Annotated in this window: 53 protein-coding genes; 36 read left to right on the top strand and 17 right to left on the bottom strand. The window is 40.9% G+C overall.

Features of this window, described 5'->3' with window-relative positions; translation table 11 throughout:
• Positions 1–214: 214 nt before the first annotated feature.
• A complete protein-coding gene (locus BUB77_RS17955; protein WP_073278223.1) occupies positions 215–1,630 on the bottom strand; it encodes a PQQ-dependent sugar dehydrogenase in 1,416 nt (471 codons plus the stop codon).
• A 252-nt stretch (positions 1,631–1,882) separates the two neighbouring features.
• Here BUB77_RS17955 and BUB77_RS17950 point away from each other — a divergent pair, with 252 nt between their 5' ends.
• The 10 genes from BUB77_RS17950 (at position 1,883) to BUB77_RS17905 (ending at position 10,749) form a co-directional block, all read left to right on the top strand.
• Positions 1,883–2,092 carry a helix-turn-helix transcriptional regulator gene (locus BUB77_RS17950; protein WP_073278222.1) on the top strand — a complete coding sequence of 70 codons (210 nt, stop codon included), beginning with the start codon at positions 1,883–1,885 and terminating at the stop codon, positions 2,090–2,092.
• 3 nt (positions 2,093–2,095) lie between these two features.
• Positions 2,096–2,545, top strand: coding sequence for a hypothetical protein (locus BUB77_RS17945; RefSeq protein ID WP_073278221.1), 450 nt, complete (start codon positions 2,096–2,098; stop codon positions 2,543–2,545).
• Positions 2,546–3,018: 473 nt separating this feature from the next.
• Positions 3,019–4,230 (top strand): MFS transporter, encoded by a 1,212-nt coding sequence (locus BUB77_RS17940; protein WP_073278220.1) that lies wholly within the window; start codon positions 3,019–3,021, stop codon positions 4,228–4,230.
• 353 nt (positions 4,231–4,583) lie between these two features.
• Positions 4,584–5,216 (top strand): hypothetical protein, encoded by a 633-nt coding sequence (locus tag BUB77_RS17935; RefSeq protein ID WP_073278219.1) that lies wholly within the window; start codon positions 4,584–4,586, stop codon positions 5,214–5,216.
• An 83-nt stretch (positions 5,217–5,299) separates the two neighbouring features.
• The gene (locus BUB77_RS17930; protein WP_073278218.1) at positions 5,300–6,097 is read left to right on the top strand and encodes an AAC(3) family N-acetyltransferase; all 798 of its coding nucleotides are present in this window, start codon (positions 5,300–5,302) and stop codon (positions 6,095–6,097) included.
• Positions 6,098–6,272: 175 nt separating this feature from the next.
• Positions 6,273–6,641, top strand: a complete 369-nt coding sequence (locus BUB77_RS17925; RefSeq protein ID WP_073278217.1) for a BlaI/MecI/CopY family transcriptional regulator — start codon at positions 6,273–6,275, stop codon at positions 6,639–6,641.
• 9 nt (positions 6,642–6,650) lie between these two features.
• Positions 6,651–8,015 carry a M56 family metallopeptidase gene (locus BUB77_RS17920; RefSeq protein ID WP_073278216.1) on the top strand — a complete coding sequence of 455 codons (1,365 nt, stop codon included), beginning with the start codon at positions 6,651–6,653 and terminating at the stop codon, positions 8,013–8,015.
• 104 nt (positions 8,016–8,119) lie between these two features.
• Positions 8,120–8,527, top strand: a complete 408-nt coding sequence (locus BUB77_RS17915) for a hypothetical protein (RefSeq protein ID WP_073278215.1) — start codon at positions 8,120–8,122, stop codon at positions 8,525–8,527.
• A 101-nt stretch (positions 8,528–8,628) separates the two neighbouring features.
• Entirely contained in the window at positions 8,629–9,642 is a 1,014-nt protein-coding gene (locus tag BUB77_RS17910) for a hypothetical protein (RefSeq protein WP_073278214.1), read from the top strand.
• 249 nt (positions 9,643–9,891) lie between these two features.
• Positions 9,892–10,749: a hypothetical protein gene (locus tag BUB77_RS17905; protein ID WP_139241229.1), complete on the top strand. Its 858-nt coding sequence runs from the start codon at positions 9,892–9,894 to the stop codon at positions 10,747–10,749.
• A gap of 131 nt (positions 10,750–10,880) precedes the next feature.
• Here BUB77_RS17905 and BUB77_RS17900 read toward each other — a convergent pair whose 3' ends face one another.
• Positions 10,881–11,729 (bottom strand): AraC family transcriptional regulator, encoded by an 849-nt coding sequence (locus tag BUB77_RS17900; protein WP_073278212.1) that lies wholly within the window; start codon positions 11,727–11,729, stop codon positions 10,881–10,883.
• A 227-nt stretch (positions 11,730–11,956) separates the two neighbouring features.
• Between BUB77_RS17900 and BUB77_RS17895 the strand changes: the two genes are divergently transcribed.
• On the top strand, positions 11,957–15,265 hold the full coding sequence (locus tag BUB77_RS17895) for a DUF5107 domain-containing protein (RefSeq protein WP_073278211.1): 3,309 nt from the start codon (positions 11,957–11,959) through the stop codon (positions 15,263–15,265).
• A gap of 117 nt (positions 15,266–15,382) precedes the next feature.
• Positions 15,383–18,097: a glycoside hydrolase family 2 protein gene (locus BUB77_RS17890; protein ID WP_073278210.1), complete on the top strand. Its 2,715-nt coding sequence runs from the start codon at positions 15,383–15,385 to the stop codon at positions 18,095–18,097.
• 28 nt (positions 18,098–18,125) lie between these two features.
• Here BUB77_RS17890 and BUB77_RS17885 read toward each other — a convergent pair whose 3' ends face one another.
• Entirely contained in the window at positions 18,126–19,076 is a 951-nt protein-coding gene (locus BUB77_RS17885; RefSeq protein ID WP_073278209.1) for a helix-turn-helix domain-containing protein, read from the bottom strand.
• 275 nt (positions 19,077–19,351) lie between these two features.
• Here BUB77_RS17885 and gnpA point away from each other — a divergent pair, with 275 nt between their 5' ends.
• The 5 genes from gnpA (at position 19,352) to BUB77_RS17860 (ending at position 27,820) form a co-directional block, all read left to right on the top strand.
• Positions 19,352–21,517, top strand: a complete 2,166-nt coding sequence (gnpA, locus tag BUB77_RS17880) for a 1,3-beta-galactosyl-N-acetylhexosamine phosphorylase (protein WP_073278208.1) — start codon at positions 19,352–19,354, stop codon at positions 21,515–21,517.
• 136 nt (positions 21,518–21,653) lie between these two features.
• Positions 21,654–23,663 (top strand): beta-galactosidase, encoded by a 2,010-nt coding sequence (locus BUB77_RS17875; protein ID WP_073278207.1) that lies wholly within the window; start codon positions 21,654–21,656, stop codon positions 23,661–23,663.
• Positions 23,664–24,102: 439 nt separating this feature from the next.
• Positions 24,103–25,011 carry an ABC transporter permease subunit gene (locus tag BUB77_RS17870; RefSeq protein WP_084124411.1) on the top strand — a complete coding sequence of 303 codons (909 nt, stop codon included), beginning with the start codon at positions 24,103–24,105 and terminating at the stop codon, positions 25,009–25,011.
• A 19-nt stretch (positions 25,012–25,030) separates the two neighbouring features.
• Positions 25,031–25,921, top strand: coding sequence for a carbohydrate ABC transporter permease (locus BUB77_RS17865; RefSeq protein WP_073278206.1), 891 nt, complete (start codon positions 25,031–25,033; stop codon positions 25,919–25,921).
• An 81-nt stretch (positions 25,922–26,002) separates the two neighbouring features.
• Positions 26,003–27,820: a type 2 periplasmic-binding domain-containing protein gene (locus BUB77_RS17860; RefSeq protein WP_073278205.1), complete on the top strand. Its 1,818-nt coding sequence runs from the start codon at positions 26,003–26,005 to the stop codon at positions 27,818–27,820.
• A 134-nt stretch (positions 27,821–27,954) separates the two neighbouring features.
• Here the strand turns inward: BUB77_RS17860 and BUB77_RS17855 are convergent, their stop codons facing one another.
• Complete coding sequence (locus BUB77_RS17855; protein ID WP_073278204.1) at positions 27,955–28,677, bottom strand: 4Fe-4S binding protein; 723 nt, start codon at positions 28,675–28,677, stop codon at positions 27,955–27,957.
• Between the two features lie 155 nt (positions 28,678–28,832).
• Between BUB77_RS17855 and BUB77_RS17850 the strand changes: the two genes are divergently transcribed.
• From BUB77_RS17850 to BUB77_RS17825, 5 genes are all read left to right on the top strand, one after another.
• Positions 28,833–29,399: a PadR family transcriptional regulator gene (locus BUB77_RS17850; protein WP_073278203.1), complete on the top strand. Its 567-nt coding sequence runs from the start codon at positions 28,833–28,835 to the stop codon at positions 29,397–29,399.
• 281 nt (positions 29,400–29,680) lie between these two features.
• On the top strand, positions 29,681–30,091 hold the full coding sequence (locus tag BUB77_RS17845; RefSeq protein WP_207650847.1) for a DUF1801 domain-containing protein: 411 nt from the start codon (positions 29,681–29,683) through the stop codon (positions 30,089–30,091).
• A gap of 27 nt (positions 30,092–30,118) precedes the next feature.
• Complete coding sequence (locus BUB77_RS17840; protein WP_073278201.1) at positions 30,119–30,490, top strand: iron chaperone; 372 nt, start codon at positions 30,119–30,121, stop codon at positions 30,488–30,490.
• Positions 30,491–30,524: 34 nt separating this feature from the next.
• Positions 30,525–31,367 carry an MBL fold metallo-hydrolase gene (locus tag BUB77_RS17835; protein ID WP_073278200.1) on the top strand — a complete coding sequence of 281 codons (843 nt, stop codon included), beginning with the start codon at positions 30,525–30,527 and terminating at the stop codon, positions 31,365–31,367.
• Positions 31,368–32,077: 710 nt separating this feature from the next.
• Complete coding sequence (locus BUB77_RS17825) at positions 32,078–33,496, top strand: beta/gamma crystallin-related protein (RefSeq protein WP_073278198.1); 1,419 nt, start codon at positions 32,078–32,080, stop codon at positions 33,494–33,496.
• A 255-nt stretch (positions 33,497–33,751) separates the two neighbouring features.
• On the opposite strand, the gene BUB77_RS17820 is transcribed toward BUB77_RS17825, so the two are convergent.
• Positions 33,752–34,948 (bottom strand): helix-turn-helix domain-containing protein, encoded by a 1,197-nt coding sequence (locus BUB77_RS17820; RefSeq protein WP_073278197.1) that lies wholly within the window; start codon positions 34,946–34,948, stop codon positions 33,752–33,754.
• 134 nt (positions 34,949–35,082) lie between these two features.
• On the opposite strand from BUB77_RS17820, the gene BUB77_RS17815 reads away from it, so the two are divergent.
• From BUB77_RS17815 to gpmA, 3 genes are all read left to right on the top strand, one after another.
• Positions 35,083–37,008 carry an FAD-dependent oxidoreductase gene (locus BUB77_RS17815; RefSeq protein WP_073278196.1) on the top strand — a complete coding sequence of 642 codons (1,926 nt, stop codon included), beginning with the start codon at positions 35,083–35,085 and terminating at the stop codon, positions 37,006–37,008.
• A gap of 183 nt (positions 37,009–37,191) precedes the next feature.
• Complete coding sequence (locus tag BUB77_RS17810; protein WP_073278195.1) at positions 37,192–37,431, top strand: aldo/keto reductase; 240 nt, start codon at positions 37,192–37,194, stop codon at positions 37,429–37,431.
• A 235-nt stretch (positions 37,432–37,666) separates the two neighbouring features.
• Positions 37,667–38,416, top strand: a complete 750-nt coding sequence (gpmA, locus tag BUB77_RS17805) for a 2,3-diphosphoglycerate-dependent phosphoglycerate mutase (RefSeq protein WP_073278194.1) — start codon at positions 37,667–37,669, stop codon at positions 38,414–38,416.
• Between the two features lie 83 nt (positions 38,417–38,499).
• Here the strand turns inward: gpmA and BUB77_RS17800 are convergent, their stop codons facing one another.
• On the bottom strand, positions 38,500–40,818 hold the full coding sequence (locus BUB77_RS17800) for a helix-turn-helix transcriptional regulator (protein WP_073278193.1): 2,319 nt from the start codon (positions 40,816–40,818) through the stop codon (positions 38,500–38,502).
• Positions 40,819–41,067: 249 nt separating this feature from the next.
• Here BUB77_RS17800 and BUB77_RS17795 point away from each other — a divergent pair, with 249 nt between their 5' ends.
• The 4 genes from BUB77_RS17795 to BUB77_RS17780 all read left to right on the top strand — a co-directional run bounded on the left by BUB77_RS17795 (position 41,068) and on the right by BUB77_RS17780 (position 45,769).
• On the top strand, positions 41,068–42,030 hold the full coding sequence (locus BUB77_RS17795) for an ABC transporter permease (RefSeq protein ID WP_330392615.1): 963 nt from the start codon (positions 41,068–41,070) through the stop codon (positions 42,028–42,030).
• Positions 42,031–42,188: 158 nt separating this feature from the next.
• Entirely contained in the window at positions 42,189–43,079 is an 891-nt protein-coding gene (locus tag BUB77_RS17790; protein ID WP_084124409.1) for a carbohydrate ABC transporter permease, read from the top strand.
• Positions 43,080–43,158: 79 nt separating this feature from the next.
• The gene (locus BUB77_RS17785) at positions 43,159–44,787 is read left to right on the top strand and encodes a type 2 periplasmic-binding domain-containing protein (RefSeq protein ID WP_073278191.1); all 1,629 of its coding nucleotides are present in this window, start codon (positions 43,159–43,161) and stop codon (positions 44,785–44,787) included.
• 682 nt (positions 44,788–45,469) lie between these two features.
• Entirely contained in the window at positions 45,470–45,769 is a 300-nt protein-coding gene (locus tag BUB77_RS17780; RefSeq protein ID WP_073278190.1) for a hypothetical protein, read from the top strand.
• 67 nt (positions 45,770–45,836) lie between these two features.
• Here the strand turns inward: BUB77_RS17780 and BUB77_RS17775 are convergent, their stop codons facing one another.
• Together BUB77_RS17775 and BUB77_RS17770 are read right to left on the bottom strand one after the other, a co-directional pair.
• Positions 45,837–46,262: a VOC family protein gene (locus tag BUB77_RS17775; RefSeq protein ID WP_073278189.1), complete on the bottom strand. Its 426-nt coding sequence runs from the start codon at positions 46,260–46,262 to the stop codon at positions 45,837–45,839.
• A gap of 138 nt (positions 46,263–46,400) precedes the next feature.
• On the bottom strand, positions 46,401–46,925 hold the full coding sequence (locus BUB77_RS17770) for a hypothetical protein (RefSeq protein ID WP_073278188.1): 525 nt from the start codon (positions 46,923–46,925) through the stop codon (positions 46,401–46,403).
• A 351-nt stretch (positions 46,926–47,276) separates the two neighbouring features.
• Between BUB77_RS17770 and BUB77_RS17765 the strand changes: the two genes are divergently transcribed.
• From BUB77_RS17765 to BUB77_RS17740, 6 genes are all read left to right on the top strand, one after another.
• Entirely contained in the window at positions 47,277–47,804 is a 528-nt protein-coding gene (locus tag BUB77_RS17765; RefSeq protein ID WP_073278187.1) for a DUF2318 domain-containing protein, read from the top strand.
• Positions 47,805–48,002: 198 nt separating this feature from the next.
• Positions 48,003–48,866, top strand: a complete 864-nt coding sequence (locus BUB77_RS30850; RefSeq protein WP_330392613.1) for a DUF2087 domain-containing protein — start codon at positions 48,003–48,005, stop codon at positions 48,864–48,866.
• Between the two features lie 101 nt (positions 48,867–48,967).
• On the top strand, positions 48,968–49,552 hold the full coding sequence (locus tag BUB77_RS17750; protein ID WP_073278186.1) for a helix-turn-helix domain-containing protein: 585 nt from the start codon (positions 48,968–48,970) through the stop codon (positions 49,550–49,552).
• Positions 49,553–49,684: 132 nt separating this feature from the next.
• On the top strand, positions 49,685–49,810 hold the full coding sequence (locus BUB77_RS30700) for a hypothetical protein (protein WP_278277734.1): 126 nt from the start codon (positions 49,685–49,687) through the stop codon (positions 49,808–49,810).
• Position 49,811: 1 nt separating this feature from the next.
• Positions 49,812–50,255 (top strand): GNAT family N-acetyltransferase, encoded by a 444-nt coding sequence (locus BUB77_RS17745; RefSeq protein ID WP_073278185.1) that lies wholly within the window; start codon positions 49,812–49,814, stop codon positions 50,253–50,255.
• 94 nt (positions 50,256–50,349) lie between these two features.
• Entirely contained in the window at positions 50,350–51,093 is a 744-nt protein-coding gene (locus BUB77_RS17740; protein WP_073278184.1) for a LysM peptidoglycan-binding domain-containing protein, read from the top strand.
• A 134-nt stretch (positions 51,094–51,227) separates the two neighbouring features.
• On the opposite strand, the gene BUB77_RS17735 is transcribed toward BUB77_RS17740, so the two are convergent.
• Complete coding sequence (locus BUB77_RS17735) at positions 51,228–52,088, bottom strand: LysR family transcriptional regulator (protein WP_073278183.1); 861 nt, start codon at positions 52,086–52,088, stop codon at positions 51,228–51,230.
• 57 nt (positions 52,089–52,145) lie between these two features.
• The gene (locus BUB77_RS17730) at positions 52,146–52,688 is read right to left on the bottom strand and encodes a nitroreductase family protein (RefSeq protein WP_073278182.1); all 543 of its coding nucleotides are present in this window, start codon (positions 52,686–52,688) and stop codon (positions 52,146–52,148) included.
• Between the two features lie 122 nt (positions 52,689–52,810).
• Here BUB77_RS17730 and BUB77_RS17725 point away from each other — a divergent pair, with 122 nt between their 5' ends.
• On the top strand, positions 52,811–53,167 hold the full coding sequence (locus BUB77_RS17725) for a winged helix-turn-helix transcriptional regulator (RefSeq protein WP_073278181.1): 357 nt from the start codon (positions 52,811–52,813) through the stop codon (positions 53,165–53,167).
• Positions 53,168–53,191: 24 nt separating this feature from the next.
• Here BUB77_RS17725 and BUB77_RS17720 read toward each other — a convergent pair whose 3' ends face one another.
• From BUB77_RS17720 to BUB77_RS17695, 7 genes are all read right to left on the bottom strand, one after another.
• Entirely contained in the window at positions 53,192–53,602 is a 411-nt protein-coding gene (locus BUB77_RS17720) for an arsenate reductase ArsC (protein WP_073278180.1), read from the bottom strand.
• Positions 53,592–54,395 (bottom strand): ACR3 family arsenite efflux transporter, encoded by an 804-nt coding sequence (arsB, locus tag BUB77_RS17715; protein WP_330392612.1) that lies wholly within the window; start codon positions 54,393–54,395, stop codon positions 53,592–53,594. Before arsB ends, BUB77_RS17720 begins: the two co-directional genes overlap by 11 nt.
• Positions 54,395–54,691, bottom strand: a complete 297-nt coding sequence (locus BUB77_RS31120) for an arsenic resistance protein (RefSeq protein WP_330392611.1) — start codon at positions 54,689–54,691, stop codon at positions 54,395–54,397. The genes arsB and BUB77_RS31120 overlap by 1 nt, the downstream gene beginning before the upstream one ends.
• Before the next feature lie 48 nt (positions 54,692–54,739).
• On the bottom strand, positions 54,740–55,033 hold the full coding sequence (gene hgcB, locus BUB77_RS17710; protein WP_408606410.1) for a mercury methylation ferredoxin HgcB: 294 nt from the start codon (positions 55,031–55,033) through the stop codon (positions 54,740–54,742).
• 8 nt (positions 55,034–55,041) lie between these two features.
• Entirely contained in the window at positions 55,042–56,148 is a 1,107-nt protein-coding gene (gene hgcA / locus BUB77_RS17705; RefSeq protein WP_084124408.1) for a mercury methylation corrinoid protein HgcA, read from the bottom strand.
• An 87-nt stretch (positions 56,149–56,235) separates the two neighbouring features.
• The gene (locus BUB77_RS17700) at positions 56,236–56,547 is read right to left on the bottom strand and encodes an ArsR/SmtB family transcription factor (RefSeq protein WP_073278282.1); all 312 of its coding nucleotides are present in this window, start codon (positions 56,545–56,547) and stop codon (positions 56,236–56,238) included.
• 200 nt (positions 56,548–56,747) lie between these two features.
• A complete protein-coding gene (locus BUB77_RS17695; RefSeq protein WP_073278281.1) occupies positions 56,748–57,383 on the bottom strand; it encodes a K(+)-transporting ATPase subunit C in 636 nt (211 codons plus the stop codon).
• Positions 57,384–57,671 lie beyond the last annotated feature (288 nt).

Below are 57,671 nucleotides of genomic sequence, written 5' to 3'. Positions count from 1 at the left end.
ATTTAACAGGATATCTTCTTAAAAATAAATTCTTAATTCACTCGTTGCTTTCATTACGGGTAACGTCTTCAATCCTGCATATGCCTTGAAGGTTAGTATCTTAGCCGGCTTCCGAAGATTAAGCAGATTCGTTATATTCATATGACGTCCGTATTTTTTGATGGAGATTTTTACCATAACCTTCTAGCAATACATCTGTCCTTACCCATATGATTCACGGAAGAATTTCAAAAACGGTGCCTTGGTTAAAATCAGTCACATTGCTGGAACCATAAGCCCCTAAATAGAGTCTGGTCTGGTCCTGATTGGTTCCCAAGGAAACATAATAAGCGGAGGCGGACCCAAAGTCATAATCCGTATCAATAATGCTATATTCATTTAATTTGCAATTTTCTCTTATTCTGGTATAAGCTAAAACACCTCTGACCGGAGGCCTGGTTCCTTCGTCCCGGACGAAATCTGTAAAAACAACACTTCCTGTCAAGTCGGGGATTTCATATCCCATATATGGCTGAACCCCTGTAAGTGCGGTCCCTCCAAACTTATCTGGCCGCGGTTCTTCGTGATAGTAGTTGAGGAGAGGCTGAAGACGCAGCTCAGAGGTTTTAACTGCTTCATCATAATAAGCAATTATTTTCTCATTCAGATCCGAATCAGCCGGACAGTCTCTGATTATCGACGTAGGAAAAGCACCTTCCCACCCCCGCCAGCCAAAGTTAATAAAGGCAGTCTCATCAGATTGGGAATTCATAAAAGAAGCCTGAATAAGCTGTGTAACTGGGATAGGTTTATAATTAACAAAAGAAAAAATGGACTCCACCAGATCCTGTCCGACATTTCCCGCATATTTGATATACTGGTTATAAAATCTTTGAAATGAAATGCCGGTTATATTGCGGACTCCTTTTGCTATTACCGTAAGAGTTTCCTGAATAGCTGCAGGAAGTTCATCAAAACGTGTAACTACGGGTGGATTATCGGTGCCCGTAGTTTTAGCTACATCAATTTCAATAATTTTACCCGCAACTTCCATATAATCCTGGCTTAAATTAAAGGGATCATAACCGGAGCCGCCATCTCCGGTGGTTAATATCAGATTTCCTGTTTCAGGTGAAAAGTTTAAACTGTTGACACCATTATGATTTAAAAATGGTCGTCTTAAATTAAGTAATGTCCGCCGTTTCACTGGCTGGCCGTCCGGCTGTAAGACCCATTCTTCAACAGTATCAATATGATTGTATTGCGTTTCTCTATTTGTCCACTTTAAGTTCAGGGTCTGAGGGTCACAGGGATTAGGCATAAAAGAGCCGGGAAGAGCACCGGGACCTTGGCTTCCGGCTATCGAAAAATGAAGATAAAACAAGCCGTTATCATAAAATTCTGGATGGAAGGCCATCCCCAGCAGACCCCGCTCATCATATCCGCCGGTGGCAGCACCCAGTTCTAAAATACGCGGACGAATATCTAAAAAGGTCTCTATTACTCCGTTTCCGATGTAAAAGATTTCACCTATCTGAGTTGCAATAAATAATCTTTCGGTAGTATCACCGGGAAGTATAGCCGTTTTCAAAACAGTTGGCAAATTTATATTATAAACAACGGGTTGTAAATGAACTTTAACTTTCGTCAAGCAACTGTACCTTCCTTCAGACTGTTTTCTTCTATAAGAATATGATTGGAGATTCACTGTTAGTACATATTGGTAAATGCTAAATTTAGTGTGAAAAAGCATAAAGGTTTCAACTGGATTATAATGATTTGAAAAGAGATTTTGGTAAAAATTTTAAATTTTGCAAATTTAGCTTGACATTAAATGCAAAGTTTACTATACTAAATTTGCAAAGTTAACATTGCAAAAAATGATGTGGAAGAGGTACCATATGTGAATACGAAAATAAAAGAGCTGCGAAAGCTTAGGAAAATATCGCAGGAAGAATTGGCATTAGCAGTTGGGACGACCAGACAAACAATTACCTCTATAGAGATAGGAAAATATACTGCTTCCTTAGTGCTGGCATATAAAATATCAAAATATTTTGGGCTGACGATAGAAGAGGTTTTTGATTTTAGTGAGGCAGACAGGGAGGATTAGAAAATGGATAGTTATAGAAGTAAAATTAAACGTAAAATGTTTTTCGGCGGCGTTATTTGTTCTTTATCAGTTGTGATTGCTATATTGGATCAATTGGGTGTGATTGATAAAATAAGCTTTATAAAGAAGTATGAGATGATATCGGATTTTCAGTTTGGTTTTCTTGTGGGGATTGGATTGGTTGCAGCAGTCATGATGTTTAAATTGGGCAATGCTCTGAAGGACGAAACAAAGTTAAAAATGCTGTATAATGAGGAGCATGACGAAAGAATAGGGTTAATCAGGCAAAAATCCGGTATGCCGATGCTGGTAATCACTTCGTGTATTATGATTTTTGTTGGTATAATAGCCGGGTATGTAAATGAAGTAGTTTTTGTTACATTAGTAGCTGCTGCGACAATTCAAATTATATTTAGTGTTTTGATAAAGATGTATTACATGAAAAAAATATAATTGGGGGAAGTAATTCCGGATTATTGGATTGGGGAGAAATGGTATTAGTCTCTGATATCCAGCTGGTAAGTTTACATTTTTAATGTAGCTAGTGAGTTTACACCTTAAGTGCTTGATAGTGAGTTTACACTTTAAATTTATTGATTTTTATGGGATTTTATGCTACAATCAGTTGAACTCAAAAAGAAAATACTCTTTTGGAGAGTGTCATCGGAGGGCTTGTAATCGTAATTACATGCCGGATAAGATGTCGGGTGCGCCCGGTATTTTATCCGGTATTTTTTTTGTGATTTTTTAGGGCATTTGTCTTTCCGGATACCTGAAAGAAAAGGGAAAGGGGATGAAATCGGAGAAAATAGCTATAGATATTATTTTATTATAATAGCAATAATCATCACAACAGTAATTTTAAACTTTTGACAAGAAGTTCAAACAGGGAAAATATTAGTTCGATTTTTGGGAGGTTAGTTTTAATGAACATCAGCAACGGTAAATCTTTTTGGACAAGGAATTTTATATTTTTATTAATCTCTAACGCATTGTTATTTATGGTTTTTGAAATGCTGACACCGACTCTGCCCTTACTGGCTGAAAGTTTAGGCTGCAGTCCGTCACAAATAGGCTTGGTAATAGGGGCATTTACAATTTCAGCTATGATTGCCCGGCCCTTCTGCAGTATATTTACAAATTTTATAGATAAAAAATACATTCTTTTCATTGGGGTCCTGATTACTATGCTGTCAACCGGAAGCTATATGGTTTCCACAGGTATCGGTATTTTGATAACACTGCGCCTGATACATGGATTTGGATTTGGAATTGCAACTACCTATTATGTTACATTGGCTTCGGAACAATTGCCCCATAACCAAATAGGGGAAGGAATGGGCTATTTTGGCATAGGTGAAACAATTTGCATGTCCATAGGTCCTATGGTGGGGATTGCTTTATTGAATAAATTAAATTTTCAGGGGTTATTTAGTTTTGGAGCAATTATTTTGCTAATTGCCGTACTGCTTATATTGGGAATAGACAGGCGGGCAGTTACCAAAAAGAAATTAGCAAAATCAAAGAAAATATCTTATAAATTGTTTGAGAAAAGAGTTCTTTTACAGTCATTTCTGATTTTTTTAATTGGCGTTGTAGTAAGCGGGGTAATGACCTACCTCACTTTATTTGCGAAACAGCAGGGAATTTCCACGGTAGCCTGGTTTTTCTTTATTGCAGCAATAACAGGTATCCTGATCAGAGTTGTGTCAGGCAAAATGTTTGATGAAAAAGGTCCCTTATATGTGCTTATCCCATCGGCAATTTGTTTAATTATTGGGATAGTTCTTATTGCATACAGCCGCTCGGAGCTCCAGTTGAACATAGCCGGAATTTTTTATGGTGTAGCCTTTGGTTCGATTTTTCCTGCAATACAGGCATGGGTCCTGAGTATGGTGCCCGTAGAAGACAGGGAAGATGCAATGAGTACCTTTCTTAGCTGTTTTGATATCGGAATCGGAGGAGGTGCAATATTCCTGGGGATAATAGTCCAGGGAACTTCTTATAAAACGATGTATTTATCATCAATTATATTTATAGCTGCATTTTTGGCATTGATTATTTACCTGGATAAATTTAAAAAGGTATTGCCCCTGACACAGGATGAAAAAGCGATATTATCAGAATCAGGCGAATAAGGACAAATGACTATTCGGTGGGCAGAATCAGGCTGGTATCCTAAGATTACAAGCTTGTATCCTAAGATTACAAGCTGGTATCCTAAGATTACAAGCTGGTATCTTAAGATTACAGGTCGGTTCTCTAATTTTTAGGCTAGTTTCCTAAGCTTACAGACTGATTTCCTAAGTTTACCAGAAATTCTTGACAACACTATGCTCAGGATTATATGATATTGGTGATAATTTAAAATTTTCAATTAAGACTCTGGCTGCAGATTAATGTATGGGACTTAATTATAATGCAAAGAATTCCGCACCAATACGTAAGGACGAACCTGATAGGCTGTTTACAGGAATGGAGGAATAATGTTATGAACAAAAGGAAGCTTAAAGAAGCGGAAGAAAGATTTTTTAGCCGGTACCCCGAAGGCTTTTCCGACCCTATGATACTGGAAATCTCAAAGAAGCATAGGGTGGAGAAAATGAACAAATTAGCACAGGATAGCTTTGCAATAGAACAATTTGAAAATCCGGACGTAATTGTAGACTCCATGAACAGGATTATCAGCCAGTCCGCTTTGATATCGGTTTTTGAAAAGCCCAAGTTTAAAGAGCTGGTAAAGGCAATGGGCGACATTGAAAAAGTAAGGTTAGCCCATGGACTGAAAGAATTCTTATATCAGGACCAGAAATACGGTTTTGAACAGATGGCAGCTCTGATGGAGGAATATAAGCTGGCTAAATGGCCGTTGTTAACAGCCTGTCCTATTTATTTCCGGCCTGAGACAGAAGTATATGTAAAGCCTACTGCGGCGAAAGGAATAATTGAGTACTTTGAATTGGAAGGTATTCATTACAGTCCACGCCCATCCTTTGAATTTTATCAGGCTTACCGGGAGCATATCAACCAGATGAAAAAGGAAGTTTCTCCCTCACTGCCCTCCGATAATGCCGCCTTCTGTGGTTTTCTTATGATGGCAATGGATAGTATGGCAGATATCTGAGAGGCAAAGGTATTATGAAATCGTTAATAAATATATTATAGCGTTACAATTATAAAATTATGCTGAAATTTGAGGGAGGACTAATGAAACCGGAAGACAGAAAATTGGTTTTAAAGAAGGATATTATTGAAAGTATTAAAAATGTTGGAATTGTTGAAGGTGATTCCGTAATGGTACATATTTCCTTAAGCAGTATGGGGTTTGTATGCGGAGGACCTCAGATTATAATAGAGGCATTGCTGGAGGCTGCAGGAGCTGACGGTACTATTATGATGCCGACACAGTCCTGGAAAAATCTTGACCCCACAGCAGGTGTCCATTGGGAAGAGCCGGAAGAATGGTGGCAGGTAATACGGGAGAACTGGCCGGCATATGATAAAAGAATCACGCCTACGAATACAATGGGAGCCGTTGCAGAAATGTTCCGCAGCTGGCCGGGGGCATTTAGAAGTGATCATCCGGCTCGTTCAGTAGCGGCTGTTGGAAAAAAGGCAGAATATCTCACGAAGGAGCATGAATTAAGTAATATTTTTGGAGCAGGTTCACCAATAGATAAATTATACGGGCTGGATGGAAAAGTATTGTTGATTGGTGTGGGCTATGATAAGAATACCTCCATTCATTTAGCAGATGCAAGAGCTTCTTATCCTTCAAAACATAATATCAAAGAAAGCAGTGCCGTTCTGGCAGATGGGAAAAGAGAATGGGTTACCTATGAAACCTTATATGTGGATGGTGAAGATTTTGAAGAGATAGGTAGGGCATTTGAAGAGGGACATAGTGTCCGAAGTGCCTATATTGGAAATTCATTAATAAGGTCCATGAAGCAGAGAGAGCTTGTTGATTTTGCTGTAGGTTGGATTGAGAAAAATAGAAAATAATAAACAAAGGCTCTTTTTCTGAGCCGGTGCAAAAGACATGGAAGTGAAAAACGTTCATGTCTTTTTTATAGGAAAATTACAAAAAAATGGGAATTTTTATTGACAGATTGAACTACAAGGTGTAAATTTATATTAAACTACATGATGTAGTTTAAAAAACTAAAAAGGAAGTCTTATGAAAAAAATACAACGGATATCGGATTCCGAAAAGCAAATCATGGAATTTATCTGGTCCACTGGAAAACCGGTTACCACCAAGGAGATCATGGAGCATCTGCCCCAGGGAACCAATTGGAAGCAAAGTACGGTTATAACTTTCCTTGCCAGGTTACTGGAAAAAGGTCTTATCAGGGCAACCAGGATAAGCAAAGCAAATTACTATGAGCCTGCAATAACAGAACGGGAATACAAGGAATTTGAAACGAAACAATTCATCAAGGATGTCCACAAAGGCTCTGTATTTGGCCTTATTTCCGCTTTGTGCGACAGCGGAGACCTGACGAGAGAGGATATTGAGAAACTGATGAATCGTTTGAAGGAATAAGGAGGGGTTATGCTGCTAAGCCTTTATATTCAACTACTGGTCTTATCATTGGTTACATCGGGTTTATATCTGATATTGAAAGGGATAAGCCGGCTTACAATGAAATATTTTCACGCAGTTTGGCACTATCGGACCTATTTGTTCATATTTTCATTTTTTATTGTTCCATACCATTATATTTTGAATCTATGGGGCTTTGGCTGGATTCGGGAAATAAAAAAGAAGGTGGAGACAGTTCCGGGCATACCCTTTACATCTTTTAAGAAAGCCGGGACTTTGCCATTAATAGAGTATTTACCGGAGCAGCAGAAAATTAAGTGGTGGATAATTATAGTAAATGCAATCCCCTTCTTTCTTCTGGCAGGAACCGTATTCTTTCTCCTCATGATAATTGTCCGCAACTGGAAATTGCATTATCAATTGATAATAGGATGCAGGGCAGCAGCGGATATGAAATATACTAAAATACTGCATGACTGCAAGGAGGAATTGGGAATCAGACAGAATTTACCAGTGTATATTTCTGAAGCGAAAACCAGTCCGTTTCTGTATGGCATATGCAGGCCCAGAATTGTTTTACCGGATATTGAATTTTCCGATAAGGAATTACATTTTACTTTTATGCATGAACTGACCCATTGGAAGCGCAGGGATACACTGATAAAAGGTATTTTATTATTAATCAATGCAATCCATTGGTACAATCCCCTGGCATATATGTTACGAAAGGATATTGACCGCTATTGCGAGCTTTCCTGCGATGAAAAAGTAGTAGCATCCTTGGACAAGCAGGAAAGAATCGATTATTGTGAACTGATTTTAAGTGTGCTGTGCAGTGTGGCCAGCGAAGGCGTGCTGTCTGCCTTCAGCAGCAAGGGAAAGTATCTCGAAAGAAGAATTAACATGATTATCGATGGCAAAAAATTAAATAAAGGGTACTCCAGGAGAATAGCAGCAGTTACAATAACCTTGTCATTGGCATTTCTGGGCATGGTGACTGCCTATGCTGCAAATTATAAACAACCCATAAAAGCCGGTGAGCAATTTCGTATAAAAGCCTCTGCATTAAGAGAGCCGGATGCCCTGCAGCCCCCTTACTCTGAAGAAAGTTTCATGACAGAGCTATTGGAATATGACAAAGGACTGCATATTTACAGATATGACGGAAAGTGGGTGCGTACGATAGACGACCGGTATGTGTGGAGCAGCAAACCCGCCGGCGGTGTAAAAGTATTGGCTTCGGGGGAGCCGGATATCTGGGGGAAACCTGTTGATATCAAAGTGGTACGGAATGAAAAAACCAACAAGATTGAGGGACTAATTGAGATGACGGATAGCCAGAGACTGGAAGCCGAATCATCTATTAGCAAATAAGGCGGTTAAGCTGTCAGAAAGAGATGATGCCAATGGTTTAATAAGCTTGGAAACTGTCGATGTACCCAATGAGTATAATAATTAATGAAAGGTGAGTATAAGGTATGAGAAAATCATTTGCTATAATATTAACAGGGTTATTATTAACATTTTCAACTACAAATGTATTAGCAGCAGAATCCTCACTTACAGCATCAGGCACAGGAATGCTGAGGGCATCCTGGGGGCAGACGACTATTACATACGCCAATGATGGAACATATGCAAGGGCAACAAGCTCAACCTATGCCGGCAGCTGTTACTATATCAGCGCAGAGATAATTTCTACCTACAACAATGGATCATCCAGCGGTCCCAGCAGTTTCAGCTATAAAAATAATGCTTCTTCTGTAAGTACTGATAATGTATATGAAAATGGCGCCAACAGGCAATACACAGCCAACGGTGTATTTCAGGATACATCAAGCTCCGGAAAACAGTATGCCACAGTATCTTCACCGGTATTTAAATAATGCTTGATTTTACTTTGGTAAATTGAGGGGCCAAACGTAAATTAAGTTCCCCTCCGTTCCTGTAAAAAGACAAGAACGGAGGGGAAAATAAAGGAGTCACTATGAACAAAATTAGCCGAAAGAAAAAAGTATTTTTTCTGGTAATCCCAATCCTGCTTATACTACTGTTGTTTGGAGTTTACCATAGCACTGATAAACGTAATCAGAATGAGAATCAGGTCATGCAGACCCAGTTCAATAATACGCATCCCGATTTCAAAACTTCTTACTATATCGACTCATACAATATAAATTCTACAGATGATTTTAAATCTCAGGATCTAATCTATATTTCTGATACCACAGCTCCCATTTATTTTGAATATGCCCAGGTTGGAAGCAGCACACAGGTTATTATGAATCTGTATTATGATTATAAACCAATCTCCTTTCAGGTTGCTGATAAAGAATATTCGGATAAATATATCTTTGATATAAAGGATGGAAACAAGGTAAAAATACCTGTATATATTAAACAGCAGGCAGAGAAGGACGATAAGAAAATTCATAAGCTTTTGGTCACTTTTGCAAGTGCACCGGATCAGAATGCATCTCAATATTCATTGCCAACGGATTTTTTTGGAATCAATGCTGTTTATGATGTCGTATATACAAAGAATTATAAAAATGAAGTATTCTCAGAAAACAATAGTAGTGATGATATTATTCCCGAAAATAATTTCAGTGAAAATTTAGGGGATCTGATCTTAAATACCGACTATAAAAATAAGGAGCAGAATACGAACGGAGGTATTTTAAAACCACCGGTAAGCCTTGAACATAAAAAAGGAACGCCATTGAAGCTGATGTATAACTTTGAAAAAATGGGCTCCAGGGAGTGCCTGTTATTGATTACCTTAAACTTTTCTCCGGTAAAAATAAATGGCAGTGATTACCAGATTATTCAATTGGATGGAGAAAAGGGAACAGCCAATGGTCAGGTGGAAGTCAATACTTCGGGACAACCCGGACTTTATGAGGTGGTTGGCTATATTATTCATGACCCTTTCCGCAAACAGCAGTCGGCGGATAACATTATTAAAAACAGTTACCGGTTCACCCTGGACTTAAGGTAATAATTCAATAAAAAACTATAATAAATATAGAATATAAATATCAATACTCCTACAATGACGCTGTAAAGGCCGCTTATTTAAAAAATACTTAAATAAGTGGTTTTGGCGTATTGAGAAAATATTTAAGTGGCAAAGTGAAAAAATCCTATAATTTTTATTACAAATCATAAGTCCTAATTGACAAATTCTGCAAGATGCTATACTATATAGTTAGTCTAGACTAACTATAAAAGGTACGAGGTGCAGAAAGTGGAAATATTAAATTTTATACACAACCTATTATGGCTTGGAGTTCCGGATGTATTAAAGGGACTGATCATTGCCATTTTATTTGTGGTGCTTTTTAAGAAAGCCATAAAAAAACACAGCTTTCTTTTTTACATTTATCCAGGTTTTCTTTTTATCTGGTATTGTACATATGGAATTTTGGAATTATGCAAAGTGGATTTATACGGCCTCATAGGGAAGACCATACTGTGGAAGCTTCTTTGGCTTCCGCATTCCTATGCGCTGGATACGGTCGTAGGAATCGGTTTTATTTTTATTGTAATGTACATTGGAGTGTTGCCGAAATGGAAAATCGTGAAAGAGCTCTATCCCATCCGAAAAGAAATGTCGATTATCGGCGGCTTGATTTTAGTCGGTCATGGCGTTATGCGGCTTACTACAATGAAATGGGCGTGGGGTGATGCAGCAGAGCTGAATCTGCTTCTGATTTTTTCTTATGGAATTCTTGGGTTAGTATTATTGGTACTGATTTTCATTCCGTGGATTACATCCTTTGATTTTCTGAGAAAAGCAATGCCTGCGAAGAAATGGAAGAAATTGCAGACTTATACAAGCGTTCCGTTAATTATATTAATCTGTATTTTCGGAATTACCATAAATTTGGGATGGGGATTTTCCATTCTGCCTGATTTAAGTGTTAGCTTATGGGACGTGAAAGAAGCTGCGGACGGCACTGCCATATCCGATCTTTCTCAGGGCTACCAGGTGGCAGCCGATTTCCTGGCGGCCAGGGTCTATTTGCTATTGCTGATCGGCTATGTATGGTTAAGGATAAGAAAAAAAGATAAGGGTACCATCAAACAGGCAATTGTTCATTAGAAGGAAATATTCTTTTGAAGAAGTGCTTCAGCATCCGGTGGATGTATATTGTCTTTGCATTTGTAAAAATGACTTGCAAATGCTTCCTGGCAAATATACTCCACCTTTTATGAGTGATAATATGTGATAAACTATTCTGTGGGACTGTCCCGGTATTTTAGCGGGCTTATTCCAATGCGCTTTCGAAAGGCGGTACAGAAGGCACTGGATGTGGGAAAGCCAAGTGAAAGTCCGATTTCTTCAATGGACAGGCGTGTAGTTTTTAAATAAAATTTAGCGGAATTAATACGGGAAGACAGAACATAGTCATGGGGTGTCTTACCCGTTATTTTTTTGAAGGTCCTTGCAAAGTAAAAAGGGCTTAGACCAGCCAGGCCAGCCAGAACATTCAGATTCAGGTCTCCGCCGGGATGTTCGTTGATGTAAGAGGTAACGCCGTCAATGATACCGGAAAGACTGTATTCAGGCCTGCTTTCAGATGCTGAAAGCAGAAGAGCCGTTAATATATTATTAAGGCAGCCTGATATCAGAACTTCTCTGATTGTCTGGTCACTGGAAAAATTCTCAATAATCTTATTCATGTTGTTTTCTACCGTGTAAGGGCTCTGAAGCTGTATAACCGGTCCGGAGGAAGAGACAACAGTCTGGTAATATTCTCTGGACAAAGGGCCGTCAAAGTGAATCCATAAACACTCCCATCCCTGATTGGAAAAATATTCATGGGGCTGGTAACAATCAATAAAGACAAGCTGACCCTTTACTGCGCAGTATTGCCGGCCGGAAACAACGATATTGCACTTGCCGCGCATAAGTAACATTATCAAAAAACTATCATAGGAATTACGAACCAGATGGTAATCAGGCTCATAATAAAAATGTCCCAGACAAATGGGATAGAAAAACATTTTCTGAGCCTGAAGGCTGGGAGTATGGAAGTAGATATCGGATTGCGGCATAATTTTTGCTTCCTGTGATTTCATGAATGAAAAACTCCTTTCTGTTAGCAGATTTTAATTTACATTCCGGACAAAATATACAAATTAATCTTTCGTTGTTTTAAGAATAACATTAATCCAGGAAAAAGGAAAGAGCAAGAAATCATAATTTTCAGGCAAGTTATTAGAATGATATTCTGCCGGAAATATGATAGATTAAGAAAGAAGAAGCAAGAGAAGAATTGTCTTTGCAGTGCTGGAATGGAGGAAAAATGGAACAGGCAAAAGTATGGAAAGAAAAAGTAGTAATTCCGACCTATGAAATCGGAGAACCGGAGAAGAATCCGATGTTCATTGATAAAAGAGTATACCAGGGCAGTACCGGTAAGGTTTATCCCTATCCTACAATTGAAAAAATAAGTGATACGAAAGCGGATAAAGAATATGAGGCGGTATATCTGGAAAACCAGTATATCAAAGTAATGGTACTTCCGGAGCTGGGCGGAAGGATTCAGAGAGCCTATGATAAGACGAACGGTTATGATTTTGTGTATTACAACCATGTAATCAAACCGGCGCTGGTAGGCCTTACAGGTCCCTGGATTTCGGGAGGTATTGAATTTAACTGGCCGCAGCATCACAGGCCCTCGACATTTCTGCCGGTGGACTGCCAGCTGAAGGAGTACGAGGACGGAAGCCGGTCCGTTCTGCTGAATGATGTGGACAGAATCAACGGTACGAAGGGACTGCTGGAGATCAGAGTTTATCCGGGCAAAGCTTATATTGAAATCAGAGGGCAGCTTTATAACCGGACTGCGCTGCCCCAGACCTTTTTATGGTGGGCAAATCCGGCAGTTCCGGTCAATGAACATACCCAGTCCGTATTTCCGCCGGATGTTTATGCGGTCATGGACCATGGGAAAAGGGATGTTTCCCGGTTTCCTATTGCTACCGGAGTGTACTACAAGCATGATTACGGGGAAGGTGTAGACATCTCCCGGTATAAGAATATTCCGGTTCCCACCTCCTATATGGCGGCAAAATCAGAATATGATTTTGTAGGTGGCTATGATTACGGAAAAAAAGCAGGGATTCTTCATGTGGCAGATCATCATATCTCTCCCGGAAAGAAGCAATGGACCTGGGGCTGCGGAGATTTCGGCAAAGCCTGGGACCGCAATCTGACGGATGAAGATGGTGCTTATATTGAATTGATGACAGGGGTCTACACGGATAACCAGCCCGACTTTACATGGTTAAAGCCATTGGAAGAAAAAACCTTTCGGCAGTACTTTATGCCCTACAAGGATATCGGTTATATAAAAAATGCAACGCTCCATGCTGCTGTAAATTTATATGTCACAGAGGGCCGGGTACATCTTGGTGTTTATGCCACGGAAAATTACAAGAATGCAAAGATTACTGTAAAGAACAAGGGAGGTTTACTGCTCGAAGAAGTTTTGGACCTTTCACCGAGAGCGGCATATAAGAAAGAAATAGAGGCAGGCGGTGCAAAAGAAGAGGATATCAGTATTCTCGTGGAAGGGGAAGGCCGGGTGCTTGTTTCCTATCAGGCCAGGGAAAGAAAGATAGAGAAACTTCCCGAGCCCGCACAGGCAGCAAAGGAGCCGGAAGAAATCATGACAAATGAGGAGCTGTATCTGACGGGACTGCATATCGAACAGTACAGACATGCGACATATCTGCCGGATCCTTATTATCTGGAGGGATTAAAAAGAGATCCGATGGATTCCAGAATCAATACGGCCTACGGAAGCCTGCTGTTGCGAAGAGGTAACTTTACAGAGGCGGAAAAGCACTTTGAAAGGGCGGTGAAACGCCTGACCTGTAAAAATCCGAATCCCTATAACAGTGAAGCATATTATTATCTGGGGCTATCCCTATTGCTGCAGAACAGGGACAAGGAGGCACGGGAGGCATTTTATAAAGCGACCTGGACAAGCGAACAGCAGGAAATGTCCTTTTACTATCTCGGTGTTCTGGCTGCAAAACAGAAGGATTATGAAAATGCATTTATCTGCCTGGAAAAATCGCTGGTGAAGAATTCCCACAACATAAAGGCCAGAGGAATAAAAGCCGCGGTCCTTCGAAAGCTTGGTCGGCAAATGGAGGTAAAGGAATGGCGGGAGCAGAATCTGCTGCTGGATCCCTTTGATTATATTTCCAGGTATGAGGCTTTTCTGGCAGAGGAAGATAAAAATTCCCTGGAGACTATGAACCGCCTGATGAGAGAATCAGAGGAAAATTATCTTCTGGCGGCAAGGGATTACGGGGAGGCCGGTTTTTATGAAGAAGCAGTAGGGATGCTAAGAAAATGTAAAGAGCAGAAGCCACTGTTAAAATACTATGAGGGATATTACCTCGGACAGCTTGGGCAGGCTGAAGAAGCATTGGAGGTCATAAGAGCAGCGGAAAGGTGCTGTCCGGATTATACCTTTCCCAATAATCTGGAGGATATTTCGGTATTGCAGTATGCGATAGCGTGCAATACGAAAGGCCCCAAGGCCTATTATTACCTTGGTGATTTATATTATGATAAGCTTCAGTTTTCACAGGCCAAGGCATTGTGGGAAAAATCCGCACAGCTGGATAACACCTTTCCCACAGTATTCCGGAATCTTTCCCTGGTCTATTATAATAAATTTACGGAATATGAAAAAGCAAAGGAAGCCCTGGAGAAGGCCTTTGCCCTGGATAAAAAGGATGCCAGGGTTTTTCTGGAGCTGGACCAGTTGTATAAAAAGCTTGGAATGTCTGCAAAGGACAGACTTTTACGCTTCGAAGAATTTAAGGATACCTTTTCTGAACGGGATGATCTGTGCGTGGAATATGTAACGCTGCTTAACCGAAACGGAAGATATCAGGAAGCCTGTGAGTACATGAGCGGCCGCAGATTCCATCCCTGGGAAGGAGGGGAGGGGAAAATAACCGCCCAGTATACAATTTCTCTTCTGGAGCTGGCAAAGGCGGAAATAAAGGCTGAAAACTACGGGCAGGCAAGAAGCTATCTGGAAAGGATACTGGTCTATCCGGAGAATCTGGGGGAAGGAAAGCTGGAAGGAACCAGGGACAATCATGCCTTTTATTATCTGGGAGTGGTCTATGAGAAAACCGGTGACAGGCAAAGGGCGGAGGAATGCTACGGCAGGGCAACCCTGGGAGATGCCGATCCGGCAGGAATGATGTATTATAATGACCAGCCTGCGGATATGATTTTATACCAGGGACTTGCATTTTTAAAATTAGGAAACCCTTCGGAGGCTGTATCCAGATTCTACAAATTGATTGATTATGGAGAAAAGCACCTGTTTGATCAGGTACGTATCGAATATTTTGCCGTGTCCTTACCGGATTTCCTGATATTTGAGGATGATCTGACTTTGAAGAATAAGGCACATTGCTGCTTTTTAATCGGTCTTGGTAATATTGGCCTTGGCAATATAGAACAGGCAAAATCTTATCTTGAAAAGGCGCTGGAACTGGATAAAAACCATCAGAGCTGTATGCTGTTCAAAAAGAATATTAATGAGCTGATAGTTAACTCCTGCCACAACTTCTAGTATCAATTCCAAAGAAGGATTGAAGATTCAGGAAAGGGGTTAGTGTGAAAATTAAAAAGCAATTTTCACACGCATATTTGTGCCTGCGGCTCAAAGTTTGCAGGCTGTGAGAAAGGCATGGTTATTAATATGAATATTACAGATATTGGCGGAGAATGGCAGGTCACACTGGAAGATGGCGGGCAATATCCTGTCTTTTTGCCCGGAACTTTGGATGAAAACCATATCGGACATCCGGACAGCAGTTTAAATACCTGGAGGCCCATGGAGGTAGAAGGAGGAAGGGAGCAGGAGAATATTCTCCTTAACAGGCCGGATATCATTGCCACCAGGCTTACCAGAAAATATACCTATGAAGGTAAGGCTGTATATTCCAGAGCTTTACCCTGGGAAGCAGGTGAGGGTCTGGCAGAGGAGAGAATCTTTCTGGAAGCGGAAAGAACCAGAAAGCTTGCCCTGGTTCTTAACGGCAGCAGGGTGGAACCCTGCAGAGAAGGAACCTTGTCAACACCCTGTTTGTTTGAAGTGACCGGCAGATTACTGGAAAATAACCGCATCGAAATGATCTGCGACAATTCCTACCAGGGCTGGCCCCGTGAGGCAATCGTATATTCTTCCGCGGCTACCGATGAAACACAGACAAACTGGAACGGAATTTTGGGATTCCTAAGACTTCGGAGGGAGAAGAAGGTATTTATTGGAGGCATCCGGGTCTATCCAAAAAAGAACCTATTATCCGTGCAGGTGGATATAGACGGTACAGAAGCATATCACGGAGTACTTATACTTGCCAGTGATGCTCTAAAGGAGAAGGCACGGAAGGAAATATCTGTGCCGGCGGGCCTTCACACCATTGTATTTGACGCCTTGCCCCTAAAGGATGATATCAGGCGCTGGGATGAATACGAAGGGAACTTATATGAACTAAGTGCAGCTGCAGAGGGGCTGGAAGAGAAAGCAGCCACCTTTGGTGTCCGTGATTTTGAGGACGACGGCAGGGGCCGCCTTGCGCTAAACGGAAGAGCCATATTCTTAAGAAGCGAAGCAAATTGCTGTGTTTTTCCGGAAACAGGGCATATGCCCCTTGCTGTCGAGGAATGGGAGGCGATTCTGAACCGGTATAAGGCTTATGGAGTCAACTGTCTGCGGTTCCATTCCCACTGTCCCCCGGAGGCAGCCTTTGCAGCAGCGGACAGAACAGGAATGCTGCTGCAGCCGGAGCTGTCCCACTGGGATTATAAAACAGCCTTCGAGGAGGAAAACAGCAGAGATTATTATTTACTGGAGCTGATGCAGATTCTGTATTATTATGCAAACCACCCGTCCTTTGTCATGCTGACCTTCGGAAATGAACTGCAGGCGGGAGAAACCGGTCACAGGAGAATGGATGGAATGCTTCTACTTGCAAAAGCAAAAGACTCCACAAGACTGTATGCCTGTGGTTCCAATGTCCACTATGGGATGGAAGGGGCGGACAATAACAGTGATTTTTATACTTCTTCTAATTTTTATGAAAAACAGATCCGCGGAACCTGTTACGGAATGACCGGCTATATCAATGAAGGCTACCCGAATACCAGAAGGAATTTTGATAAGGTAATGGAGTGTCTCCGAAAAAATTACAAGGGACCTGTTTTTAGCTTTGAAGTGGGGCAGTACGAGAGTCTTCCGGACTTTGATGAACTGGAAGCCTTTCAGGGTGTTACCTGTGCAAAAAATCTGATGCTGGTAAAGGAAGAGGCAGAAAAACGCGGTATGCTTTCCAGTTGGAAAAGGCGTGTGGAGGCAACCGGGGAATTAGCCAGAATAGCTTATCGGGAAGAAATTGAAGCGGTGCTGCGTACGAAAGAACTATCAGGAATCTCTCTTCTGGGGCTGCAGGATTTCCCGGGGCAGGGCACTGCCCTGATTGGAATGCTGAATTCCCATTTGGAACCGAAACCCTTTGCCTTTGCAAAACCGGAGAATTTCAGAGCTTTTTTTACAGGTACCTTACCTCTGGTTCTGATGGATAAATATACCTATACCAACGGAGAAGAGCTGCTGGCTGATATTGAAGTCGCTAATTACGGTAAGGAAACTATTCAGTCCCCGGCAGTTTGTGAGCTGCATGACGGTGAGAAAGAATATTTCAGGGAAGTATTTCCGGCAGTCAATTGCCAGACAGGGACTCTTACTTCCCTTGGAAAACTGTCGATTCCGCTTCATGGGATTAAAACAGCCAAAAAGTGCCTGTTGTCGGTCCGAATCGGTGAATTTTACAATGAATATCCGGTATGGGTTTATCCGGAAGAAGAAGCAGAAGCCGGGGAGGATATTGTGATTGCGAAAACTTTTACGGAGGCTGTAGATGCTCTGGAGGAAGGAAAAACCGTATTTTATACTCCAAAGGCGGATAAAGAACATTTTCCCGCCTCTGCCCAGGGCCAGTTTACAACGGATTTCTGGTCGGTCGGAACATTTCCGGTGCAGGAGGGCTGTATGGGATGCCTGATGGACCCGGCTCACCCGGTATTCTCTGACTTCCCCACCGAATTTTATTCAAACTGGCAATGGTGGCCCATGTCAGGAGGAAGGGCAATGTTTGTTCCGGGTAACCTGGAGCCGCTTATAACTGTTATAGACTGCTATGCAAAGCTGCGGAACATGGCATTTCTCTTCGAATGCAAAACTGGTGGGGGAAGGCTGATGGTAAGCAGCATGGGTCTTTTGGAAAAGCAGGGTTATCCGGAGGCCAGAGCCCTTTACCGCAGTATTGTTAAATATATGACTTCGGAGAAATTTAAGCCCTCTCTCACACTTTCCGTGAATGAATTGAAAAAATTCCTCTAATATATCCTACCTGTCAGGTGTGGGAGGCCTAAACCCATCCGGTAAATTCAAGGATGGCTGCTTTCGGAGAATTTGTATCGGAGAGAACTGCCTGCTTTCTCCAGATATTCGGGGAGGTTTTCATCAGCTTTACAAAACAGCGGTCAAAGCTTGAGATAGAATGAAAACCGACCTTCTCCGATACGGTCAGAATGGAATCCTCCGTACTGCGCAGCAGCCAGCAGGCGGCATCAATCCTTGTGCTGTTTAAATAATTTAATGGGGCAGTTCCCATTATTTCATGAAAGATCCTTCTGAAATGGCTGACGCTCAGATGGCTTATATCAGCCAAATCACCGATATTGATCGGCTCCATGTAGTTCTTATGGATATGTTCCAGGGCGGCTGAAATTACGAGGATATTTTCTACATCCTGGTTCATGCTGATTTCAACATTATTTTTAGAATTTTCTGAAGTATGAATCCGCAGTAACTCTACATACAAGGAAAGCATCAGGCCCCTTACACTATTCTGGTAGCAGGTCTTCTGGCTTTTTAGTTCCTCAGCAATGGCAGAGGCCAGATAATATACCTTCGGATAATCCTCCCTGCTCATAATAAGATGGTAACTGCGAATGTCTGACATTGGTTTGTCAAAGTTGTTGGACTGACTTCCCACCATATTTCGAAACAATTCCTCCGGATCAACAAAAATATAAGTCCAGAGGCTTGCCGTACCCGGTGAACTGTAAGTGGTATGGGGAAGATGTTTGGGAACACAGGTTATGTCACCCTCTTGAAAGGGCAGGGAAATATCTTCAAATTCCATGATTCCTCCGTCTGAATGACAAATTCCGATTTCCAGGCAGTTATGAAAATGAAGTCTCCCGCTCTTTTTTTCTGATATTCTCCATCGGTCGCCGCTTAACAAGATAATTGGAAAATTTAATGGAAGGCTGTAATGACGGTATTCTATGATAGGTCTTTTGCGCTTTGACATAACAATCTCCTTTCCTAAACATTCCTTCGTATAATCATTATACTAATACCATATTACAATTTCAAGCTTATAAAGACTAATTTTTGTGCAATTTTGCTGTAAAAGAACGGAAAATATACATAAAATAGTAGATTATTATGGCTGTTGAGAGCAAATATGATTGAAAATGCACAATAATATCGTTATAATGATTAGATTCCAGGGAGGGGATTGTTTAATATGAAGGGAAAGAAGGATAAGCTTTCTAATGAAAAAGAAATTTGGGGGAAAGATGGATGACAGATGATAGCAGGAACTGGGGCAGCTTTACGCTGCCGGGGGAAGCAGGCTTTGAAGACCTGACCTTAAAGCTGGCTCAAAAATGGGGAGCTGACGTAATCCGTGACAGTGACGGAACAGAACTGTCAGAGGAGATTGTGAATGCCGGATACCGTATATATTCAACCATTTGCATCATCCGGGAGCACAATGCCTGGGCGTCCAGGCATAAGGATAAACTGCAGCAGACATTTTTAATGACTTCCCCGAAAACCGCGGTAGCAAATTGCCTTACCATAGGGTTAATGGAAAATTTCTTTCGGGAGCAGTTTGAAATCAATGCTTCGGAAGCAGCCGTAAAATACTGGCAGGTCTATGACCGGACAATGCAGGCGGAGGTTCCGGCAGAAAAATGGGTATATGAGAAAGAAAGTGAAAGTGTTACTATCCGGGATATCATTCCCTGGCACAAATATTCGGTAAGCTTTATTGCCTATCGTATCTGGGAAGAGATATCCATGTATAATCATACAACAAATCACTGGAATAAAGAGCATTTAATGCAGATTGACCCAATTCACAGGGAAACCCAGGAATATATGCTGCACTGGCTGGATAACTGGTGCAGGGAGCACAAGGCGGCCAATGTGGTTCGGTTTACTTCCATGTTCTACAATTTCGTATGGATATGGGGCAGCGATGAAAGAAACCGGTATCTGTTTACCGATTGGGGCTCCTATGATTTCACAATAAGCCCTTTGGCACTGGAGGAATTTGAGAAAAAATACGGATACCGGATGACAGCGGAAGACTTTGTTAACAAAGGAAAACGGAATGTTTCCCATATGCCCTGTGATAGCAGAAAAAAAGATTGGATGGAGTTTATCAATGACTTTGTAATTGATTTTGGAAAAAAGCTGATTGAGCTTGTCCACAGCTACGGAAAGCTGGCGTATGTATTTTATGATGACAGCTGGATCGGTATTGAACCATATAACGGGAGATTCAAAGAATTTGGTTTTGATGGCCTGATAAAATGTGTCTTTTCCGGTTATGAAGTCAGGCTGTGCGCGGGTGCGGAGGTAGAAACCCATGAATTAAGACTGCATCCCTATCTTTTTCCTATTGGACTTGGCGGAATGCCTACCTTTATGGAAGGCGGAGATCCTGCTGCCGATGCCAGAAAATATTGGATAAACGTCCGAAGAGCGTTGCTTTGGGAGCCGATTGAACGTATCGGTCTGGGAGGATACCTTCACCTGGTGGAGAATTTTCCTGATTTTGTGGATTTTATGGAAGAGGCAGCAAAGGATTTCAGGATAATCAAGAATTTACACCGTGCAGGACTTCCTTACCGGGCGAAAACAAAGGTAGCGGTGCTTCACAGCTGGGGCAGGCTCCGCTCCTGGACCCTGTCAGGACATTTTCATGAAACCTACATGCATGATCTGATACATATCAATGAGGCCCTGTCGGGACTTCCCCTTGATGTGAGGTTTATCAGCTTTGAAGATATAAAGCAGGGTGCCTTGAAGGAAGCGGATGTTGTAATAAATGCCGGATATGCTGGTTCCGCATGGAGCGGCGGGGACGGATGGAAGGATGATGAGGTGGTTGAATTACTGACGAAATGGGTCTGGGAAGGCGGTGCTTTTATTGGTGTGAATGAGCCTTCCGCTGTAGAAGGGTACGATACTTATTTCCGTATGGCTCATGTACTCGGAATTGATGAAGATACCGGTGCCAGGGTATGCCATGGAAAGTGGACCTATACGGTAACGGAAGAAAAAGGACTCCTTCCGGAACACTGCTTTATAAAAGCCAGAAATAATCTTTATTTGACAGACGGGAAAGCAAGGGTTCTTGCCGAAGAAAACGAAATGCCTGCCCTAACGGTTCATAAATTCGGAGATGGCAGCGGTATTTATCTTTCTTCCTTTGAGGTTAATCCCGTAAATACCAGGATGCTGCTGAACCTGATATTATTTGGAGGTAAAGAGGACCTTGCAGGCAGCTACCTGACCGACAATCCTCTTACGGAATGTGCATATTATCCGGAAAGCAATACACTGGTGGTACTTAATAACAGTGATACCAGGCAGAATACAATTATTAAGACCGGACTTGGAAACAGGGCAATTTCTCTTGAGTCCTATGAAAATAAAATTTTACAGCTTGAATAACCAAACACCTAATAGTTTCTATTAAAGTTACAATTCGGTCGGAGAACGGATGCGATAGGCAGAGGAGTTAGTTGGGAAAGTATGTTGTATTTTCCATTTTGAAAGTGCGTACTATTTGCGTCACATGGAGGTTAGCATGGAAAAGATTTTAAAAACGGAAGCTCTGCAAATAGAATATGGAACCGTGGTGCCGGAAGAGAGTCTGTCTGTCCTGAAATGCGAAGCACTGGAGGGTGCAAGAGCATCCTATGTACAGGAGGATATCGTAGAGTACTTTAAAGGCGCAGATTATATTTACCTGGATATTACGGCAAGAAAAGCACCCTATTCGTCTCCGGTAATTCAATTTGAATTCTGGCAGGAGGGAAATGATACCAGGGAGCCGGACCTTACCGTTCGATTATCCTGTCTGCCTCAGACTTCTACCTGCCTTGTTGTTCCCTTAACAGCGCTGGATGCCCAGAATATTTTTCTTGCAAGGACACCCGGCAGGCTCCGCGGCTTTGTGGCCGGAAGTTCGGTATCAAAGGAGAAAATCAGCAAATTTGCCGTTGGGCTGCGGGAATACTGGTCGGAACAGGAGGTTGCCTTCGGAGAGCTCCATTTCAGTGATAAAATGCCGGAAATAAAGCTGGAACCTGTAAAACTGGTGGATGAATTGGGCCAGTGGATGCAGAGGGAGTGGGAAGGGAAGACAAAAGGCATGGATGAAATGATTGCAGGCCTTCGGAATCAGCAAAAGGATGCAATACGGGAAAAGGCAGCCGGAAACCAGGAGGAACACAGCTATGGCGGCTGGCCGGGGCTTCGTTTTGAAAAAAGCGGTTATTTTGCCCTTGAGGAATACAAGGGGAAATTTCTCCTCAAAGATCCGGAGGGTTATGGGTTCTTTTCAACCGGAGTAGATGTAGTCAGTCCGGAGATAAATTGTCCGGTGGAGCAAATAGAGAATTATTTTTCCTGGCTGCCGGAGAGGAACGGGGTATTCGGGGATGCCTGGGAAAGCTTTGGAGGCATGGATCAGGTCAATTTCCTCAAGCTGAATTTAATCAGAGCCTTTGGAACGGAATGGGAAGAAGTCTGGAAGAATATTATTACCTCTTTCCTAAAGCAGTGGGGTTTTAATACCATCGGAAATTTTTCAAAGCTTCCGGCTATGGGAGAGGTCAATATTCCTTATGTCTGCCATTTAAAGGACTTTCCGGGCACAAAACAGCTGATATACAGGGATTTTCCGGACGTGTTCTCGGAGGAATACGAGGAAAATGCTGCAAGGTATGCAAAGCAGCTGGAAAATTACAGGGAAGACAGGTTCGTAATTGGGTATTTTATGCGGAATGAACCGGAATGGGCTTTTGCCGAAGAGCTTGAAATAGCAGCCGAGCTGCTGAAATATCCATGCCGGACACTGAAGACAAAGGAACGATTTATCGATTATCTGAAGCAGCAATATTCCGGAATAGAAGAATTAAACAAGGAATGGGGCATGGCCTTAGACTCCTTTGAAGATTTCAAAAATCCTGTTGCAGTGGAAGTATTGGTGTCTCCGGCTGCCAAAAAGCATCTTACCGCATTTTCCTACGAGATGATAAAGCAGTATGTTAAAGTACCGGCCTTAGCTCTTAAAAAAGTAGATCCGAACCACCTGAATCTTGGGATGCGCTATGCATTTATTCTATATCCAAATCAGTGTGCCGGCAAGGAATACATGGATGTTTTTTCAATTAATTGCTATAAGGTCGACCCTGGTCAGGTTCTGCAAGAGGTGACCAGCCTGACAAAGATGCCGGTATTGATTGGGGAATTTCATTTCGGCTCTATTGATAAGGGGCTCGGAAGCACCGGAATTGTCGGAGTTGCATCACAAAAGGACAGGGCAATGGCATACCAGAGGTATATTGAAGCCTGCACACAGAACCGGTACTGCATCGGTGCACACTGGTTTCAGCTTTATGATCAGCATTGTATGGGAAGAATGGACGGAGAGAATTATCAGATTGGTCTGCTGGATGTCTGTAACCGGCCCTATGAAGAATTCATTGAGGGAGTGAAATATACCCATGACAGCATGTATTTGCTATGCACCGGAAGAATGCAGCCTGAGAAACCGGAGCCGGAGCTCGCAAAGAGTAATATTGCATCTTAGAACCGACAATTTAAAAGAGCAAGAAATGATAATTTATTGGCAAGTTAAAAGAATGATGTTCCAATAATCATATGATATACTAAAGATTAATCAGATATTTAATCAGAGCTTAATTTTAAAATTAATCAGAATTTATTAATCAGCCGCTCAGCGGGTGGCAGGCGAATGAACAAAGAATAGTGAAGAACAAAGGATAGTGCAGAAAATAGAAAGAGAGGGTCGTTTGGGGGAACAAGAATGGATATAACAATGACTGTATCAGAGTTTTCGGCAGGAGCTTCTGGCCAAAACAGAAACAGATAATTACAATATGGTCGAAATTGCATAGTTTATTCATTGTTTTGGTTAGAAATCCATCATGAAATGATGTAAAAATATACATATAAGCGAAAGATATCTGAAGATAATTAGTAAAAACTAACAATGTGGAGGGAAAAGGTTGGAAATCAATATGAATCAAAAGACGAAAAAGAAAATAAAATTACTGCTGTTGATTATGCCATTTCTGATTTTGGTATTCAGTATTTATTATGTACCGCTGTTTGGGTGGATTTACTCTATAACGGATTATGTACCGGGAAAGAAATTGAGTAATCTGCATTTTATCGGACTAAAATCCTTTATGCTGATAACAAAAGACGGAGGCGGTTTCTTTAATGCCTTTAAAAATACACTGGCTTACAGTTCCTTAGCATTAATCTGCACACCGCTGCCGATGATTCTGGCGATTATGATATCACAGCTTCGTAACAGCAAACTGCAGAGGGTAATCCAGACCGTAACCTCATTTCCCAACTTTATATCCTGGGTCCTGTTATATTCCGTCGTATACATGATATGCTCCGCTTCTGACAGTGCACTGAATACATTATTGACAAGCTTTGGCGGAGATGCCTATTCGATGCTTGGCGACAGAAAGCATGCATATCTTATCCAGACAATGCTTGGCCTTTATAAGACCATGGGTTATACGGCAATCATTTACCTTGCCTCCATCAGCGGTATCAGTCAGGACTACTATGAAGCCGCAGAGCTTGACGGAGCGGGGAAATGGAAGAGGATTGTACATATTACGGTTCCCCTTCTTCTGCCTACCTTTCTGGTCATGTTCCTTCTTCAGGTAGGAAACTTATTAAACAATGGTTTTGAGCAGTTCTGGATTTTCCAGACCTCCTTTACACAAAGCAAGCTGGAGGTAATCGATACATACACCTATCGAATGGGTATACAACTTGGAAATTATTCTTATTCAACGGCTGTCAGCGTTATGAAATCTGTTATCAGCGTAGTATTACTGTTTTTGACAAACGGTATTGCTAAAAAAGTCCGTGGAGAATCTATTATATAAGATAAGAGGAGAAAGGAATATGCACAAAAGGCACATGAAAAGAACAAAAGGAGAAGTCGTATTTGACGTTTTAAATGTAACCCTCCTTCTCCTGTTTACCGCTATATGTTTTTATCCGATTTGGTTTTTTCTCGTAAACTCAATCAGCGACCCAAAGGCAATCGCAAAAGGAATATATTTAATCCCAAAGCAGCTGACAACATATAATTACACTTCCTTGTTCAACGAAGTCAGCAACCTGTTTCCGGCGTTTAAGATATCCATACTCCGAACGGTGCTGGGAACTGTGTTAACCCTTTTCTGCTGCAGCTTTGTTGCATTTATTGTTTCACAGCAATGCCTTCCCTGCAGAAAAGCATTGTATCGCTTCATTGTAATATCCATGTATATTAACGCGGGTGTTATTCCCTGGTTCATTACAATGAAAATGTACCATCTTAACAATAATTTTCTGCTGTATATTATTCCTTCTGCAATTACCGCTTTTTTTGTAATCCTGTTAAAGACCTATTTTGAGTCTGTACCGGCAGAGCTTCAGGAGTCGGCTGAAATGGACGGAGCCGGTATCCTTACCGTTTATGCGAGAGTAATGCTTCCGCTGTCTAAACCGGTGCTCGCGTCCGTTGCGGTATTTTCAGCGGTGAACCAGTGGAACCAATGGTATGATAACTTCATGCTGATAAATAAGAGTACGCTGCAGACAGTACAGTATCTGTTGTATTTATACCTGACAAAGGCATCTCAGATGACGGGTAACACAGCAGCCAGTGCAGCGGCAACCCTGGGCTCAAATCCCACATCAATTCGTATTACAATTACAATGGTAACAATGATACCGATTATTATCGTATATCCGGCAATGCAGAAGTACTTTGTCAAAGGAATTATGCTTGGTGCTGTTAAGGGGTGATAGAAAGGCTGCCCGGTCCTTGGGGGAAATGCTTTTTTATAAATGAAAACTATATTCATAATGGATTGGAGGAAAAGTTTTATGAAGAAGAGCAACAAAATTTTAGCAGTTTTGCTGAGTCTGGTAATGGTAATGTCCCTGTTTGGCGGTTGTGGTAAGAATTCCAATGGCACAGCAAATAAAGAAGTTTCCGGTGATGTTACAAAGGAAGCCACAAAGGCCCCGGATGACAGCAAGGCCTCCGGTGAAGTTGCTACCTTAACAGGTGCCATATTCCTGGAATCAGTAGAAAGTAATTCGATAAAAACAGACCCTGTTTCCAATTATATCAGAGACCGTTTTGGCGTGCAGTTTGATGTAATCAGCGACTGCTCCGGAAACACCTGGAACGAGCAGTTTCCGACACAGCTTGCATCAGATTCCCTTCCGGATGTGTTTCTCCTTGTAAAAGATGCGGCTACCGGTTATGCCGGTACACTTAAAAAATTAGTGGACGCAGGTGCCGTAGCCTGCCTTGATGATTACCCGGATCTTTTCAAGGATTACAATTCCGACCCGGTATTGAAGGCAGAAATGGATTATCATAGGAACTTTGTAAGTCCGGACGGAAAAGCTTACGGTTTCCCCATGTATTTCGGTGAATCCAATTATGCCAAGGGACTTGTGGATACCATTGCACTCAGATGGGATGCCTTTGAGGCGGCAGGGAAGCCTGAATTTAAGAACTTTGACGAATTGGCAGATGTCTTAAAGAAGATGCAGGATGCTGCACCTGTGGATGTAAACGGTGACAAGCCATATGCAATCAGCGGTTGGTTTGGTGAAGCACAGGGTTGGGGAGACTGGCCTTTGATTTACGGATACCAGCAGATGATTTCCCAGTCATCCGCAGCAATACAGTATCATAACGAAGACAAGATTTCGGATGTTAACTATTATGCCGATGAGAAATCACCTTATTATGAATACCTGAAATTTATGAATAAGGCATATAATTTAGGAATTATAGATCCGGATGCATGGACAATGAAATGGGATCAGTATAATACGGAAATGGAAAACGGTTCCTTCCTCTATTGCCCGGCCGGTTGGTTAACCGATCAGAAGAACAACATTATCACTACGAACTTAAAGGATGAAAATGCAGGCTTTGTTCACTTTAAAGCACCTTCCGATTACGCCGATACCTATTCGGGCGGTTACTGGGACTATGGTACAAGCTGTACCTATGTTATTTCTTCAAAGTGCAAAAACATAGAAAAGGCAATAGAGCTTCTTACCTGGATATCCAGCCAGGAAGGCTCTCTGATTATGGAAAACGGTCCGGAAGGTCTGGCCTGGAAGATGGGTGATGACGGTGTTCCGGTCGGAAACGATGATTACCTTAAGATGGGGCAGTTTGATTCCGAAGGCTATAAGCAATATGGCGCAAATCTGTATCATCATTTCAAAGGGTATTCCGATGCAACGACCTTAAGCAAATATGGCAATGTTACAGCAAACTTAAGACTTTCCGATGCTGCAAATCAGCTTTCCATTAAGCCTTATGAAAAATCAGCCATGGAATATTTCGGTGCCAAATCCTTCACGGATGAAAACTGGTTAAACAGAGCAAATACGACATTTACCTTTAACCTGATTGATGCCTCCGGGGCGGTACCGGATGATTATGCAATGGCTTCCGCAAACATTGTCAATTATTTCTTTAACCAGCAGTTTGCGGCAATCCAGGCCAAGTCCGATGCGGATTATCAGGCAATTGTAGCTGATATGATTAAATACGCAAAGGATGGCGGTGCTGAGGATATCCAGAAGTATTACCAGAAGAAGCAAAACGAAGTGAAAGATTCTTTATCTAATATTTCTTCACAGATTGGTAATGCGTTAGCAGGCAAATAAGAAGGGTAGTCGGTTGCCACGATTAGTAAGGGCGTGCTGCAAAACCAATGTCATTAAGCGAAGGCAACCTGTATGTATAACCTACATAACCTACAAGAGCAGAGTATAAGAAATCGTACTCTGCTCTTTTTCTATTATTTAAAGGTCAGCGTTATTGCCTTTTTAGGACAGCTGTCGGCACATTCGCCGCACAGGATGCATTCAGTATTTTTCATGCTGCCTGCTGCAACCATAGTATGTACCTCCAGACTCATGGGACATTTTTTGGTGCAGAGCCTGCAGTTCACGCATTTGTCAGGAGCCGGTCTTAAATGCAGGGAGGGAAGGTGAAGCCGGTCCTTAACCTTGACACCAAGTACCATAAAGGGTGCCATCCAGCAGATGGAGTGGCACATGCCGCGTTTCCCAAGGGTCAGTGCCAGGACTGCGACCAGAGAGATAATGCCGAAATAGATCACCAATCCGGGAAGGCTGGAAGCCGAAATTCCATGATCGGTCATATAAAAGAAATCAATGGAATGAATACCGCCTGCAGAAAAAAAGGCAGCGGCAATACCCAGCAGCCAAAGGACCCAGATAACATATTTGAGCCGGTTGAGCTTTTTGTTTTTTATCGGTTTATCAGTTACGGTAAAGCAGCATTCCTGCAGGCCTCCTGCGGGACAGAGCCATCCGCAGAAGGCACGGCCAAAGAAAAGGGAAAAGAAAAACAGACCGGCAAAGGTCAGGAAGCTTCCTGTAATAATCCCAGCAGTGCCTCCCTGAATAATTAAATAAGGTGAAAAGTAGAATAAGGTAATAGGGAACAGTAAAAACGATAACAATAATAAAAAACTTCGTAATTTTTGGCGCTTCATAATTTTATGCTCCTTTCAAAATGATAATATGCATTATGGTCGAAGGGCATACAGCAGTATCACTGTAGCATCACTGCAGTATTCTCTTGACAAGACTATATCAAAATGATATAGTCTTGTCAAGAGAGGTTTTATATAAAATCAGGAGGCTTGATATGGCAAAGGAAAATACGACAGCTTACATTATCTTAGGGCTTTTAGAGCATGAGGATTTGAGCGGATACGATATTAAAAAGAAGATTGACCTTATGATCAGTCATTTTTGGGAGGTGGGCTACGGACAGATCTATCCTACCCTGAAAGTCCTGGAAGAAAGCGGCAGGATTGTGAAAAGGCCGGGGGAGACTTATAAAGGGCCGGAACGGAATCTATATTCCATTACGGAGAGCGGAAGAACTGCTTTAACGGAGTGGCTTAAAATCCCTGAAATAAAAGACCATACACGGTACGAAATTCTTTTAAAGCTGTTTTTTGGGAGTATGCTTTCCGTAGAGGAAAATTTGAAACGCATTGAATTGTATCGTGAAAAGCATCTTGAAAATCAGAAAACCATTCAGTTTTTTAAACAAAATCTCCAGCAGGTACTTTCGGAGGATGAGGATCATCTGTATTATTACTTAACGGTATTATTTGGAGAAAAAGTGTATGAGGCTTATCTTTCCTGGACGGAGGAAGCAAAGGAGCTGCTGGAAAATTTTCAGAAGGAAAAAGGGCCACTATAAGGTTGATATATTTTTCACGACAAATAGGTCGGTCTATGATAAAATAGAGACGGTAATGTTCTCTGTTAAGAAGATACATGCCGAGAAATAACACTTGTTATAACTGTTATTAGTTCGTAACTAATTTCTATATTAGGCTGGAAATATTCGGTTTTTGTAACAAAGTAGAAAATACAGGTAATATTAAATTATATAGAAGTAAATAATACATCACAGAGAATACCTTTGAAAATTTTCATTATCTTCACCAACATTAAAATTGAATGAAGGAGGGTTTTACGATGGAAGAGCAGTCTGGGAATGATACGAAATCCCCGTCCCAATTAATTGATGAGAGAATTGAGGAGCTGGGTGACTGGCGGGGTCAGATGCTGTTGAAGGTGCGTAACCTGATCAGGCAGGCCGACCCGGAGGTAGTTGAGGAGTGGAAATGGAGGGGTACCCCTGTCTGGTCCCACGATGGTATGATATGTACCGGAGAGACTTATAAAAATATTGTGAAGCTGACTTTTGCCAAGGGAGCATCCCTGGAGGACCCTTCCCATATTTTCAATTCAAGCCTGGATGGAAATGCAAGAAGGGCCATTGACATCCATGAGGGAGAAGAGGTGGATGAGGAGGCGTTTAAAACGCTTATCCATGCAGCCATTGCACTAAATCAGTCCAGCCGCAAGACTTCCCGCAAGGGGTAAAAGTCTACTCACTTTAGGAGGAATAACATGGAGGTTTTTGCAGAATATTTAGCGCGTATAGATAACCCCCAGCAAAAGGCCCGGTTCGAAGAGGTCTTTGGCTGGATAATCGGGAAGTTTCCCGGCTTAGTTCCTAAAATTGCCTGGAATCAGCCTATGTTTACCGATCATGGTACCTTTATTATCGGTTTTAGTGCAGCCAGGCATCATATGGCTGTTGCCCCGGAGAGGGCAGGGATTGATCATTTTTCAGCAGAGATTGTACAGGCAGGTTATGAGCATACGAAGGAGCTGGTGCGCATCCCCTGGGATAGCCCGGTGGATTTTTCGTTGCTGGAAAAAATGATTGCATTTAATATTTCGGATAAGGCTGAATGTTCAACCTTCTGGCGGAAATAGACATACTTTACTAAATTCAGATTGGGGCGGGGATATGTTTGAAAAGCTGATTAATAATAAACTTTTTAAAAGTAAGGACTTAGGTCATGGCGTAATAATGATTACAGATATCACAGGGGTCAGCGGCTATCTTGTGATGGGAACAGAACGGGCATTATTGATTGATACCTGTTGCGGAATAGGCGATATCAGGGCTTTTGTGAATAAAATATGCAGGAAGCCTTATGATGTGGTCTTGACTCATTTACATTTTGATCATATTGGAGGAGCCTATCTTTTTGATGAAGTATTTATTACGAAAGAGGATGCCCAATATATGCGGAGTGAATTTGAGGAAAGCTATCCGGAAGTACAGAGACAGTTAGATAACAAAACTCCGTTTTTTATGCATTTAAAGGTTGCCCTTCCTAACGATAGAACAAAAGTTACTTTTATGAAGGAAGGTGACAGCTTTCCCCTTGGCGGACGGACTCTTACTATTATTAAGGTTCCCGGACACACCCAAGGTTCTGTTGTTTTGCTGGATGAAGAAAATCGATTATTATTTACCGGTGATGCAGCCAATTCAAGAACTCTTTTGGTATTCGACTATTCAGCTGCTGTTGGAGAATATTATGAAGCCTTGAAAAAGCTAAAAAAGCTGGAGGACAGGTATGATAAATTTTATACCGCTCATCCTCCCTATGATGTTAAGAAAACCTGTCTGGATGATTTACTGGAAATATGCAGGGAAATTCAGGAAGGTAAGAATGAGCCGGTAATGTATGAGTTCAATAAAAAAGAGTATCTTTTGGCAAAGCAATATTTAGAAAATACTTGTGACAGAATCGATGGAAAAATCGGAAATATTGTTTACAAGAAAGCCAGCCCAGTGTGATTGCATTGGACATTGGTGGAGCAAAGCCTTTCGGGGGATTTCTTGATTTCTTATAAAATTTATGCTGTATGCGAACCTTTCTGGGTTCGCATTTTTTTGTTGAGAAATTTCATTTTATTGTTAGTTCACATGTTTTCATATTTTTTAAATTACAAGCAGAATCAGATGAGCTTGTATTCTGGAGTTATATCCTTTCTTAAGGAAGCGGAGAAGGCTTTCTGCAATTGCAGCATGGAGGAATGAAAAGACGTTCCATAATTGGGATGTCATTCCACAAACAGGATTTATAAGCATATAAACTCAGGCTTTAAAGAGTAAAAAGGCAGTTGCAGGTCCATTTAACATAGGTGCATTGTACTATTGCCAGAATATATTCTTGGAGTATAATGAAATTGGGATTCCCATAATATGTAAAGAAAATGACGCATTAACGCAATAAAAACAAACAGGTAAAAGTAAATACTGAAATGAAAACGTTTTTAAGGTTATATTGTTCCGGTCAGATAAGAAGAAATAAAAGTCATTAAAATAATATACGAGGGAGGTAAAAGTGAGACAGATCAATTATTATTCTGTAGTTGCAAGGTAGGAAAACATTATCACTTTGAAAGAACCTCACAATGAGTACAGCATTGCAGAAGCGCAGAAGTGCTCATTTCAAGCTTCTTTCAGATTTTGTGCCGCTGTAAGCGGCAGAATGAGAGGAAAATATGAATAAAAAAATAAGAGTGTTGATAGCAGCCTTTACGTTTATGATATTTTTTGGCCTGATGGCCGGCAGCAAGGTTCAGGCGGCTGATGTTCCGCCTTCTACCTGGCAGGAACACTGGTTTGAACACAATCAGCTGTTGAAGCTTGTATACTATAATGATGATGTAGCCGTATATTTTGATAATGATATCAATGCCGGAAATGCCAAGTGGATCTATCCCTTTGTAACCGATGTATGGAAATATACAAAGCAGACCTATGGAGATATGAACGGCGGAGGAAGGCTGTATGTAGTAATTCACAATAAATATCCCGGAGGGCATCCTGCCTACTATTATGATTCCAGTCATGATTACCGGAATGTGATTGATGTAGGAGGAAGTGATTTTAGCAGTAAATCCAACTGGAATATTGATGCCATCGTACATGAAATCGGCCATATAGTGGAAAGCACCACAAACGGGGCCAAGGGTTCTCCCACCTTTGATATCTGGAAAGACAGCAAATGGTGCGAAATATACCAGTATGATGTTTATAAAGCCCTGGGAATGACAAGCGATGCGGACAGACTTTATAACAGCTTTATAAGTAAGACCGACAGCTTTCCCCAAAGCGGAACCGCATGGTTCAAGAACTGGTATTACCCTATTTACAGCAGTTATGGAAACAGTAAGGTGCTGTCTGACTATTTCAAGCTCCTGTCACAGTATTACCCCAAGAATTCTTCCGGGTATTATACCAGAAGCCTGAACATGGGAGAATATGTCCATTTTATGAGTAAAGCGGCCGGTGCGGATTTAAAAAGCCTTGCTTCAAATGCTTTTGGATGGAACAGTACCTATGAAAGCCAGTATCAAGCAGCAAAAAATGAGTTTCCCTTTACCTATGACAATACCTATGGAGCAACCTTTTATGAGGACGCCAATTACGGCGGCTGGTCCGTCAGCTTAAGGCCGGGACGATATGATACCGAAGACTTAGCCAGCCTGGGTATACCAAATGATAAGATTTCATCAGTAAAGATAACCTCCGGATTAAAGGTTACTTTATATGAAAATATAGGCTTTGGCGGCCAGTCAAAGACCATAACGGAGGACACTTCGTCTCTTCCGGATTTTAATGACAAAACCTCATCCATCGTAATAGAGGCAGCCTCAACCCCGGTCTTTTACTCAGATGCCAATTTTGAAGGTAAATCGATTACTTTGTCAGAAGGCAGCTATAATATGAATGACCTGGAAAGCAGGGGACTTTCCAATGATACCCTTTCTTCTGTAAGAGTGCCTAATGGCTATAAGGTTACCCTGTACAGCGACATCGATTATGGCGGAAATGCCGTTGTTCTGCTGGGGGATTCTGCCAGCCTTGGTGACTTTAATGACGAAACGACCTCTATTAAAGTGGAAAAGTCTTACTGAAACTTTAAAGACATAACGAGTATGCAGTAAAAATGCAGGCGGACAAGCAGCTTCGCCGTACTTGAAATGCTCTATTAAATTTTATTTTTGGACAAAGCAGGCAGGAAAGCCTTAAAGTGGCTTCCCTGCCTGCTTTCTGTTTTCTGTTTTAATTTAGATAAGCAAGAAGGGATACAATCCGCAACCCTATGGATTTAATAGCAGTAAATGTATACTTGTTTCTGAATCAGTTGATTTTACTTATACACCGAAATCTTACGATGATTTGGAATTACGATATGATTGTGGGGTGATTTTGTATTGACGTTTAAAAGCATTTTGAAAGTGGCTCTGGTTAGAAAAACTTAATAAATTACTGATTTGGCTTATACTTTTATTGGTATATTCTAACAAATTTTTTCCTTCCTCAAGTTTACATAAAAGAATGTATTTTCCTAACTCCATACCGAATTCTGTCTTGAATTTATGGGAAAGGTAAGAACGGTTAAAATCCATGGAAGATGCTATATCTGATACAGTAAGGTTTTTATAAATATTTTCATTAATATATTTGATTATTTTATACAAAAACTTATTAATGTTAGACGGAATTTTAGAATTAGCAGTACGTCTTGTGAAATCATGAGTTGCATGTACTAAAAGCGAATCTATAGCAATAATCTCAGTGAGTTTTTCCATTTGCTTTATATAAAGTTCAGACAGTTGATAAGCAGTAATCGGAGGGAGTCCTCCTTTAATGGCAGAACGTGATGTCAAAGCGATACCAATAATAAAGCCGTTCTTTTTTTGCCGTAAATAATTATTTGTAGTAATACCTATTTCATAATTCCAATAAGCGGCACTTTCGTAAAATTCCTGCAGCTTATTTACATTTCCTGATTCAATGTAGTGAAATAATTCTTTTTCAATTTCATAGTTAAAGTTAAAGGTTTTTTCTTCAAAATACATCTCTGTATTCTTATAATAATTCTCGTTAATGTAACTATCAGAAACAGTGTTAGAACAGTGAGAAACATCTGATTTTGCTAATTTGGTATGATTTATTAAGAAATTAGTAAGTAACATTATAGAAATAAATGTATCTATATCCTGTTGTGGTACCATGTAAAAGAAAAGATTGAATATTTCTGCTTTAGAACTCTCAATCATATAATCTTTTTGCATACTTAATAAAGTTTGCTTTGTATAAGGCAAAGGATTGGCAGGACCCAGTACAATACAAAGTTCGCTATTTTTAACCTGTACACAGCCATAATATGTATAGTAATCAGTCTCTATATACGAAATCAATTCTGTAGAATGCCATAAATCACCCAGATATTTGTGTGTAGGATGTGTACACGTATCCTGCTCAGGGAAACTGGAAATTAATTTCATTGTATTGGAATAGATATAAATAGGTAAATGAACAGAATTATAGATATATTCACAAGATTTTTTGATATCTGTCATAGTCTCTCCTTTGTTAAATTTACGACGACTATAACGATTATACAATTAATATAACATATATACAATACAAACAAACAAAAATTTATTATTATTAAATTATATATTTGAACAATAACCAATGAAGGAGATACATTATGTCTAAGCATGTTTTAAGTCCTTACAAAATAGGGAAAATGGAAATTCAAAATCGCTTTGTTATGCCAGGTATGGGAGTGAACGAAAACGGAACTGTCGATGAGGTTTCTATTGCCTGGTATGAAGCCCGTGCTAAAGGAGGGTTCGGACTTATCATAACTGAGTTTTTTGCAGTTGATGCACTTGGAAAAGCAGTTCCTGGAGAAGTTATTTTAGATAACGATGAGATTATACCAATGTTAGCAAAGCTACCCGAACGTATTCATAATTACGGAACTAAAATATTCATGCAAATTCATCATGCTGGTCGTGAGACAAATAGTTATGTAATTGGTGCACAACCAGTTTCTGCATCAGCAATACCATGTCCTATAAATCGTGAACTTCCCCGAGAATTAGGTACAGAAGAAGTGTATGAGCTTATAGAAAAATTCGGAGATGCTGCTTTAAGGGCGAAAAAAGCAGGTTTTGACGGGATAGAAATACATGCAGGTCACGGATATCTAGTAACACAGTTTATGTCTGCTTATGTGAATAGACGTACGGATGAATTTGGTGGTGATATAACCGGACGTGCTAAGTTTGGAATTGAAATTGTAAAGAATATTAAACGAAAATGCGGAAGTGATTTTCCTGTCTGTATGAGATTAAGCGGCGACGAACTTGTAGAAAGTGGAAGAAAACTGAATGAAACTGCTATTTTAACAAAATTGTTAGAAGAAGCCGGAGTGGATGTATTCAATATTTCAATAGGTGTGTATGCAACTCCGCAATATATGGTAGCTCCCTATCCGGCTTCGATAGGATTTAATGTCAACGCTGCGGAAGCAATCAAGAAAGCAGTTCATATACCGGTTATTGCGGTGGGAAGAATTAATGATCCGGTCTTAATGGAATCTGTTATTGAAGACGGAGCTTGTGATTTCGTTGCTTTGGGAAGAACAAGTATTGCGGACGCAGAGTTCCCTAATAAGGTCAAAGAAGGCAGAATCGATGAGATTTCTCCGTGTGTGGGATGTAACACCCGCTGTCAGGGAAAACCGGGAAGTGACCCTAAGGATAGTGGGATATCCTGTGCATTTAATCCATTTTCCGGACATGAAACTACCTTGAAAATTCTAAAATCAGATTCACCGAAAAATGTTGTAGTAGTAGGCGGAGGTGTCGGAGGGCTAGAGACAGCCTGGGTCGCAGCAGCTCGTGGACATTCTGTAACTTTGCTGGAAAAAACAGATAAACTAGGAGGACAGATTGTTTACGGATGTGTTCCGCCAAATAAAGTAGAATTATCACGTGCTGTAAAATATTATAAAACTATGTGTAAAAAATATGGTGTTAAAATTAAGACGAACTTTGAAGCTACCAAAGAGAATGTTCTAGAACAAAATCCTGACACAGTTATATTAGCTACTGGAGCGATCCCCATTCAGCCGAATATCACAAATGAAGGCATTCCTGTTGTACAAGCATTAGATATTTTGGGTGGTAAAGTACAGGCAGGAAATCGTGTATTAGTAATCGGTGGTGGACTTGTAGGATTAGAAACAGCAGAATTTCTTACATCTCAGCTTAGAAGTGCAACCATTGTTGAAATGCTTGATGAAGTCGGAAATGGAATAGGAGATAGTACAAAATACTTTATTTTGAAGTCTCTAAAAGAAAATAATGTAGAAATAATTACTGGAGCAAAAGTAGAAAAATTTACTACAAATGGCGCTGTTTGTTCAACAAAAGAAGGGAAAATTACATTAAAAGACTATGATATGGTAGTACTTGCTATGGGAACAAAATCATTTAATCTTTTAGAAAGTGAATTTGAAGGACAGGTAAAAGAGTTATATGTGATTGGAGATGCATTGCCTGGAAAAGATAAGACGATTAGCGCAGCGGTAGATGCTGGAGCTAAAGTGGCTTTAAAATTATAATTAGATAAATATTCTATCCGACATATTAATTTCACCAACGATAATAATGGAGTTTATTTTGATATACAGATTTACTATTACATGATAAAAAAAATACGGTGAATATGTGATTAATATTCTGACAAAGGGCTTTGATACCGCTATTGTTTATTGTAATGAAGAAGCAGTAGGCAAGGCGGTCAGGTGCAGCGGTATCCCCATGAAGAATTGTTTATAACCACTAAAGTATGGCCAAATCACTTTGGGTTCGAAAAAACCAGAACCGCTGTTGAAACATCCCTTGAAAAACTTGGTCTCGGCTACATCGACCTATATTTGCTCCATGTAATGCTTGGTGTTATTCGTAGAAAAGAGCAGCTTGAGAAAGCCTCTGAAAGTCTTTATAAAGAACTGCTTTATGAGTTGAACCGCAGCATAGGATAATTCACATTAATGGGGAAAAAGTATCAGTAACACACAAAGGAGCGATTCGTTTATTGACAGAAAGGGAATGGAAGCATATTATTAAGGAAAGAATGAAATACAAATTCAGATTGCTGTAAATACTGTTACAAAGGCAGGGTTTACAGTGTTAGCCAGAGAATAAGATAAAATAAGATTTAAAACTACAGAGCAGCGAATTTCCATCAATATTTGGATATTCCGGAAAGAGGTCAATATGAAGCTTATAATTGTAAGACATGGTGAAAGTGAATGGAACAGACTTAATTTATTTACAGGCTGGACAGATGTTGATCTGTCTGACCAGGGAAAACAGGAAGCCCAAAGTGCAGGCCAGCTTTTGAAGAAAGAGGGCTATGATTTTGATGTATGCTATACCTCGTACCTGAAACGGGCTATACATACATTAAATCTTATATTAGGCGAGCTGGACAGGGAATGGCTGCCGGTCAAGAAATCCTGGCTGCTTAACGAACGCCACTACGGCGCACTGCAGGGATTGAATAAAACGGAAACTGCCGAAAAGTTTGGAGAAGAGCAGGTGAAAATCTGGAGGCGCTCATACGATATCACGCCGCCTGTATTGGAAGAAAAGGATGCCAGAAATCCAAGAAATCAGGAGCAGTACAGGGAGCTTGATAAGTCAGTAGTTCCCCTGACAGAAAGCTTAAAAGATACGGTGGCAAGAGTGATACCTTTTTTTGAGCAGACGATTAAGGAGGACATGAAGCAGGGCAAGAGAGTAATCATTGCGGCCCATGGAAATTCTATCAGAGCTTTGGTGAAGTATTTTGACGGATTAACGGAAGAGGAAATCATATCTGTCAATATTCCGACAGGTATTCCCCTGGTTTATGAATTTGACAATGACTTTCATGTAACCGGGAAGTATTATTTAGGGGACAAGGATGCGGTTGAAGCAAAGATAAAAAATGTTGCCAATCAGGCAAGTAAGGATAAAAAATAGAGTATTGCGTTATTTATAGAACGTGTGAAAAGCTGATTCACACGTTCTATTTTTTTCTAAGTCAATAGTGGGGCGATCAAGGTTCATTGATGCTTTGCCAGGGTTCTGTATTCACTGGGAGTCATTGCCTCCGTTTGCTTAAAAATACGTATAAAGGAATTACGGTTATTAAACCCTACGGACAAAGCAATATCATCAATTTTATAGTCCGATTCAGCAAGCAATGTTTTTGATTTGGTTATTCGCAAGGCTGTTATATATTGTTTAAAGGGAATGCCCAATGCCTGCTTCAGTAAACGGGACATATATTTGGGTGAGGTATGGAACATATTTGCCAGGGATTCCAGATAGATATCCTCACTGAAATGCTCATCAACATATTTTTTGATATCCTCCCTATCAAAGGAAGAGCCTTGGGCGCAGGCTTGGCCTTCACAAAGTTTCCCGTAAAACAGCTGTATGAAATCGGAACGTTCCAGGTTGGAATAGCCATGGATAAAGGTGGAGATATTTACGTATTTTTCACCTAGTAAATCCTGCCCGGTTTCATTCGTCCGCCTGAGTATGCTGTCACCTATTTCATACAGATGCACATAAAGGTCCTTTGTGGCTTCTTCCGTTAAATGCATCTGCTGATTCAACTGTACGATTTCTTTTGCAAGGGTAAGCACGGATTCTTTATTACCCTGAAGCAGCAGGGCGGTAAGATGGTTATCATCGGTTGGGTCCATTAAATAATTCTTCTTACGGATAGGAGCTTCCTCATAAAAGCTGATATTATCCTCTCTGAAAGCGGACAGCTGTGAGAAGGCAGCATTGGCCTGTTTCCAGGAAAGATGCAGGTTACGGAGGGATTCGCAGGTCTTTCCCATGGCAATATAGAGCCGGATATAGTCTTTGTCAAAGGAGAAAAGCTGCTGCAAGGACATAAAATCAGCATACAAAAGCTCTTTTTCATCCTCATAGGGCGAGTTGGAAATAATGCAGAAATTATCCTCCTCTAAGCGAAATACATACTTAACGCAGGAATTATCCTGTGTAAGGACCAGAACATCAGTCAGTTGCTGCTTAATCTGGGCCTGTTCTGCCTTTGTGAAATGCTCGTAAAATTCTGCTGAGAATTTCGGGTACAGAATGGAGCAGGTGAAATTATCGTATGGAAAGCTGAAGCTGTAATCCTTCAATATGGGTTCCAGGGCTTTGTTGTTATACTCCTCCTGGTAAAGGATGTTTAAGATATAGCGGGAATACAGGGCGGGCAGCGCATTTGTAATATTTGCCTTTAGGCTGCTGTTTGAATGGAGCAGCTCTTTGATATTCCTGTCAAGGTACAAAAGCTCATCATCCTTATAAATATCCTTTCTGGCAGTATCTTTTGGGGAAAAGGTATTTATGATATTCTGTATGGGAGTATACAGCTTAAAGGACAGCAGGTAGCTTAGCAAAGAGCTTAATACACTGCAAATGACCAGTATCAGGAGGGAAAGCAGCCAGGAGTTCATAGTCTGGGAGCGGATATCCTTGTAAGGAACCAGTGATACGAATAAAAGCGGGTCCGTGTAGTTGGATTTGGAAGCAGAGACGATGCAGTAGTATTTCTCTTTGTTTATAGTAATGGTCTTCATTCCAGTTTCGTGGGCAAAATCCTTCGATAGCTCCGTAAGGACGGCATCCTCCAGGGAGGTCTTGCTGGAGGCAATCACCTGATTGGTCCCTGAGCTGTAAATAAACAGATTGGAGCCTCCGGTGCTCTTATAATTGTTCAGCTTGGAAGAAAAATAAGGCTTGCTTACATAATAAATGAGGGGCGAGCTTAAGGTATACTGCCCTGCCTGGTATTGCAGCAGCGGAATTGTGGTCTGCCGGTATTTGGTATCGAGCTTTTGTATCTGAAAGATACTGCCTCTTTTTTCATAGGTTTTAAGATAGTCCTTCCGGTTCACAACGGTGCCGTAATAGCTGTTATCATAATAAGAACTTAGCTCTGCCGTACCGGCTGAGGATATGTAGCGCCCATTCACATTGTTGACATAACCTATCTGCAGAATATAAGGCTTTGTTGCCGCAAATGCAATTAAAGTTTCTATGGAATCCAGAAACAGATAATTGTGGGCGGGAGTGATTTCAGCCTGGCCATAATACATTTCCTTAAAAGCCCGGTCGTTAATTAAGAGAAGGCTGGTCTGACTGAGACTGTAAAATTCCTGCTCATAGTTATAGGCGAAATTGGAGTGGCCGAGCTTGCATTGGGCCAATAACTGGCTGCTGACTCTGTTCAACAGGTAGAAATTCAAAATAGAATAAAGAATAAGTGTGGCAAGTACCGGTACGAGAATGTAAACGGTAATTCTTCTTTTATAGCTTCTGATAAAAACCCTTCTTTTTTTTATAGTAAATTCCATAAGTATCGTATCCTCCTATAATAAACCCCTATCCATTCTACCTAAAGTAAACTTCATATGCAAGAGCACGCAAGGCGATTTCACCAACCAGGCGAATAACGATACCTGGTAGAATTTTATAACATGGCTATGGGTAGAGTTCTGTTGCATGGGTGTAATTATCAATCTTGAAATGGGTTTCAAAATTTGCTATAACACTTCCAGAAGTTAAAACCGTTTTCTTGACGGAAAGATAAAGGAGGAAGGATTTTGGCAGCAGAAACAAATAAAGCCTACAGAATCACAAAGGAAGAAAAAAGCAGACAAAGGATTGCCATGTGGAAAAGGGTGAAGCAGGATAGGGTATTATATCTGATACTTCTGGTTCCGATTATTTACCTGATTATTTTTAAATATGTTCCAATGGCCGGGAATGTACTGGCTTTTCGTAAATTTAAAATCGGCGGTTCCATGTTCGGTGTGGAATGGCAGGGATTAAAATATTTTAAGCTTTTTATAACGGATTCAACTTTTTGGGATGTATTTAGCAATACCCTTCTATTAAGTGTGTTGAATCTGGTGTTCGGATTTCCCATACCAATCATTCTTGCTCTGCTTTTGAATGAGCTGAAAAATAAGACAGGAAAACGTGTTGTTCAGACCATTACATATCTTCCCAAGTTCCTGTCCACGGTAGTTGTGGTAAGTATGCTTCAGACATTGCTTTCACCTTCTACCGGTGCGATCAATGTATTCTTAAATAAACTTGGATTAGAGAGCATTTATTTCCTTAACATATCCGCCTGGTTCAGGCCTGTGTACATAATATCGGATATCTGGCAGTTCATGGGATGGAATTCCATTCTTTATCTGACGGCATTGACCAATGTGGACCCCCAGCTCTATGAGGCTGCGGCCATTGATGGTGCAGGCAGATGGAAACAAACCCTTCATGTAACAATACCAGGTATACTTCCTACTATTGTAATTACACTTATTCTGTCAACGGGCAGCGTATTAAGTGTAGGCTTTGAAAAAGTATTGCTCTTATATACCTCCAATACAATGGATGTGGCAGATGTCATATCTACCTATACTTACCGTATGGGTATTGTTAACAGCCAGTACAGCTATACAACCGCAGTGGGACTGTTTCAGGGAGTTATTAACCTGATTATAATATCCTTTGTTAACCATATCTCAAGAAAAACCACTGAAACCAGCTTGTGGTAGAAAAGGACAGAAAGTTTGTACAGCTGGAAATAGCAGTGGAATTTTCAAACTCCTATTTGAGAGGTATTGCAGGCAGAAGTACGGTAAACATAGGGATTAGAGGGGAATTCAGAAAGTAAATGCATGGGCAATAGAAGATGAAAAGGATGGTATGAAGTATGAAGAAAAATAAAGTGAAACAGAGCAGGGGATACTGTGTATTCCAGGTATTTAATGTGATTATCCTGGTATTGATTTGCTGGGCCTGTCTCTATCCCTTCCTCAATACATTTGCTACTTCCTTAAGCAGCAATTCGGCGGTGCTTAGAGGGGAAGTGGGAATCCTGCCGAAGGGCTGGGATATGGAAGCCTATAAACGAATTGTGAAAGACATGGATTTTTATATTGGCTATAAGAACACTATTATTTATACGCTGGTCGGGACACTTCTTTCTTTAATAATGACGGTTGCAGCGGCCTATCCCCTTGCCAGAAGAGGACTGGTAGGAAAGAAATATATCATGTTTCTGTTTGTCTTTACTATGTATTTTGGCGGTGGTATGATACCTTCTTTCTTATTAATTAAGAACCTGCACCTGATGAATACGATATGGGCGATAGTTTTGCCGGGAAGCTTAAGTGTATATAATATGCTGATTATGAGAACATTTTTTTACGGGATACCGGAAAGTCTTACGGAAGCTGCTAAGATTGACGGGATAGGGGATTTTGGCCTGCTGATGAAAATAATTATGCCTTTATCCAAGCCCATTTTAGCGACAATGACACTATTCTACGCGGTAGGATACTGGAATGACTGGTTCAGTGCTTTGATTTACATGAGTGACAGTACAAAGCATCCTGTGACACTCTATTTAAGAAGCATAGTCATGGGGCTGACCAAACAGGCCATGTCCGGTAACATAAGCGGTACCGATGCGGCGGACGTAGCCGGTAAAACAGTTCAGGGAGCAACGGTTATGCTGGTGACGATTCCTATACTCTGTATTTATCCCTTCGTACAGAAATATTTTGTAACCGGAGTTATGCTTGGCTCCGTTAAGGAATAAGTACTGTGAAATTTTGATAGTTAATAGGCTTTTTAGTAAGCCATTGATTATAAATGATTATTTTAAAGGAGAGAAAGGTATGAAAAAAAGAATTTTTGCAAAGTCCATGGCACTCATTATGGCAGTTACCATGGTATTTACAGCCTGCGGAAGCAAAAGCAGCAACAGCAACCCAGCTTCCGGTGATGGAGCCTCCGCAACAGAGACACCTGCCGGGACGGCTGATGCTTCTAAAGGAAGCAATCCGGTATCGGATAAACCGGTAACCTTTACTATGATGTATTCCGGTGAATATGATGCAAATTATAAAGCTCTTACCAAAATGAAGGAGCTTACCAATGTGTCACTTGATGTAACCGCCATACCCGACAGTGATTATGATACAAGGAATCAGCTTGTTATCAATACGGGGGAGGATATGCCGGATATCATATCAAAGACGAACCCCACGGCTGCACAGGCTTTAAGCGGTGTTCTTCTTCCTGTCAGTGATTACTATGATCAGATGCCCAATTTTATGGCATTTATTAAAAAGAACAATTTGCAGTATATAATTGATGATGCCACCCAGTCGGACGGCAAGGTCTATGAGCTTCCGGTTAACACGAAGGAAGTAAAGACTGCTTCCAAGCAGATTATGGTTCGTATGGATGTATTCAAGAAGAACAATATTCCGGTACCGACCACCTATGATGAGCTTTATACCGCTGCCAAGAAGCTGAAGGAAATTTATCCGGATTCCCAGCCGATTCAGGTTATTTATGGAAACGGTAATCTTCTTGATATGATAGCTCCTTCCTTCGGTACATCTGCAGGCTGGGGTAAAGGAATTGATAATTTCCATTATGCAGCTGACTCCGATAACTGGATTTTTGCACCTGCCAGCAACGAATATAAGGTAATGCTGCAGTATCTGAACAAGCTGTACTCAGAAGGGTTATTTAATCAGGAGTATACGACCTTCAGCGGTGATATGTATAAACAGAATGCAACTACGGATAAAGCATTTATCTTAATGGCTGATTGGCTTGGTTGTGAAGTTCCCTTTAATGATGCATTAAAAGAAGCAGGAGAAGCAGATGCAGACTGGGAACCCATCTATCCCCTGACCGGACCTGCGGGAACTTTTGTAAGCCGTGTAAGCAACTCAACCCAGACCATGGTAATATCCGCATCGGCTGCCAAGAAGGACTATTTCCCTCAGTTAATTAAATGGCTTGACTGGATGTACTCAGATGCAGGTGCTGCTTTATTTTCCTGGGGTGTTGAAGGTGAGACCTATACGGTGGATGCAGAGGGTAAGAAGGTAATTAACCCTGATCTTAAATGCCCGGCAAATCCCAGCGGAACTCTGGATGCCCAGAAAGAATACGGAACCAGCAATAACTGCTTTACTTTTGTATATCCTTATGACCAGGAGCTTGCCACTATGGCTGACAGTTATAAAGAATTGATTCAAAAGGAAACGGAAGGTAATGCAATTCCCAATATCGAGCCTGCTATTGCATTGACGGAAGATGATATTGAAATACAGTCACTGTATTCAACTAACTTGAATGATTATGTGGACCAAATGATATCCAAGTTCATTATGGGCGGAGAGTCTTTTGATAACTGGGATAAATTCGTAGCTGAATGCAATAGTAAAGGGGCGGATAAATTGCTGGACCTTTACAATAAGGCATGGGATAAGAAGCAAAGTAAGTAAATGTATAGCATGGCAAAAGGCCGGATTTTCACAAGGGGACGGCAGTTTGTACAAAATAGAAAGCTTGAATGCTTCGATTCCAATGTATAAGAAGTCCTAATTCTCTGAAGCTTTTGTGCTGGATATATCATCAAACAGATAACTCGTGGGCTCAGACAACCTGTTTGATGATATAGCACAAAAGCTTCAGAGAAAAGGACTTCTAATACATTTCCATAGGCGCATTCAAGCTTTCTATTTTGTGCAAACTGCCTGTACTATGTTGAAACGGAGCATTTGTTGGGTGAATAATAATGAATTGTGTATTTATTTCTTTTATGATGGTTCTTTGATGCTTGCAATTTGAACCTTTCAATATTTAGTTGTAGGTGAATTAGCTTTGTTAAGTCTTGAGCGGTATCTTTTTATTTCCAAAGGAAATATGGAAGGTTATCATTTAAGGGAAAGGGTTTAAAGAAGAGAGCTTTCACACTGCGTTTTTATAGCAGTACGAAGACAGGTCTGCGGTTTGACCTGGTAACCATAGATATGCTGGGAACAGAGTCGCATATAGGAAGTGGATATTTGCAACGGGAGTGTAAGTAAAAAATAGTGAGAAAGGGAACAATTTTTGAAATCTTCATTTAATCTTCATATTGATACTTTATGATACAGATATATTCAAATCACAGGAGGTTATTAAATGAATATTTTTAAAGATAGAAAAGAACACAGCAGTGAAGAACACAGCCCAATGAAGCATATGCTTCATATGATACTATGCTGTGGTTTGCCGGTCATTATTATATTATCCTTACCTTTTATTGCAAGGATCAGTCCGCCTGTTGCGGGTATTCTGGGAGTTATTGCTCCTTTTATTTGCCCGGTAATGATGGGAACTATGATATTTATGATGTTCCGAAGGGGGAAGCACAGCTGCTGTGAAGAGACAGATACAGATTCAAGCCGGACATTACCGCAAAATGATAAGCCTGTTAACTGACAGAAAAACTTCCGCCTTCTTTTGAGGCGGAAGTTTTAGACTATTGACAAAGTGACTTTGTGATTTTCTATAACAATCCAAAATGCTCACTCTCGATAATTGATTTCATTTGACATAAGCAAAAAGGGTGTCCGGCGGGGTCAATCATAACCCTCCAATCATTAGAAAATTGCTCAGCTGCGATTGTTGCTCCGCAATGGATTGCATGTTGAACTGCTTTTTCTAAATCATTAACGGCGAAGTCTAGATGTGCCATTTGCTGTTGAGCTTCAGGCTTTTCGGGCCATACGGGTGGTTTATACTCAGGATTTTGTTGAAACATTACACCAGGATATGTTCCCTGATTGGTTCCCGGAGCGTATACACATGCCCATTCTTCATCGATAGACATTATTTCCCACTTGAGCAGCGCCGCATAAAATTTTGCTAATTCATGCGGGTCTTTGCAATCCACTGTAAATGAGTACATTTTGATTTTTAATTCATCGTCCATAACGCTAATACCTCCTAATATAAATAATCTATATTACAACTTCAAATATGCCTATGTGGTAAGCTTTTCTTCATAAACATAATGGGAAGTTATATTCTCTTACAAATTGGAATTGTTTCTCTTCGCTTTAGGCTCATTTTACGCATATTTACCACCGAAAATTGTTCCGTCAGGAGCGTTTTCATATGCCGTGATATTTAATTCGGCGTTTGTCACATAAGCTTGGTTACGATAATTATTATAGCAATGTCCAAGTGCTAGTCCGAAATCATCAACACGTTTCTGAACATCCGGTTCACTCCGTACAGCAGCAGCTGTCATAAAAAATAATCTATCAAAAGATAACACCTTATATTTTTCATATTCAACCGCTCCTTTGGAATAAAAATCATAATCCAAACGGGATATACTTCGAAGCAGCTCAAATTGATTAAATTTAATACCCAAATCCCCCCAGATATCTATTTTATAATCAGAATATTGACTTGCTAGAATCTGATAATCTTCATTTGATATTATAAGGTCAATATCATCACCGCACTTTCTCAATCCATAATATTCCATCGCAAGGCCGCCCACGATGATGGGTTTTGATGAAAAGGTTATGCCTATGGATGAGATATCAAGGGCATTATCAATAACGGATTTATTTCCAAGTATCATAAAAATTCCTTTCTGTATATTGCATAAATAATCTGTACTGCTAATTCTGATTTATTAAATAATACCATAAAAAAGTGTAAAAATATAGCAGTGATTATTTAGGCACATGTTTATCTGCTGCTCTAAAATAATCAACTTTGTCTTCCGTCTGAAACTTCTGACTTCTTTTGAGACGCAAATTTTTTATGTATAATCCATCCATCTCCATACAATCTACATATCCGGTTGTTATGATAAGCAGGAATTAAGAAAAGGAGGGTATGAGGTTATCAGTAATGTAAAAGCGGGGTATAAAAAGAACAATATTATTGAAAAAATATGAAAAAGATGTCTCTGAAAGGAAAATCATTGATGACTAATAAATCAGGTAAAAAAACAAATCTTTCAAAATCAGTAATAATAGCAGTTGCTGCAGTTGTTATTATAGTGGTTGCAGTTGGCGCCAAAATAATCGGTAAAACCAATGATAGCGGCTCGGATAAGGACCAACTGCGTGCTGAAAAAGTGATAGACGGGGATATTCATATTCCTGTCGGAGATATTACGGAAACTGCAAAATTTTTTCCGGCTGAGATTAACGGTACTAAGCTTGAGGTATTGGCAGTTAAAGCTCCGGACGGCTCTATAAGGACAGCATTTAATACCTGCCAGGTCTGCTATTCATCGGGAAAGGGATATTATGTACAGGAGGGTGATGTGTTAGTATGCCAGAACTGTGGAAACCGATTCTCAATGGACCAGGTTGAAATCGTCAAAGGCGGCTGTAATCCCGTTCCTATTACAGACGAGTATAAAACTGTAAATGATAATGATAAATCCATCACCATAAAGAAGGATTATTTGTCGGAAGCAACTGTAATTTTTCAAAACTGGAAGTAAATAAGACAGGTATCCTATAAAAAGCAGCTGTATTCTTTATAACGGAAGAATACGGCTGTTTTTTTGCTGCATTTTTGCTTTCTGCATAAAATGAAACGGGTCATGACCCTAAAATTTCCAAACATTGGAGGCGACTCTACGGAGCGTTTATTGAACTGTAACTAGAACTTTGCTAGAATCATTTTTGGAGGGTAACCAATGAAAACGAATAAAGTAGGCAGTCTTATCCGTGAAAAACGTCTGGCTAAAGGTATGACACAAAAAGAGCTTGCAGATAAAATGAACCTTAGTGACAAAGCAATATCGAAATGGGAATGCGGGCTGGGAAATCCGGATGTATCGTTACTTTTAGAACTTTCAAGTATACTGGAGATAGATTCCAAAGACCTGCTGGCCGGATATGAAAAACGGCAGGCAAAAAATGAAAAGGATGGTGAGATAATGCAAAAAGAATCACAGAAAGAATTGAAGGAGAAATATAAAAACAGAGTGCGTATCGGAGGTGTTTATTGTATAAAATGCAAGGATACAAATGATTTATGGATTAGAGGTACGAAGGATATTCATAGTTCTAAGAACCGATTCGCTTTTTCCGTCTCCATGAATTCCTGTCCCGAATTGTGTATGGCTGACCAATGGAAGCTGTCAGGACCAGGTGCTTTTACGTTTGAAATATTGGAGGAAATTGAAAAAGAGGACACTCAGACAGAGGGTGAATTTGAGGAGGATATTAACAGCCTGGTAGAATATTGGAATGAAAAGATTAAAATTCCTGAAAAGCAGGAAGACTTAGAGCAAAAGCCTGATATTAAAAGATTTCTTGATAGCTCCGGAAAAATCACACAGTTACCCCAAAAGCAAAGCTACAGAGTGGCAGCACTTCTATATTTATCTGAGAAATTTGAGAATAACAGAGACTATACCGAAAAAGAAGTTAATGAAATCTGTGAGGAATGGCATACCTTTGGAGATTATTTTTTACTCAGGCGGGAACTTGTAGACAATGGATTGCTGTTCCGTGAGTCCAATGGCTCACGCTATTGGAGGCCAGCTAAAGAATAGGGCAGGGAATACTCCATGGTATTTTAGCGGCGTTCATTTATTTCATGGAATTGACTCTGCGGAGCGTATTTTGTTACAATAAAAACATGGAGGTAGAAAGAATGCAAAATATGAAAGTTGGAAATATTATTCGAACCTTACGCATAGAACGTAATATGACACAAAAAGAGCTTGCTGACAAAATGAATATTAGTGATAAGACTGTTTCCAAATGGGAACGGGGGTTAGGCTGCCCTGATATTTCTTTGATATCCGAGCTTTCAGACCTCCTGGGAGTAGATACGCAAAGCCTGCTGGTCGGTGATATAACTCCCAATGATTTTGTTGGTGGCAATATGAAAAATACAAAATATTACGTCTGCCCCACATGCCATAACATTTCCCTATGCACAGGTGAAGCAGAGGTTTCCTGCTGCGGGAAGAAATTGACTGTACAGCAAATGAAAAAAGCCGGTGATACCGAAAAGCTGTCGGTGGAAGTACTTGAAGATGAATGGTTTATTACAAGCGAACACCCCATGACGAAGGAGCACTATATTTCTTTTGTGGCAATTGCATCAGGTGAAAGCATTCAGATAATAAAACAATATCCTGAGTGGAATTTGGAATTACGAATACCCAAAAGAGGATACGGAATGTTAATTTGGTACTGTATAAAGCATGGTCTGTTCTATCAGCTGTTATAAAGAGCTGCTCCAAAGGCAGCAGCCATTAGATTTTGAAAAGCCTTAATTCCACTCATTAATTGATTTTATTCATTTCCAGGTATATACTGGTATTTGGAATATGATAATCCGGTGAGGTGCATAATAGCATATATGGATGAGCTTATATTGATTAAACCCAATAAAGAATGGGAAGCCCTAATAGAAGAATATAAAAGAGAGCATTTCGAAAATAGTCCAAACAAAAAACTGATAATAACTAATGGGGCGGAGGGATAACATGGAAATTAAAACAATTAAAGAGAATAAAAAAAGATTCCTGGATTTACTGCTTTTGGCGGATGAACAGGAAAGCATGATTGATAAATATTTAGACAGAGGAGAAATGTTTGCTCTTTATGATAGTGATTTAAAAAGTATTTGCGTTGTCACTCAGGAAAGGGAGGATATTTTTGAGCTAAAAAATCTGGCAACCGATGAAAAATATCAGGGGCAGGGTTATGGAAGCAGACTGGTGAAATACCTGTTTGAGTATTATAAGGACAAAGGTAAAACAATGCTTGTAGGCACTGGAGAAAGCCCATTAACACTACCTTTTTATGAGCATTGCGGCTTTAAGCAATCTCACAGGGTTAAAAATTTCTTTGTTGACAACTATGACCACCCAATTTATGAAAATGGGATTCAACTGATTGATATGATCTACTTAAAAAAGGATTTATAAAGATTTATCATGATTAATTTTACGGTGTGACAAGATACCTTTTACTGTCTAAATCATAGTATATATTAATTAGTGAAATTTATAAGGCAGAGCTATGTATTCAAGTCAGGAAGGAACACAACCATATATCATTCAGGACGGAGATTCATTATGGAGGATTGCGCACCGCAATCATACGACCATACAGTCAATTATGGCAGTAAATTCAGGTATCGACGTGAACAACATGTATATCGGGCAAAGCATCAGTATTCCCTTAGGTGATTGCTCTTACCGGGCACCTGCACAGGAAATGTGCATCAGCCTGACAGAACAGGCATTAAGCAATCATATACGTATGCTGTGGGAGCAGCACGTTTACTGGACGAGAATGGTCATTCTGGGCATAGCCTTCGATTTACCGGATTTGGATCTTGTGACGGACCGCCTCCTTCGTAATCCCAAGGACTTTGAGGAGGCATTGAGGCCTTTTTATGGAGATGTTATTGCCGGGAGATTTGCAGATTTGTTCACAAGTCATCTTACAATTGCCTCAGAGCTTGTAAAAGCGGCTAAGGCCGGCGACAGTGGAGCTGCTGATGATGCCGAAAAGCGCTGGTATGACAATGCGGATCAGATTGCGAATTTTCTTGGCAGCATCAATCCATACTGGTCGGAGCAGGAATGGCAGAAAATGCTGTATGACCACCTGGCAATGACGAAAACGGAGGCTGTTGATATTCTGACTGGTAATTACGCTGACAGCATTGATATTTTTGATAATATAGAGCAGCAGGCATTGGAAATGGCGGATTTGATGACACAGGGAATTGTGAGGCAGTTTTCTCAATATTTTTAGCAGAGGGCATAAGTAAATAGCCGGCAAGGTATCTTTATAACAGATGTCTTGCCTTTTTCCTGTATCCGGTTTTATTTTTGTCATGCCAGACTTTATCAGTCATTCCAGTTTTGTTTTTACCATGCCAGACCTTATCAGTCATTTAGGAAGAAGGGCAGATAAGCGGATATGTTCTCTTTTTTCATTGCGACGGATATTTCCCTGTATATTGGGGTGTGGCTTATTTCCTTTATGGCAATCGAAGGGGATTGTATGCTGGCTGCAACAATGGAGGGTAAAATTGTAACCCCATCACCACGGCTGACATAGCTGACAAGGGATTCGGTTAAATCAAGCTCCAGAACGATATTTGGAACGATTTTCATGCGGTTGCACAGCTTGCGTATAGAAGCTCTTATGGTACAGGGATCCTTATAAAGTATCAGCTTTTCATTCATTACGATTTCCAGAAAGCTGATTTCCTTCTGATTTTGTAAAGGATGTTCCACCGGGTAAACAACAAAGAGGGGTTCCGTTTTTAACGGAATAACGGCAATGTTTTTCTGCTGTTCCGCATTGGAAAGCAGAGCCAGGTCAAATACATCCTTTTCGATACCTTCCACGAGTTCTTCATTGGATAGGCGTGTATCAATTGTCACCTGATATTTGCCGGCTGCATTCAGCTTATCCAGATAGGGGGGAAGAAAATAGGAGACAAGGTTGGCAAGTCCTCCTATACGTAACTGGCTTACCTTATCAAAGTTGGACACAGTATCAACAACGGTATTAAAATTATCCATAACACCGCTTATATGTTCAAAAAAATACTTTCCCTGAGGAGTAAGGGCCACACCACTGTGAGTCCGTTTAAGCAGTTCACATCCCAGGTTTTCCTCCAGCTTTCGAAGCTGCTTTGTCAGAGAGGGCTGTGATACATATAGCTGCTCGGCTGCTTTGTTCAGGCTGCCGCAGCGGACGATTTCTAAAAAATAATGAATTTGTTCAAAGCTGATCATATTACCCCCCCTTTGTAAAACGGATATTATTTAACTCTCATTATAGCGTGTAGACTTTTATTGCGCAAGGATTTGATTATCAAATGAATTATAGAAAACGGTATGTTCAATGGGAAATTTTTCGCCATGCATTTTACCGGGTGCTGCGTCCTGAGCCGGGTAGCCCATTGGCATTAAACCAAGGATTTCGTAAGAAGCGGGAATGTGGAAATACTCCCGCAGTAATTCCGGATTAAACAGGCCTACCCAGACAGTTCCAAGCCCCAAATTATGTGCCTCCAGCATTATGTGTGTCAGCACGATACTGGCATCCACCTGGCCGTAAGGGCGTTTATCTCCGTAATGATTGTTGTTCTCCACGGCCTTGTCATAGCATAGCAAAAGCAGCAAAGGCGCATTGAAATGGCAGGGGGTGCATCGTTTCATTTTTTCGAAAGCTTCCTTACTTTGAATCACTACAATCCGCTGGGGCTGCCGGTTACCCGCTGTAGGGGCGATTCTTCCGGCTTCCAGTATTTTGTCCAATTTGTCTTTCTCTACCGGTTTGTCACTGAATTTTCGAACAGAATACCTTGTATTAATTAATTCCTCATAATCCATATTTCTTTCTCCAATCTGGGTGTTGACTTTTTTACTCTCTTTTATAATAATTATTATAAGCAATTGGAAAGAAAGAGAACAGTACGCACATTTTTGTTCCTTAAAGGAAAGGGTAAGCGCATATGAAAAAGAAAGCAGAGGATGAAAAGCCATATTACATCGAAAAATGCCCGGTAATCCGGGCACTGGATATCTTAGGAGGAAAATGGCGGCTGGCGATTATATGGGAACTATCCCATTACGAGAGCATACGCTACAATGAACTAAAGCGCCATCTGTGCGGAATTACAAATATTATGCTGACACGGTCACTTCAGGCTTTGGAGCAGCATGGTCTGGTGGAAAGAAAAGAATTCTGCCAAATACCTCCCCATGTGGAATATTCCATTACGGAAAGCTGTAAGGCTCTTCTTCCGGCCCTTGAAATAATCAACGAATGGGGAAAAACCAGAGCTGAGTTAATTAAAAATCAACTGTAAGAGCAGCAGATACACTTAGTCTGTTTACAGAATTCCATCGACAATTCTGCTGCTTAAAATTTGGATGTTGCTGTGAATTGTTTTGATTACTTTTATAAATTCCTCATCAGGTTTTCCGGTGGGATCCTCCAGCCCCCAATCCTCCCGATACCGGCATGGAAGAAATGGGCATTGTACGTTACAGCCCATTGTTATAACAATATCCACAGGAGGTATATCCTCTAACAGCTTGGAGGATTGTGTCTGCTCCATGTCAATACCGTAGAGCTGCTTCATAATACGGACAGCATCCTGATTTATTTGGGGTTTGGTTTCCGTTCCCGCGGAGTAGCTTTCAAAGACACCGGCTGCAAAGTGCCTGCCTAATGCTTCCGCAATCTGGCTGCGGCAGGAATTATGGACACAGATAAAGGCAACCTTCGGCTTAGTGCTCATTTTTAAACCCCTCCTTTTTCAGCGGTGTGCCATCCACATCGAAGTACTTGTTTTTCAAATACAGGGACAGCCGGACCAGCAGAATCATTACCGGAACCTCAATCAGAGGGCCGATGACGGCTGCAAATGCCTGACCGGAGCCGATACCAAAAACAGCCACGGATACTGCGATAGCAAGCTCGAAGTTATTACTGGCTGCCGTAAAGGAAAGTGTTGCAGTCTGCTCGTAATGGAATCCACTTTTACAGGATATAAAGAAGCTGATGGTAAACATCAGTAAAAAATAGATCAGCAGCGGAACTGCAATCCGTATAACATCCAGCGGTAATTGTACAATCAGATGCCCCTTTATTATAAACATGATGATTATTGTATAGAGCAGGGCAATCAGGGCAAGGGGCGAAATCTTCGGAAGAAAGGATTGGTTAAGCCAATCTTTGCCCTTAAGGCGGATAACTGAAAAACGTGTGACAATTCCGGCTGCAAAAGGAATTCCCAGGTAAATTAATACACTTTGGGCAATTTCCAGGATAGAGACATGAACTGTTCCGCCGCCCAGGGACAGGTGCAGGGCCTTCGGAATTACCGTAAGAAACAGCCAGATGTAAACAGAATAGAGCAATATCTGGAAGAATGCATTGAGAGCGACCAATGCTGCGCAATACTCATTGTCTCCCCTGGCAAGTGTATTCCAGATAATTACCATGGCGATGCACCGGGCTAAGCCGATAACGATAATCCCTGCTGCATATTCCGGCTTATCCGGCAGGAATATGACGGCAAGCAGAAACATTAGAACAGGTCCGATGATCCAGTTTTGGAAGAGTGAAAACCCGAAAACCCGAAAACCCGCTTGTTTTCAGTTACCTTTCCGATTTCCTCATATTTTACCTTGATAAGAGGCGGGTACATCATCAGAATCAACCCCACTGCAATGGGCCATGAGATGGTACCTGTACTAAGATTATTTATTGCATTTGCGGCAGAGGGAAAAAAGTTGCCAATTGCAACGCCAGCTGCCATAGCGAGAAAAATCCATAGAGTCAGAAAACGGTCTAAAAAAGATAATTTGCCTCCTGCTTTTTCCAATGCGTCAACCTCCTGTTATATTTTTTATTGTTTTTATTTTTCTTTCTTTTAACAGCTTTCACCGCCGGAACAGTCACAGGACGGTTCGGAGCCGGTTAGAAATCCTTTTATGATAGCTGAAGCACATCCGACTCCCGGAGAGACCGTTATTGCTGAAAATGCACAGTTTTTCAGACAAGCGCCGCATTCCATACAATTATCCAAATTAACAACCTGTGCTTTTCCTTTGGTCAGTTCGAATACGCCGTGGGGACAGACATTCAGACACATTCCACAGCCCACACACTTTTCCCGATTGAGTTTCAGAGTTGCTACATTTTGTAAATATTTAAGTTTCACCATACATCACCTCATAGGATAGTTTTTAAAACATTACTAAGGATAAACAGTATCATACCGCAAATAAAAGTAAGAAACATAATCGGTATGGCAATACGCATTTCTTTATTGACCCCCGAAGGAGAGGTATATGTGGAACTGCCCGTAAAATTCATGGCCGTATAAGCCGATACAGATGGTAACACCAGCAGATAAGACAGAGTTTTGAGAATCCCTGTCTGTGAAGCTCCGCCTGTAAGGAGTATAAGTACTACAGTCCAAATAAGTCCCATGAGAGCACCTTTGAAAGCAAAAGCGCGCCCCGGTATCCATGGGAGAAAAGCCGGAGTCAGAATGCAGCCTGCAATGACAGAACCAAGAACAGCGAAAAGCTCGGTTATTCCAAAATGACCCAGACCGGATATGTTCAGGATAAAGAATATTCCGTAAAAAACCAGTAATGGCTTCATCCATTGAATAAAATCAACAGGGGTAAGGACAATTCTGTCTGTAAATGTAAATTGCACTTCCCGCATTTCCTGTGTTGCTTTCATTCCGGCATTGAGAAATTCTTTGATATCTTCAGCCCTTACCGGACCGTAGATAACCTGAAATCCGCTTTTTTTCGCAACCTCATGTGCGGCAATGCCTGTTGCTCCCAGTTGTGGAAGTATTAGTGTTCTGTGTCTGACAATCTCGGACAGCCGTACCGCACTGATACGCCGTACAAGCTCGTCGGTACCAAAGGTACCTTTACCGGCTGCACACCAGACATTCACACCCTTAGTATCGAGAACCAGAATCCAAAGATGCAGGCTGGTAAGTTCCTTCCGCAGACAATCAAAGGTAAGCTTATAATTTGCGGTAACAAGTACAGGTGAATTATCATCAGGCTTACCAACGCTGTATAGACCGGGGGATATCTTATAATTCATGCGTCCGATTCCCCAGCGCACCTTCCATGTACCTATAATATCCCTTGCAGAAAGTTTTGTTGCGACTTGAGGTATTGCCCCGGCTGTTGTTGTATGAAGCCCTGTTATATAAGGGGCCTTGGGAACAGGCGGACTCTGGGTATTACCGCAGCAGCCGGAGGAACAGGCACATCGGCTGTTTGTCTGATATTCATTTTGCTCCATAGTATTGCCTCCTGGTAATTTAGTTTAAACATATCAAAAAAAATTGATATGTTGTGGAGAAGAAAAGCCATCTAACGGATGGCCATCTTAAATACAGCATTGGTCTGGCTGCTGTTCTACAGAGGGAGTGGTGATTTTCACTAAAAGTTCTTCAGCGTGTCTGCTGCCGGATTCACTCAAACGATAGTAGGTCCATTTGCCTTCCTGCCTGCTTTCCACAATGCCGGATTCACATAAAATCTTCATGTGATAAGACAGAGAAGATTGGCCTATGTCCATCTGCTCTATCAGGACGCAGGCGCATTTTTCACCGCTGCGTAACAGCTCCAGAATTGCAAGACGCTTTTCATCACAAAATGCCTTAAATACCCGGGCATTTTTTGTATTCTCAGTTTCTATGTCCTTCACCTCACATCAAAAAAATTCGATATGATCAGTATATATGAAAAATCTGATTATGTCAATCTGAAATTGGAGGATACTTGGAAGATTAAAAGAAATAGAGAGGGTAAAAAAAGACATCGAAGGTCAGAAATCATTTACCTCCAATGTCCTTTGGTATAATTGTATATAGAAGGTGCTATTCCAGCACCGGATTGCTAATCGGAGATATTCACCAGCTTCAGGTCCTTTGCAATTTGCAGGTTCACTTTCAACACATTGACGGTTTTATCACCGAAGATTCCAAGAAGCTTTCCCTGTGTGTTCTCCTTCACAATTTCCTTTAGCCTATCCTCCGGCAGGCCGGTGGCTTTGGCCAGCTCAGGAAGCTGGATGGCAGCAGATTTGGGGCTGATATGGGGGTCAAGACCGGAGCCGGAGGCTGTTAATAAATCCGTGGGAATATCCGCCTTCTTCACGGAAGGATTTGCCGTCAGGAATTCCGTGATATCTGCCTCAACACGTTTTACAAGCTCCGGATTGGTGGGAGCGTAGTTTTTTGAACCGGAGCTGACGCCGGTGTAATCACCCTTTTCTTTTTCTTCTTCGGTATAGGTATTGTAGTTTACTGCGGATGGACGGCATTTCATAAAGAGTGCATCCGTAAAATCCTGTCCTACCAGTGCAGAACCGACCGTCTTACCGTCATAAGTGACCATACTGCCATTGGCCTGTTTTGGGAAAATAACCTGGCTGATACCTGTAAGCAGCAAAGGATAAGCCAGGCCGCATAGCAGGAGCAAAGCCAAGGTTACCAGCAAAGGCTTTTTCATTCCCTTTAAAATTTTACTCATTATAATCTCCATTCCGCGCGCCTTCAGGCGCGGCACAAATAGTAATGAAAGATTTTCAAAACCTCCACACCATGAGATAATAGCTTCAAGAAGCTACACTACAAAGCACGGGAGGAGGAGTTGTAAATTCTTTCTCGTTTTAGACAGCATTATAATCAGTGTAAGTCCTGCCTTTTCAAGCACAAATAAGTGGTACTACGAGTCCGTACACTAAGAATTGTTTTAACGCCTTGGTTAAATTGTGTGGCAGTTCAGTCAATGGCTTCTTATCTTACTCAAGAAAGGAGT

Origin of the sequence: Anaerocolumna jejuensis DSM 15929 (assembly GCF_900142215.1) — a bacterium.
GTDB classification, from domain to species: Bacteria; Bacillota; Clostridia; order Lachnospirales; family Lachnospiraceae; genus Anaerocolumna; species Anaerocolumna jejuensis.
The sequence above is the reverse complement of the archived record's forward strand: the minus strand, read 5'-3'. Positions and strand labels throughout refer to the sequence as shown.

What these genes read in the sequence shown, in the direction of transcription:
- BUB77_RS17945 (WP_073278221.1), top strand. Translation starts at nt 2,096, where the DNA reads ATGGATAGTTATAGAAGTAAAATTAAACGTAAAATGTTTTTCGGCGGC.
- BUB77_RS17940 (WP_073278220.1), top strand. Translation starts at nt 3,019, where the DNA reads ATGAACATCAGCAACGGTAAATCTTTTTGGACAAGGAATTTTATATTT.
- BUB77_RS17935 (WP_073278219.1), top strand. Translation starts at nt 4,584, where the DNA reads ATGAACAAAAGGAAGCTTAAAGAAGCGGAAGAAAGATTTTTTAGCCGG.
- BUB77_RS17930 (WP_073278218.1), top strand. Translation starts at nt 5,300, where the DNA reads ATGAAACCGGAAGACAGAAAATTGGTTTTAAAGAAGGATATTATTGAA.
- BUB77_RS17925 (WP_073278217.1), top strand. Translation starts at nt 6,273, where the DNA reads ATGAAAAAAATACAACGGATATCGGATTCCGAAAAGCAAATCATGGAA.
- BUB77_RS17920 (WP_073278216.1), top strand. Translation starts at nt 6,651, where the DNA reads ATGCTGCTAAGCCTTTATATTCAACTACTGGTCTTATCATTGGTTACA.
- BUB77_RS17915 (WP_073278215.1), top strand. Translation starts at nt 8,120, where the DNA reads ATGAGAAAATCATTTGCTATAATATTAACAGGGTTATTATTAACATTT.
- BUB77_RS17910 (WP_073278214.1), top strand. Translation starts at nt 8,629, where the DNA reads ATGAACAAAATTAGCCGAAAGAAAAAAGTATTTTTTCTGGTAATCCCA.
- BUB77_RS17900 (WP_073278212.1), bottom strand. Translation starts at nt 11,729, where the DNA reads ATGAAATCACAGGAAGCAAAAATTATGCCGCAATCCGATATCTACTTC.
- BUB77_RS17895 (WP_073278211.1), top strand. Translation starts at nt 11,957, where the DNA reads ATGGAACAGGCAAAAGTATGGAAAGAAAAAGTAGTAATTCCGACCTAT.
- BUB77_RS17890 (WP_073278210.1), top strand. Translation starts at nt 15,383, where the DNA reads ATGGTTATTAATATGAATATTACAGATATTGGCGGAGAATGGCAGGTC.
- BUB77_RS17885 (WP_073278209.1), bottom strand. Translation starts at nt 19,076, where the DNA reads ATGTCAAAGCGCAAAAGACCTATCATAGAATACCGTCATTACAGCCTT.
- gnpA (WP_073278208.1), top strand. Translation starts at nt 19,352, where the DNA reads ATGACAGATGATAGCAGGAACTGGGGCAGCTTTACGCTGCCGGGGGAA.
- BUB77_RS17875 (WP_073278207.1), top strand. Translation starts at nt 21,654, where the DNA reads ATGGAAAAGATTTTAAAAACGGAAGCTCTGCAAATAGAATATGGAACC.
- BUB77_RS17865 (WP_073278206.1), top strand. Translation starts at nt 25,031, where the DNA reads ATGCACAAAAGGCACATGAAAAGAACAAAAGGAGAAGTCGTATTTGAC.
- BUB77_RS17860 (WP_073278205.1), top strand. Translation starts at nt 26,003, where the DNA reads ATGAAGAAGAGCAACAAAATTTTAGCAGTTTTGCTGAGTCTGGTAATG.
- BUB77_RS17855 (WP_073278204.1), bottom strand. Translation starts at nt 28,677, where the DNA reads ATGAAGCGCCAAAAATTACGAAGTTTTTTATTATTGTTATCGTTTTTA.
- BUB77_RS17850 (WP_073278203.1), top strand. Translation starts at nt 28,833, where the DNA reads ATGGCAAAGGAAAATACGACAGCTTACATTATCTTAGGGCTTTTAGAG.
- BUB77_RS17845 (WP_207650847.1), top strand. Translation starts at nt 29,681, where the DNA reads ATGGAAGAGCAGTCTGGGAATGATACGAAATCCCCGTCCCAATTAATT.
- BUB77_RS17840 (WP_073278201.1), top strand. Translation starts at nt 30,119, where the DNA reads ATGGAGGTTTTTGCAGAATATTTAGCGCGTATAGATAACCCCCAGCAA.
- BUB77_RS17835 (WP_073278200.1), top strand. Translation starts at nt 30,525, where the DNA reads ATGTTTGAAAAGCTGATTAATAATAAACTTTTTAAAAGTAAGGACTTA.
- BUB77_RS17825 (WP_073278198.1), top strand. Translation starts at nt 32,078, where the DNA reads ATGAATAAAAAAATAAGAGTGTTGATAGCAGCCTTTACGTTTATGATA.
- BUB77_RS17820 (WP_073278197.1), bottom strand. Translation starts at nt 34,948, where the DNA reads ATGACAGATATCAAAAAATCTTGTGAATATATCTATAATTCTGTTCAT.
- BUB77_RS17815 (WP_073278196.1), top strand. Translation starts at nt 35,083, where the DNA reads ATGTCTAAGCATGTTTTAAGTCCTTACAAAATAGGGAAAATGGAAATT.
- gpmA (WP_073278194.1), top strand. Translation starts at nt 37,667, where the DNA reads ATGAAGCTTATAATTGTAAGACATGGTGAAAGTGAATGGAACAGACTT.
- BUB77_RS17800 (WP_073278193.1), bottom strand. Translation starts at nt 40,818, where the DNA reads ATGGAATTTACTATAAAAAAAAGAAGGGTTTTTATCAGAAGCTATAAA.
- BUB77_RS17790 (WP_084124409.1), top strand. Translation starts at nt 42,189, where the DNA reads ATGAAGAAAAATAAAGTGAAACAGAGCAGGGGATACTGTGTATTCCAG.
- BUB77_RS17785 (WP_073278191.1), top strand. Translation starts at nt 43,159, where the DNA reads ATGAAAAAAAGAATTTTTGCAAAGTCCATGGCACTCATTATGGCAGTT.
- BUB77_RS17780 (WP_073278190.1), top strand. Translation starts at nt 45,470, where the DNA reads ATGAATATTTTTAAAGATAGAAAAGAACACAGCAGTGAAGAACACAGC.
- BUB77_RS17775 (WP_073278189.1), bottom strand. Translation starts at nt 46,262, where the DNA reads ATGGACGATGAATTAAAAATCAAAATGTACTCATTTACAGTGGATTGC.
- BUB77_RS17770 (WP_073278188.1), bottom strand. Translation starts at nt 46,925, where the DNA reads ATGATACTTGGAAATAAATCCGTTATTGATAATGCCCTTGATATCTCA.
- BUB77_RS17765 (WP_073278187.1), top strand. Translation starts at nt 47,277, where the DNA reads ATGACTAATAAATCAGGTAAAAAAACAAATCTTTCAAAATCAGTAATA.
- BUB77_RS30850 (WP_330392613.1), top strand. Translation starts at nt 48,003, where the DNA reads ATGAAAACGAATAAAGTAGGCAGTCTTATCCGTGAAAAACGTCTGGCT.
- BUB77_RS17750 (WP_073278186.1), top strand. Translation starts at nt 48,968, where the DNA reads ATGCAAAATATGAAAGTTGGAAATATTATTCGAACCTTACGCATAGAA.
- BUB77_RS30700 (WP_278277734.1), top strand. Translation starts at nt 49,685, where the DNA reads ATGGATGAGCTTATATTGATTAAACCCAATAAAGAATGGGAAGCCCTA.
- BUB77_RS17745 (WP_073278185.1), top strand. Translation starts at nt 49,812, where the DNA reads ATGGAAATTAAAACAATTAAAGAGAATAAAAAAAGATTCCTGGATTTA.
- BUB77_RS17740 (WP_073278184.1), top strand. Translation starts at nt 50,350, where the DNA reads ATGTATTCAAGTCAGGAAGGAACACAACCATATATCATTCAGGACGGA.
- BUB77_RS17735 (WP_073278183.1), bottom strand. Translation starts at nt 52,088, where the DNA reads ATGATCAGCTTTGAACAAATTCATTATTTTTTAGAAATCGTCCGCTGC.
- BUB77_RS17730 (WP_073278182.1), bottom strand. Translation starts at nt 52,688, where the DNA reads ATGGATTATGAGGAATTAATTAATACAAGGTATTCTGTTCGAAAATTC.
- BUB77_RS17725 (WP_073278181.1), top strand. Translation starts at nt 52,811, where the DNA reads ATGAAAAAGAAAGCAGAGGATGAAAAGCCATATTACATCGAAAAATGC.
- BUB77_RS17720 (WP_073278180.1), bottom strand. Translation starts at nt 53,602, where the DNA reads ATGAGCACTAAGCCGAAGGTTGCCTTTATCTGTGTCCATAATTCCTGC.
- arsB (WP_330392612.1), bottom strand. Translation starts at nt 54,395, where the DNA reads ATGTTTCTGCTTGCCGTCATATTCCTGCCGGATAAGCCGGAATATGCA.
- hgcB (WP_408606410.1), bottom strand. Translation starts at nt 55,033, where the DNA reads ATGGTGAAACTTAAATATTTACAAAATGTAGCAACTCTGAAACTCAAT.
- hgcA (WP_084124408.1), bottom strand. Translation starts at nt 56,148, where the DNA reads ATGGAGCAAAATGAATATCAGACAAACAGCCGATGTGCCTGTTCCTCC.
- BUB77_RS17695 (WP_073278281.1), bottom strand. Translation starts at nt 57,383, where the DNA reads ATGAGTAAAATTTTAAAGGGAATGAAAAAGCCTTTGCTGGTAACCTTG.